This is a genomic window from uncultured Bradyrhizobium sp. (assembly GCF_936943645.1).
Taxonomy (GTDB): domain Bacteria; phylum Pseudomonadota; class Alphaproteobacteria; order Rhizobiales; family Xanthobacteraceae; genus Bradyrhizobium.
Genome location: NZ_CAKZJO010000087.1, coordinates 1 through 56745 on the forward strand (window position 1 = coordinate 1; position 56745 = coordinate 56745).

A 56745-nucleotide genomic window follows, 5' to 3' on the forward strand; every position below is an offset into this window, starting at 1 on the left:
AGCCTTGAGCCCGTCTGATCGCAGGTCTACTTCCCTCCCAGTTGCTCTTGGATTTAGAGGGTCGCGAGACAAAGCAAAGCTCGGGCGAAACAAGCCGCGAGGCCGAGAAGCCATGTCTATCACCACATATTCGGTGTCATCGCCCGGTTTAGTGTTTAGCCGGCGATCCAGTATTCCAGAGACGGTTGTGATTGAACCGATAAGCCGCGGCGTACTGGCATGACAGCGTCGCTTGGAGAAGCGGGCCAGCGCCACCCTCCGGGCCCGTGCCCCGGACGCAGCGCAGCGGCCCGGCGATGCATCGCATCGTCCGGGGTGGTGCGGCTGCAGAGCCGGGGCCCATGCCGCCGCGGGGGTGTGCCGCCCCTGGGTCCCGGCTCAGCGCCGCATCGCTTGCACGCTGCAGCGCGTCCGGGACACGCAAGAACGAGGAGGCACGCGCTCCCGCAACCAGGTCAACCTTCCTGACCATCTTTTGGCGTTGCAGCGGCTGCCATTTCTCGTCTAGAAACGGTCGCACTGAGCCTCCCGGCAACCAACCGTCAACGGTTTTGGCCGAGGATTTGTGGGCTCAAAAGGGTCTGGCAATGCTGATTCGCGGCCAAATCGATGGGATTTCGGGGGAGGTGGCTCTGGCCGCCGCCACGATCCCGGCCGCGCTGCTGCCCACCCTCCTGATTGGCGGGCTTCTTCTTAGCTGCCCCTGAGGGCCGGCTGGGCGCCACGCGCCTGGGCGCTCAGGGGTTGGTCGAGATCACCGGACACCTCAAGCGCCAGGGACCTAGACGGCCTGAACGGCGCAAAAGCTCAAAAGGAAATTTGAAATGGCCACCGTGAACAAGTCCGAGAAGGACCGCGTCATCATTTTCGACACCACGCTGCGCGACGGCGAGCAGTGCCCCGGCGCCACCATGACCTTCGAGGAGAAGCTCGAGGTCGCCGAGCTCTTGGACGATATGGGTGTCGACGTGATCGAGGCCGGCTTCCCGATCACCTCGCAGGGTGACTTCGAAGCGGTGAGCGAGATCGCCCGCCGCTCCAAGAACGCCGTCATCGCCGGCCTGTCCCGCGCCCATCCCGCCGACATCGACCGCTGCGCCGAAGCCGTGAAATTCGCCAAGCGCGGCCGCGTCCACACCGTGATCGCGACCTCGCCGCTGCACATGCGCGTGAAGCTGAACAAGACGCCGGAAGAAGTGCTGGAGACCTCGGTCGCGATGGTGGCCCGCGCCCGCAACCAGATCGACGACGTCGAATGGTCGGCCGAAGACGGCACCCGCAGCGAGATGGACTTCCTGTGCCGGATCGTCGAGGCCGTCATCAAGGCCGGCGCCACCACGGTGAACATCCCCGACACCGTCGGCTACACGGTGCCGGAGGAATACACCCACTTCATGAAGACGCTGATCGAGCGCGTGCCGAACTCGGACAAAGCGGTGTTCTCCGTGCATTGCCATAACGACCTCGGCATGGCGGTCGCGAACTCGCTGGCCGGCATCGTCGGCGGCGCGCGCCAGGTCGAGTGCACCATCAACGGCATCGGCGAGCGCGCCGGCAACGCGGCGCTCGAAGAGATCGTGATGGCGATCAACGTGCGCAACGACAAATTCCCCTACTGGAACAAGGTCGACACCACGCAGCTGACCCGCGCCTCCAAGGTGGTGTCGGCGGCGACGTCGTTCCCGGTCCAGTACAACAAGGCCATCGTCGGCCGGAACGCGTTCGCGCATGAGAGCGGCATCCACCAGGACGGCGTGCTGAAGGACGCCTCGACCTACGAGATCATGCGGCCCGAAATGGTCGGCCTGAAGCAGTCCTCGCTGGTGCTGGGCAAGCATTCCGGCCGCCACGCCTTCGTGCACAAGCTGGAGGAGATGGGCTACAAGCTCGGCCCGAACCAGCTGGAAGATGCGTTCACGCGCATGAAGGCGCTGGCCGACCGCAAGAAGGACATCTACGACGAGGACATCGAGGCGCTGGTCGACGAGGAGATGGCGGCATCCCACGACCGCATCAAGCTGACCTCGCTGACCGTCATCGCCGGCACCCATGGCCCGCAGCGCGCGACCATGAAGCTGGACGTCGACGGCCAGATCAAGATCGAGGAGGCCGAGGGCAATGGTCCGGTGGATGCGGTGTTCAACTGCATCAAGCGCCTGGTGCCGCACGAGGCCAAGCTGGAGCTGTACCAGGTCCACGCCGTCACCGAAGGCACCGACGCGCAGGCGGAAGTGTCGGTGCGGCTGTCGCAGGACGGCCGTTCGATGACGGCGCGCGCGGCGGATCCGGATACGCTGGTGGCCTCGGCCAAGGCCTATCTCGGCGCGCTCAACAAGATCGTCATGAAGCGCCAGCGCGACACAGTGACTTCGGCTGCGGCGAGCTGACGCGTGGAGCTTGTCATTCCGGGGCATCGCCCCGGAATGACAGCATTCATGATGAATAGCTGCCCTGCTAAGGGCCAATAGCGGCTCAGCGTCCCAGCCGCTATTGATGTCAACGGCTTGAGGATCGGCCACCCACGCGCCCGGGCGGCCAAAATAATTTTAGGGAGAGACTATGCGCACCTTCGCGATCGCCGCATCCATTGCGGCACTGGCACTCGGGCTTGCCGGGCCGGCATCGGCCCAATCGCCGATCATCATCAAGTTCAGCCACGTCGTCGCCACCGAGACGCCGAAGGGCAAGGCGGCGGAGAAGTTCAAGGAGCTCGCCGAGAAGTACACGAACGGCAAGGTCAAGGTCGAGGTCTACCCGAATTCGACGCTGTACAAGGACAAGGAAGAGCTCGAGGCGCTGCAGCTCGGCAGCGTGCAGATGCTGGCGCCGTCCAACTCCAAGTTCGGTCCGCTCGGCATCCGCGAGTTCGAGGTGTTCGATCTGCCCTACATCCTGCCCGACCTGAAGACGCTGCGGAAGGTGACGGAAGGCCCGCTCGGCGCGCGGCTGCTCAAGCTGCTGGATGCCAAGGGCATCACCGGCCTTGCCTATTGGGATAACGGCTTCAAGGAGATGAGCGCCAACAAGAAGCTGGTGACCCCGGCCGATTATCAGGGCGTCAAGTTCCGCATCCAGTCCTCGCGCGTGCTGCAGGCCCAGTTCAAGGCGCTCGGCTCGCTGCCGCAGGTGATGGCGTTCTCCGAAGTCTACCAGGCGCTGCAGACCGGCGTGGTCGACGGCCAGGAGAACACCTGGTCGAACATCTATACCCAGAAGATGCACGAGGTGCAGAAGTACATCACCGAGACCAATCACGGCTACATCGGCTACGTCGTGATCGTGAACAAGAAGTTCTGGGACGACCTGCCGGCCGACATTCGCGACCAGCTCACCAAGGCGATGAAGGAAGCGACCGAATTCGGCAATGCGCAGTCGCAGAAGGAGAACGATGACGCGCTCGCCGAGATCAAGAAGAGCGGCAAGAGCGAGATCATCAAGCTCACGGCCGAGCAGAACGAGGCGATGCGCAAGGCGATGGAGCCGGTCTACAAGGACGCGGCGAGCCGCGTCGGCCAGCCGCTGATCGACGAGTTCCTCAAAGAGGCCAAGAGCACGACGAACTGAGCACGACGAACTGAGCGATTCGAACGATAAGCCAAGGCTTCCGTGCGCGCTGCACGGAAGCCTTTTTGTTGCGAATGATTTCCATATTGCGACGAGAGGTAAAATCGCGCGTTACATCTTGGTAAGGACGCCCTCCCTGTCCAAGTTGTAAGTTGCGTGTAAGCCACACTGCGCCCATCTTCATGGACATCCTTCCAGAGGAGGTTCGGATGAAGAAGTTCACCATCGCCGCCATCGCCGTGCTCAGCATCGCCGGCTCGGGCGCGGTCTATGCCCAATATCATCGCCCGTGGATGGAGCACATGCGCCACCACATCCGCATGAACCCCGAGGACCGCGCCGCCCTCGTCGACGCGCGGATCGCCGCCGTCCATGCCGGGCTGAAGCTCAATGCCGATCAGGAGAAGTTGTGGCCGCCGGTCGAGGCCGCCGTACGCGACTTCGCCAAGCTGCGGATCGACCGCGCCAATGCACGGATGAATGCCGGCCCCGGCGATGCCGGCAAGGACGCTGACATGCCCGAGGATCCGGTCGCCCGCCTGCGCCAGCGCGCCGAGGACATGGGCGCGACGTCGGCGGCCCTGAAGAAGATCGCCGATGCCGCCGATCCGCTCTACAAGACCCTCGACGAGGGCCAGAAGCGGCGCCTCGCCGTGCTGACCCGCCATCGCGGCCCGTTCGGCGGCGGCGAGGACGGCCCGCCCCGCCACTTCATGGAGCGCGGCATGGGCGGCCGGATGATGGATCGCAGCATGGAGCACTTCCATCACGACCGTTTCGACCGCGATGGCGGCCCGGACCGCGACCGTGAGGGCCGGCTCTGAACGAGGCGGGGTCTTGCGGAGATTAGCCCCGGAATTAACCTTGGCGAAGCCGCTGGAATCCAGCGGCTTTTCGCTTTTTGGGGACTGTGGAAAAACCTTCGCCGCATCGCTTGCCAGACCGGATTCGCTTTGCTAAACGACCGGCCTCGCAAGGCATTGACCGCCTTTCGGGCGCATAGCTCAGTTGGTAGAGCAGCTGACTCTTAATCAGCGGGTCCCAGGTTCGAGCCCTGGTGCGCCCACCATTGGAAAACCCTTGGTTTCCAAGATCTTGAATGCCGAAATCGCCGAATGTTCGGCCAGACGGCCGAGCCCCTGGAGATTCGGGGCGACAACCCTTTCCGTTCCCGCGCCTGCCGCAACGCGGCTCGTTTGATCGAGCGTCTGCCAAAGAGCATTACGAGCCTGCTAAAGGCGGGCGAGGATCTCTCGGAATTACCCGGCATCGCAAGGATCTTGCGGGAAAGATCGCGACCATCGTCGCGACCCGCAAATTCGGCGTGCTTGACCGGCTCAAGCGCGAACTGCCAGGCGTCTCGGCGAGATCGCCGCACTTCCGGGGGCTCGGCACCAAGCGGAGGCAGATGGCGGTCGCCGGAAGTTTCGTCGCAGGCGCGATACCGTCGGCGATCTCGACATCGGGCGGCGACGCAACGCTCGGCCGGCGATCGGTATCTCGTGTTGCTAGGCATGATGTAGTCTTGTGACGTTCACGCTCGCGGCGAGGCGCTGAACGTCCTCGGCGCGGCAAAGCCCCGTGCCAGGGCTGAGCAGCGCGGCCGAGCCGCCGGCAATGCCGTATCGGAACGCCCTTTCCAGGTCGTCGTCATGGGCCAGGCACGACACCATCGCCCCCAGAAAGCTGTCGCCGGCGCCGGACACGCTGATGGGAGCAATCGGCAGGCCATCCGCACGCAAGGCCATGTCGCGGGTCAATAGCAACGCGCCCTGCGAGCCCATCGAAAGCGCGATGATCTCGATGCGGTAGCGGTCGAACAGGCGGTGTCCCGCTGCGATGAGCGAAGGTTCATCAGTGTTGCTGATCCCGGCGAGGTCCTGAAACTCCCGCAGGTTGGGCTTGATGAGATAAACGCCCGCCGCCAATGCCGCCTTCAGTGCGGCGCCGGTCGTATCCACGATCACCCTGGCTGCGCCTTTTGAGGCCTGTACGACCCTGCCATAGAAATCATCTGGGGGGCCCGGCGGAAGGCTGCCGCTTGCGATCACGAATGCCGCCTGCCGGCTGATGCGCGCAAGGGCGTCGAGGCACTGCTGCCATTCGAACTCGCTGAGGAGGGCGCCTGGAAAGACCAGGCGAAACTGCTCGCGCGTCGTCTCGTCGAAGACGGTGATGTCCTCGCGCGTGTCATTCGATGTCGGGATCACGATACTGCGCACGGCTTCGCGCTCGACCAGCGCCGCCAGGGTCTGCCCGGAGGCGCCTCCGGCCGGGTAGATCGCGATTGCCTCGGTGCCGAGCCGCTTCAGAACGCGGGCGACGTTGATGCCGCCGCCACCAGGATCGCGCTTGGCTTCCGCGCAGCGCATCTTGACGAAGGCCTGCATTTTTTTGACGGATGTCGAGATATCGACAGCCGGGTTGATGGTCAGCGTAACAATCTGGATGGGCGCTGTCTCAGCCAAGACCCTCAGTCTCCATCAAGGCGCGAAGCCCGACGAACGCGACGTCTTCGTCGAGGACGAGATAGGCAGGTATCGGCGCGAGGTATGACTTGAGCCGTCCCTTGCCTTCAAAGCGTGCGCGAAACTGCGATGCGGCAAGATATTCCGGCATGTGTCGCAAGATGCCTCCAGCGATGAAGATGCCGCCCTTTGCGCCGATTGCGAGCGCAAGATTGCCCGCAACGGACCCCAGCATCGCGCAGAACATGTCGACCGCCGACCGGCTGATCGGACAGGAGCCCTCGATTCCGGTCCGCGTGATGTCGGCCGCGCGACGTCTCGGGACCGTCACGCCGTCGAGGGACGCCAGAGCGTCGTGGAGATTTTCCAGCCCCGCACCCGACAGAACGCGTTCGGAAGAGACGTGCCCGAAGCGTGCCCGCAAATGGTCGATGACCGCGTCTTCGCGCAGCGAGCCGCCTGCCATCGTGGAATGTCCCCCCTCGCTGGGAAGTACGATCGGGGCGCCGGCATGCGGTATGCTGATCACCATGCCGAGGCCAGTGCCTGGGCCAAGCGCAGCGAGGGGCGCTCGTTCGACGCGTTCTCGCCCGCCGAGTTGCAGGAGGCTTCCCGGCGGAAGATGGGGCAGGGCCCACCCCACAGCTTCGAAATCATTGAGCAGACGCACCGATGAGAACCCGTAGTCGCGGCACAACTCTGCCGCATCAATGATCCAGGAATTGTTGGTGAGAACGCAGCGGCCATGCTGAACCGGGCCGGACGCGGCGAGGATGGCGTTCCGAATTGTACCGGCCGGCGCTGTAGCGCCGAGATAGGTCGCGAGAGCCTGCTGAAAGGTGCCGAAATCGCCGACGGCCATATGGGAGATCGGACCGAGCTTGCCGTCGGCCGAGAGGGCGAAACGGGCGTTGGTCCCGCCGATGTCGGCGAGCAGAGTGGCCGTCCTCGAAGAGGCTGTCGTCATGACGAGTGCCTCGCCTTGATCAGCCCGGCGTACCAGCCGAATGAAGCCTTTGGTATCCGCCGCAGCGAGGCATAGTCCACATATGTCACGCCGAACCTGGTGCTGTAGCCGGAATCCCATTCGAAATTGTCGAGCAACGACCAGATGAAATAGCCGCGCACATCGACGCCGCTTGAGGCCGCGGCATTCATCGCCTCGATATAGGTCTTCAGGAATTCAATTCGGTCGCTGTCATTTACCACGCCCGTCTGATCGGGTTGGTCGTAGCTGCCATATCCGTTTTCGAGAACGTAGATCGGAAGCCCGTAACGCTCATGGACGGATTCGAGAGTCCACCGGAAAGCCTCGGGCTCGATCGGCCATCCGATCGGGGTCAAGGGAACGTCGGCCGGTTTGTCGCCGAAGTCGTAGCCCAGCATCGCCTCCGCACGCGCCTTCACATAGACCGGACTGTAGTGGTTGAGCCCGAACCAATCGAGCGGACGGCAAATGCGCGCCATGTCGCCCGGTCGCATGTGCGGCTCGATCGACGTCCGCATCGATGGCGGATAGGCGCCAAGGCATTGCGGGTCTGGAAAGACATCGTTCCAATAGATGTTCAGCCGCGCCGCCGCCGCTGCGTCGGCCTCGCTTGCGCTGGAGGGACGGCAGGGCTGCCGGTTGTGAATGCATCCGATCGAGACGCCGGCAACGCTCGCGCGCAGCACATCCACAGCCGCCCCATGCGCGAGATTGACGTTGTGGATCATGCGGTGGAGCTCGTCCTCGCTTCCGCGATCCCGCTTGCCGAGCGAGCGGCCGAACAGAGTGAAGATGGACGGTTCGTTCAATGTCGCGAAACGCTTGACCCTGTCGCCGAAGCGTCCGGCGGCCAGGGCGGCGTAGTCGGCGAACCACACCGCGGACTCTCGATTGAGCCAGCCGCCGCGCTCCTCCAGGGCCTGGGGCAGGTCCCAATGATAGAGGCACAGCCATGGCTCGATCCCGGCGGCCAGGAGCTCGTCGATGAGCCGGTCGTAGAAAGCAAGGCCGGCCTCGTTGGCGGATCCGTATCCTTGCGGCAGCACGCGCGGCCAGGCCACCGAGAACCGGTAAGCCCGCACGCCGAGCGCCTTCATCAGGCCGACGTCCTCGCGATAGCGATGATAATGATCACACGCGACGTCGCCTGTGTCGTGATTCCTGATGGCGCCGCTTTGGCAGTAAGTGTCCCAGATGCTGAGCCCGCGGCCGTCTTCGCGCGTGGCTCCCTCGATCTGGAAGCTCGAGGTGGAAACGCCCCAGATGAAATCCGGGCGCAGGCTCGCGGTGTTTGGCAGTCGGGTTGTCGACATGAACGACCTGCTTGGTCCAGCCCGCCGTGATTGATGTGACATTGGTAGTCATGCTGGTTCCAGGCGGTATTGAGATATCTCAATAAGCCGCGGCTCGGCTGTGCAAAGGATTGTCGTCCTAAGACCGTTGCTGGGGTCTGCAGTGCAAAGAACAAGATGGGGCGGGGTCGTTGACGGCGACTTCAGCGGAAGCGGCTACTTTCGCGTTGCCGAGCGCAATGGCGTTTTCTGGCTCGTCGATCCGGACGGAGGCCGTTTCATCTCGAAGGGGGTCAATACGATCCGCTTCGATCAGGAACGTATTGGGGGGACCGACCGCTTTCCCTACGCCGAGGCCTGCCGAGCCAAATACGGCAGCCTGCAGATCTGGCGATCTGCCGTGGCTGACCGCCTGGCGAGCTGGGCCTTCAACACGGTCGGGTGCTGGTCGGACGAACTCGTCGCCAGTTCGGGATCGCGGCTGTTGGCAACCACCCCGGTCGCGGAGCTGGGCGCATCCTTCCGCCTGCACCGGCGCGATCAGGTCTTCCCTGACGTCTTCGACCCCGAATTCGCGGCGCACATCCGCGCAAGTGCCGATCAGCGTTGCCGGCATCGGCGCAATGATCCCGGCTTGCTCGGTACCTTCATCGACAACGAGCTCTACTGGTCACCCGACTGGCGCAGTTCCGACGAGCTCCTGACGCTGTTTCTGAACTTGCCGTCCCGTCGACCCGGCAGGGTCGCCGCCCTCTCGGGACTACAGGCGCGGTATCGGGATTTTGCTCAATTCAACGCGGTATGGCGCACACAGGCGCGATCCTGGCAGGAGCTTGGCAGGATTGAACATGTCGCGGCACCGTTCGTGAGACTTCGCCCTGGCGTCCTGAACGATGCGCGCGAGACCAAGGCCAATCTGGCAGATCCCGCCCGCGAGGCCTTCTCGGCGGATTGCGATGCCTTCGTGGCCATTGTGGCTGACAGATACTTCGAACTGTGCGTCTCGGCCATCAAGGCGGCCGATCCCAATCATCTCGTGCTCGGATCCCGGTTCGGCTATCAGCCGCCGACGGGCGTCATCGCGGCTGCCGGCCGCCATCTCGATGTGATCTCCTTCAATTGCTATGACTTTAACCCCGGCCCGGTCATTGACGCTTATGCTGCAGGCGGGAAGCCATGCCTGATCACCGAATTCTCGTTTCGAGGCGACGACGCAGGCTTGCCGAATACGAAAGGTGGAGGACCCCGGGTGGCGACCCAGACAGAGCGTGCCCAGGCTTTCGAGGGCTACGTTGTGACGGCACTCAGCAAGCCGAATGTGGTCGGCTATCACTGGTTCGAGCACGCCGATGAGCCGGCGCAGGGACGGTTTGACGGTGAAGATTCGAATTTCGGCACCGTAACCATCGAGGACCAGGTTTATGAAGAGCTGACGAAGACCATGACGAGGGTCAACGCAGCGGCAGAGCAGATCCACGCCGCGGCTATCCCCGTTGTGATCTGATTACTACAGGGCGGTCAGGCGTCGCGCGTCGGACTTCGGCAAGTCGGCTTCGGCCTCGGACACGATGGCCATGGTCCGGAATACGCTCGCGGGATTGACGCTGATCGAATCGATGCCCAGGCCGGTCAGATAGCGCGCGATCTCCGGATAGTTCGCGGGCGCTTCGCCGCAGATGCCGATATGGCGACTGTTGCGCTTGGCGCCGACCACCGCCTGCCGGAACATTTCCAGCATTCCCGGATCGCGCTCGTCGAAGTCGAAGGCCACGATGTCGGAATCCCGGTCGACCCCGAGCGTGAGCTGGGTGAGATCATTGGAGCCGATCGAGAAGCCGTCGAACAGCTCCGCAAACGCGTCGATCTGAATGACGTTGTTCGGGATCTCGCACATGACATAGATCTCGAGACCGTCCTCGCCGCGCTTCAGTCCATTGGCCGCCATCGTGGCGATCACGCGCCGGCCTTCCGCGACGGTCCGGCAGAACGGCACCATGACACGCAGATTGGAAAGACCCATGTCATGACGCACCCGTCGAAGCGCGGCACATTCGAGGGCAAACCCCTCGGCGTAGGCGGGATGGCTGTAGCGAGCGGCGCCCCGGAAGCCCAGCATTGGGTTCTCTTCCCTGGGCTCAAAACCCTCGCCGCCGATCAGGCTGGCATATTCGTTGGTCTTGAAATCGGAAAGCCGCACGATCACGGGCTTCGGATAGAAGGCCGCGGCGATGGTGCCGACTCCTTCCGAAAGTCGTTGCACGAAGAAGTCGGCCGGGCTGGCGAAGCCCTTCACAAGGCGTGCGATCTCGGCCCGCGCCTTGGCCGACTTGATCTTGTCCGGCTTGAGCAAAGCCATGGGGTGAACGCCGATATGCTCGCTGATGATGAATTCCATGCGGGCGAGGCCGACTCCGGCCTGCGGCTGCATCGCGGTGCGGAATGCCATCTCCGGAGTGCCGACATTCACCATGATGGCGGTCCGTGGTTGCCGCAGCTCGCTGATCGGCGTCCTGGTCACGTCGAAATCGATCAGTCCCCGGTAGACGCTGCCGACATCGCCTTCGGCGCAGCAGATCGTGACTTCCGTGCCCGTCTTGATCTTCTCGGTGGCGAGCTTGGCCCCCACGACCGCAGGGATGCCCAGCTCTCGCGCGATAATGGCGGCGTGGCAGGTGCGGCCGCCCTTGTCGGTGATGATGCCGGCCGCGATCTTCATGACCGGCTCCCAGTCCGGGCTGGTGGCCGGCGCCACCAGGATCTCGCCGGGCTTGAAGGCGGCAAGATCGCGCGCGGTCAGCACGCGGCGTGTCCGTCCGGAGGCGATCTTCTCGCCCACCGCGCGGCCGGTAACGACGACCGGGCCGCGTCCCTTCAGATTGTATGTCTCGTAAACGTTCGCGGAGCGCCGTGAGGCGACCGTCTCGGGCCGAGCCTGGATGATGTAGAGCATTCCGTCAGCGCCATCCTTGGCCCATTCGATGTCCATTGGCATCGCTGCGCCGGCATGCCTGGAGTAATGAGCTTCGATGCGAACCGCGATATCGGCAAGGCTCAGCACCTCCTCGTCGGAGATGCAGAATTTGCGGCGTTCGGCTTCGGGGACATTGCGGGTGAGCGTTGCATGCTCGCCGCCGCGCTTGCCGTAGATCATGCGGATCTGCTTGGCGCCGAGCCGCCGCCGAAGCACGTGGCGATAGCCCTGGCTCAGCGTCGGCTTGTGAACATAGAATTCGTCCGGATCGACCTGGCCCTGCACGATGGTCTCGCCGAGACCGTAGCAGCCTGTGATGAAGACCACGTCGCGAAAGCCGGATTCGGTGTCGAGCGTGAAGACGACGCCGCTGGCGGCCAGATCAGAACGCACCATCTTCATCACGGCGACGGAGAGCGCGACCTTGAAGTGATCGAAGCCGTTGTCGATGCGATAGGAAATCGCCCGATCGGTGAAGATCGACGCGAAACAACGCCGGCAGGCCTCGAACAGATCCTTGGGCCCGCGGACGTTGAGAAAGCTTTCATGCTGGCCGGCAAAGCTCGCCGTGGGTAGGTCCTCGGCCGTCGCAGAGCTTCGCACGGCGACGGCAACCCCGTTTCCGGCCTCATGTTCGAGCTGCCGATATGCGTCCTCGACCTGCTTGCGGAGGAGGGGGGTGTCCATGGCCTCGTATATGATCTCGCGAGCCTTCGCTGCCCTGCTGGCGAGCTGTCTTATCTTGCTCTTGTCGATCCCGTCGAGGAGCCGGTGCAGTTCGTCCGCAACCCCTTGACGTGACAGCGCGTCGCGATAGGCCTCGGCCGTGATGGCGAAGCCATTGGGAACGGCAATCCCCTGCGACGCGAGTGCCGTGTACAGCTCACCGAGCGAAGCGGTCTTGCCGCCGACCAGACCGACGTCGTCCAGTCCAATGTCAAGGAAAGATCTAATGTACCCGGGCATATCGATAGCAGACCACGTCCTTGCGTCTTGTTTTTGAGGCAAGTCAAGCTCGGTGCTGTTACCGCGCCCAGCGAGGTCGGCCCAGTTCAGCTCAGTTGAGGGAAATCAAGCTGTCTGGCGGAAAGTCGGTCAAAGCTCCATCGTCATTGAGCGCGAAAGCGAGGTGGGAGAGTGATTCCCGTCAACAGTGCTTTGCGGGTTGTGGTGGCCGGCTACGCCTACAAACTGATCGCCTTCCCGAGCGGAGCATCTGCTGGTTCGGGTGAGACTGGACAAGTTCGGAGGCAACCTTGCCAGCAACATGTCCGGCGGCCAGCAGCAACGGGTGGCAATCGCCAGAGCATTGGCCATGAGGCCGGATCTCGTGCTCGCGGACGAGCCAACTGGCAATCTCGACACCAAGTCGGCCGATGCCGTCTTCGACTTGATGCGGCTGGTCAATCGGGAGAGTGGCACGAGCTTCTTGCTGGTCACCCACAACATGGATCTGGCAGCATCGCTGCGACCGGATCATCCGGGTGATCGATGGCCGGATTGCTGGTCACTAAGAACATAATCCGGAAAGTGCGTTGCGCGTGAACGCCGCCGCGGGTGAGCTGGAGCCTTGGTGCGCCCACCATTCCAAAGCCCCGCAGACGCGGGGCTTTTCCGTCTCAGGTCCTGGAGCAAAGAGCTCAGACATTCACTTGCGTTGAGGCATGCCGGCCGGAACGATTGTTTGAACGATCGACGAATCCAGCGCTTCGTAGTCGTGCAGGCGGATCGTTGCGTAGAGCTCCGCCCGCGTCTGCATCCGATCGACAATTTTGTGCGTGCCGCCGTCACGTGAAATCGCCGCGTAGAGTTCGGCCTGGGCCTTGTTTGCCATTCGCAGTGAGGAGACCGGCCAGATCACCATCGCATAGCCCATCGCCTCGAACTCTGCGGCCGTGAAGAACGGCGTCCTGCCAAACTCGGTCATGTTCGCGAGCAGAGGCACACCCGGCATGCGTTCGGCAAAGGCACGGAACATCTCGGCGGTGTTGAGCGCTTCCGGGAAGATCGCGTCGGCGCCGGCCTCCATGTAGAGCTTGGCGCGGGCGACGGCGCCGTCGAGGCCTTCGCTGGCGGCAGCGTCGGTCCTGGCAATGATCACGAGATCGCGCCGGGCTTTCGCCGCGGCCGAGATCTTCGCCGCCATGTCTTGCGCGTCTGCAATCTTCTTGTCGTTGAGATGGCCGCACTTCTTAGGCAGGATCTGGTCTTCGAGGTGAAGCGCGCCCGCGCCGGCATCCTCGAACATTCGCGTCGCATGCATCACGTTGAGCGCCTCGCCATAGCCGGTGTCGGCATCGACGAGCAGCGGAAGTCCCGACGCGCGGGTGATCTGGCGAACGAAGAAGGAGACCTCGTCGACGGTGATGATGCCGAGATCGGGCAGGCCCATCGACGCCGTCATCGCCGCGCCCGATAGATAGAGCGCCTCGAAGCCCGCCGCCTTGGCCTGCAGCGCCGCCATGCCGTTGTGCGCGCCCGGCAGTTGCAGAATGCCGGGTCGCTTCAACAGCGCGCGAAAACGCTGGCCGGCGGATTCGCGGGGAAGTTCGGCGGCAACGAGATAGGTCATCGTTCAGAGCTCCGGATGGAATTATGCACTACGCCGCGCCTGCGCGGCCGTCTTGGCGGTTCGATAGAACACGTTGCCCTCGAACAGTCGCCGCGCGGTGCGATAAACCGCGCCATGAAGGGCGCGTGCATTCGCAGGCTCGTCGGCAGGTTCGACCGCGGCATCGACCACGGTCGTGCCGGAGGGATGGGCGATGACGATCGGGCCATCGTCGGCGCGGGCCATCCGGTTTGCCAGCGTGCCCTTGATGCGGACCGCGATGGCAAGACAGGTGGCGCCGGTAATCGGGACCGCGCGATGCGGCTGGCCGATCGAGATCATCCGGATGCCCAGCGACATCTCCGAAGGCTCCAGATGCCGCCCGGACAAGGTCGTCATCTGTCTGGGCGACACGATCATCGCGACCTTGGGCACGCTCGGGATCTTCGCGGCGGCCGCGACGTCGGGCGCAAGGCCCATCGCCACCGAGGCCGCGCAGCGGATCGCTTCCATCTTTGCGAGGAACGCCGGATCGCTCTCGAGCGTATCAGGCATCTCATCGCCTGCCTTGCCGAGCGAGTCGGCGGCGACGAAGACACAGGGGTTCGCGGCATCGACCAGCGAGGCCTCGATCGTACCAGCGCCGGGAATTTCGAATCGATCGCAGGCGCGCCCCGTGGGCAGCAGGCGTCCGGTCCTCGTGCCACCGGGATCGACGAATTCGAGCCGCACCGGCGCGCCCTGTCCGCCGACGCCGTCGATCGTCATGTCGCCGTCGATCTCGACCTCGCCATCGGTCATGGGGAAGCGTGCGACGATGATCTTGCCGGTGTTGGTGTTGTGAATGCGCACGACCGCTTCGCCGTTCGCGGGCGCGCTCACCAGGCCTTCGCTGACGGCGAACGGTCCCATCGCCGAAGACATATTGCCGCAATTGGCGCTGTAATCGACCGCGGCACGCTTCACGTCGACTTGCGCGACCGTATAATCGATGTCGGCATCGTCGCGGGTCGGCGCGCCGACCACGCAGACCTTCGACAGCGACGACAGCCCGCCGCCCATGCCGTCCAGCTGGCGGCCGTTGGGATCGGGCGAGCCCATCACGGCCAGGAAGATCGGATCCCAGAGCGCAGGATCTGCCGGCAGGTCTTGTCTGTTGAACACGACGGCCTTCGAGGTGCCGCCGCGCATGAAAGTCGCCTTGAGCTTGTTCTGGGGCATCGAGTGATCCGTTGCATACCGTTGTATACTCTGGATACCACTGTATACATTCGTGATGCGGCCTGCTACTCTTATTCTATTCGGTGGACGCTGATGGTCTCGTTCCAGACAGGCATCGCGACGCCGAATATCCTGCGTCGATCATGTGCTCCGTGCGTCGGAAGGATCAGGCGCAGATCAATGATGGACGGCCTGCGCCTCACGCTTGCATGAGGTTTCTGCTGCCGAATGAGATCGGGAAGACTTCATGAACGACGACATGGTGCTGCCGGACCGCGCGAAGTTCGCATCTGCTGCCGATTACGCTTACGCAGCGCTGCGGCGTGAGATCGTCGAGGGGCGCTTTGCCCCAGGGCGGCGCATGCGCGAAGTCGAATTGGCGGAACACCTCGGCATCAGCCGAACGCCGACGCGGCAGGCGCTGACGCGTCTCGAGCTCGAAGGCCTGCTCGATCTTCGCCCGCGAACCGGGCTGGTCGTCTCCATTCTCGACATGGATGCGGTCGAAGAGCTCTATGAGATGCGCGCGGCGCTGGAAGGCACGGCGGCGGCGATGGCCGCCAAGCATGCAAGCCCGAAGGACCTCGCCGCACTTGCCCGGCTCATCGCCGAAGGTGAAAAGCTCGATCGCGATCCGCTGAAGCTCTATCGGCACAACAGGGAACTCCACGACGCCATTCAGGTCGCCGCGCACAACCGCTATCTCGAAAAGAGCTTGTCGGCACTGCAGGACGCGATTGCGCTGCTGGGGCCGACGACCTTGGCTGACAAGGGGCGCTTCGCCGTCGCCCAGGCCGAGCACGCCGCCATCGTGCAGGCGATTTCGCAGAGAGACGACGAGAAGGCCAACAACCTAGCGCGCACGCATGTTCTCAATGCGCTCGAGACCCGCCGCGTAATCCTGGCGAAGGAACGTGAACTGGAAGCGCGCCGCGAGCACGACGGCGCCTGAACTCCTCCCTGCGGTGCTGATCATCGCGCGTTCGGCACGTTCGCGATCGGCCATCCGACCTCATCAATCCAGGTAACCGCCTGTTCTTGGGAGCTTTTTTCCCGAATGCCGGTTTGCGCGGAAATATCTTGCATTCCAATGTATACAGAGGTATTCACCAGCATACAGAAGCACAGAAGACGCCTGCGGGAAGGAACGGAAATGCACGAAGAGTTCGATGTGATCGTCGTTGGCGCTGGAAACGCTGCCTTGGCTGCGGCGGTCTCGGCGAAGGAAAACGGCGCGGATCGTGTCGTCGTTCTCGAAAAGGCTCCCCGCGAAATGCGAGGCGGAAACACCCACTGGAGCGGTGGTGTGCTGCGTTTCGCCTATGATGAACCGCGGGAGATCGGCGCCCTGCTGCCTGGGATCGAGGACGAGTTCGAGAATTTCTACGACGGCATCTCGCCCTATACGCAGGAAGACTTTCACGGCGATCTCATGCGCGTCACCAACGGGCGTACGGATCCGATCCTGTCGCGTCTTCTCGTGTCGAACTCGCAGGCGACCGTTCGCTGGATGAAGGACACCGGCGCCATCAAGATGGAGCCGGCGATCAGCCTGTCCGCCGTCAAGAAGGACAATGTCATGGTCTGGGCGCGCGGCCTCGTCGTGCGCGCCGCACATGAGGGCGTCGGTCTTTCGCGCAGCTGGTTCTCGACCTGCGAGCGCATGGGCATCGAAGTGCGATACGGCAATGCCGTCTCGGAGCTGCTTGTCAACGACAATGGCTGCGTCGTCGGCGTCAAGACCAAGGACGAGGAGGGCGTTCGCTCGCTCGGTGCCAAGGCCGTGGTGCTCGGTTGCGGTGGCTTCGAGGCCAACGTCCAGATGCGCACGCAGCATATCGGCGCGCTGGTCGGCGCCGCGAAGGTCCGCGGCACGCCGCACAATCAGGGCGACGGGCTGCGGATGGCGCTCGCCATCGGTGCGATGCCGTGGGGACAATGGAGCGGTTGCCATGCCACCCCGATCAGCGCGGACTGGGGCGACTTCGCGCCGCGCGAAATGACCGACCGCAGCAACCGTCTGTCCTACGTCTATTCGGTGATGATCAACCGCAAGGGCAAGCGTTTCGTCGACGAGGGCGAAGACGGCGCGCTCTTCACCTACGCCAAATTCGGCCGGGCGATCCTGGCCGAGCCGGGCGCCAAGGCGTACCAGCTGTTCGACAGCAAGGTCGTCCACCTGCTCGAGCCGCGCTATGCGACCAGCGATCCGATCAAGGCCAATTCGCTCGAGGAGCTGATCGCGCAGCTCGATATCGACGACAAGGCGCAGGCCCTCAAGACGGTCCTCAACTACAACGACCACGCGCGAGCGGCGGACGAGGGCTTCGACCCCACCAGGAAGGACGGCCTCTCGACCAAGGGTCTCGATCTCGAAAAGAGCAACTGGGCGCTCCGTCTCGACAAGCCGCCCTACTATGCCTACAGCGCGACCGGCGGCATCACCTTCACGTTCGGCGGCCTGAAGATCAACGAGAATGCCGAGGTGATCGGCACCGACTGGCGCCCGATCAAGGGACTGTATTGCTGCGGCGAACTGGTCGGCGGCTTGTTCTACGACAATTATCCCGCGGGCACCGGCCTCGTCTCGGGTGCGACGTTCGGCCGGATCGCCGGGCGCAACGCCGCGGGCGTGCAGAGCGTGGCGCCGGCCAAAGCGGTGGCATCGCGATGAGCGCCGGCACCACGACGATGTCGCTCGCGGAGCGGATCCGTGCCTGCGATCCGCCGCCGCGAGATCCGAAGGCTGTTGCGCGCGCGCGAGCTGCCATCATCACCGCGTTCGGCCGGACGCTGTCCGGCGCGCCGAGCGCCATCACCACGGCATTGCTGGCGACATCAGGTGTCGCCGCCGCCGGCGGCTCGTCGCTTGTGTTCGGCACCGAACGGCGCACGAGCGCGATCGAGGCCGCGTTGGTCAACGCGACCGCGGCCGTCGCGGGATCCGACGCGTCACCCGATGCTGCGAACGGAGCCTTCGTCGTTTCGCTGTTCGGCCTCTGCGAGGAGCGCGGAAAGACCGGGCAGGAGTTCGTTGACGCGTTGCTCGCGGGTGCCGGGATCGTGCGGTCTCTGCCGTCGGCTGGTCGGCTCGCCGCGCCCTTGCTGGGCAGCGTCGCCGCCGCGGCCCGGTTGCTCGGGCTGAGCGCTGCGAAGATTGCAGCCGCGTTGCTGATGGCGGTTGCGGCAGATGCCGGCACGCCCGCGGCCGGGCAGGGTGGAGCTGAAGCGCTCATGGTCGGTCAAGGCCTGAGAAACGCACTGCTTGCTGCACTGCTGGCCGAAGCGATGGACGAGGCATCCTGCCAACAGATGATCGAAGACGATCAGCGCGCCGCTGGCGAGGCCCTTCCGGGCGCGGAAGCGCTCGATCTTCTCGCGCTCCGATCGCCGCCGGGAGCCGATCTCTGGGATCAGTTCGACCGGCACGTCGGCGCCATCCTGCCGCGCGACGACGTCGCTCCCTTGTTCGAGCGGCTCGAGACCATCGACAAGGTGAAGGATCTCGCGACGGTCTCGCGCCTGCTGCAGGGACGCGGCCTGCGAGCGGCGCCGAAGAAGGTCGTCTTCGCGCCCCGCGGAACGCATGAACCGGAGGAGACCAATTGGGTCCCTTGACCCCGCGACGAGGGCGATGGCGTGAAGTCGCCATCGCAAACCACTGGCATTGCCTGACAAGAACAAGCCGAGCCTGAAAACAAACGAGCAAGGCAGACAAGAGCAACATCTGGGGAGAAATTGGAATGAAGCGTTTTGAGTTGATTGCCGTGCTGGCCGCGTCGGTCGTCTGTTCCGCCGCCCACGCCGAAGATAGTGTCACGATCGGCGTACACGCCAGCTTTTCAGGTGCAGGCGCCGCGTTCGCGGAAGGCATGCTCGCCGCCACCGATTTCGCCACTGAGGACGCCAACAAGGACGGCGGGCTCGATGTCGGCGGCAAGCGCTACAAGATCCAGTTCAAGCAATATGACGACCGCTACCGCGCCGCGGACGCGGTCACGGCGATGGATCGCCTCATGATCCAGGACGGCATCCGTTTCGTGGTCGGCCCGATGGGCTCGGCGGCGGCCGTGGCGACAAAGGATCAGACCACGTCCGGAAAAGTCATCACCATGACGTTGGCCTTCACGCCGCGAGCGCTCGGCGCGGACGCGCCGTTCGCCTATCGTCCTGTCATCACAACCGGCGAATTCTCCGATCCGCAGGTGGCGTGGCTGATGAAGAGCACGTCGGCCAAGCAAGTCGTGTCGCTGCTTCCGAACGACGAGACCGGGCAGCAGATCGGCGTGGCGAATTTCAACTCCTACGCCAAGGCCGGCACGAAGCTGCAGGTCGAATATTTCGAGCGTGAGCGCGTCGATTTCGTGCCCATCCTCACGCGCATTCTCATGAAGGCCGACGGCCTCGAGCTCGGCGGCAATTCGCCGACCACGGCCGGGCTCATCCTCAAGCAGGCCCGCGAGCTCGGTTACCGCGGCCCGGTGTTCGTCACGGGCGGCGACGTCTCGGCGGAGATGCTGAAGGTGGCCGGCAAGGACGCGGCCGAAGGCACCTACGTGCATCTGCCGATCGACACCGGCCTGCCGGATACCGCGGCCTATGTCGCCCGCTTCAAGGCCAAGTACGGGCAGAACATGAATGGCTTCAGCCCGTTCTTCTATGCCGGCTTGCAGATGCTGTTCACGGCCATGAAGAAGGCCGGGACCGTCGACGACACCACCAAGATCGCCAAGACCCTCGATGGGCTGTCGGACGTCCCGACCGCGATGGGGAAAGCGGGTTGGACCGGCGAGCAGAAGTACGGGATCAAGCACCAGATCGATCTCCCGTTCTATGTCGGGCAGATCAAGGACGGCGTGGTGACGAAAGTCGCCACCTGCGATGTCAACGCCTGCAAGTAAGCGTTCGCTGAAACGGCCGAGGCGCCACGTGCGCCTCGCCGATGCGATTGGAGTCGTCCCGTGAGCATGGACATCATTCTGGCCCAGACGATCGTGAACGGCCTCATGGTCGGCATGATCTATGTGCTGATGGCGATCGGTTTCACCATGGTGTTCGGCATCATGCGCATCGTCAATTTCGCGCATGGTGAGTTCTACATGGTCGGCGCGTTTCTCTTTGCCATCCTCTACGGCAGCAACGAGATGCCGTTCGCCGTCAGCGTTCTGCTCGCGGTCGGCGCGACGGCCCTGCTCGGGCTGGTGATGGAGTGGGTCGTCTTCCGCCGGTTTCGCGGCAACGAGCTGAACGGCATGATCGCCTCCGTCGGTGTCGCTCTCATCATCCAGAACAGCGCGCTGCTGATGTGGGGGGCCTCGGCGCGCACTGTGCCGCCCGTCGTCTCCGGCGTTCTGTCCGTTGGCGGGATCGTGTTCCCCTGGTCGCGGCTGGTGGTCATCATCGGGGCGATCGTTGCCGTCGTGTCGCTCAATCTGTTGATCGGGTATACAAGGATCGGCCGGGCCATGCGGGCAGTGGCACAGGACTCCGAGATTGCCCAGGTGCAGGGCATCCGCGTCGACGTGATCTTTCCCGCCGCGTTCGTGCTGGGTGTGAGCCTCGCAGCCTTCGCCGGCGTCCTGATGGCGCCGGTCCTGTCGGTCTCACCCTTCATCGGGCTGGCACCGACACTGAAAGCTTTCGTGATCGTCGTCATCGGCGGGCTTGGCAGCGTCCCGGGCGCGGTTGTCGGCGGGTTGCTGATCGGTCTGATCGAGAGTTTTGCCGGCACCTTCGTCAGCGCCTCGCTGTCCGAGATCCTTCAGTTTCTGGTCGTGATCGCCGTCGTGTTGCTGCGCCCGCAAGGCCTGCTCGGCCGAAAGGAGCGTGAGGCGTGAAGTCTCCAGCCATCAAGCCCTTGCATTATGCCGGCGTCCTCGTCGCGGTTGCGCTTGCGGCGCTGCTGCCCTGGTTCGCGCCGAACCAGTTCTACATCCACCTCGCGACGGTTGGCTGCATCAACCTCATGCTCGTGCTCGGCCTCGCCATCATCGCCCGCGCGGGCCAGCTCTCCATGGGCCATGGCGGCTTTGCGCTGGTCGGCGGATATGTCTCGGCGCTGTTGTCGATGAAGGGCTGGCCGCCTCTGCTGACGCTGTTCATTGCAGGATTGGCTGCTGCTGTGATCGCCGCCGCCCTGGGCTGGATCATCTTGCGCTTGCGCGGCGTGTATTTCGTGCTGGTGGCCTTTGCGTTCAGCCAGATCGCAGTACTGCTCGCGCTGGATATGAGCTCCATCACCGGAGGCGCGAACGGGCTCGTCGGCGTGCCTCCGATTTCGATCTTCGGCTACGTCCTTCGCGCCAAGCCGCAATTCTATCCCTTTGCGCTCGGCTGCGCGTTGACGACGCTGGCTCTCACCTGGCTGCTCTACCGCTCGCCGCTGGGGACGATGATGGCGGCCACCGCCGAGAACCAGCGTCTCACCGAATCCAGTGGGATCGACACGCACCGGGTCCAGGTGATCGCCTTCACGATCGGATCCGGCATCGCCGGATTTGCCGGTGCCTTGTCGACACATTATCTCCGCTTCATTTCTCCTGATTCCTACACGTTCTGGGAATCCGTTTCCTACCTGACGATGCTCGTTGTCGGCGGCCGCGACGGCGTGCTCGGGCCGGTCGTGGGCGTTCTCGTCCTTACGCCCCTGCCGGAGCTGCTGCGATCCACCGAAGGCCTCCAGCACATCATCTACGGGACAGTGCTGGTGCTCTGCCTGATGTTCGTGCCGAATGGCCTCGCGAGTATCGTCCAGATGTGGCGTGCGCGCCAGCGCGTCACAACGACCAGCGCAACCCTCGTGGCCGGGGAAGTGCCATGAGCATGCTCGAGGTCGACAGCCTGAAACGTTCCTTCGGCGGCCTTGTCGCCGTCCGCGACGTCTCCTTCGCGGTCAACGACGGCGACTTTCTCGGCCTGATTGGCCCGAACGGCGCAGGCAAGACCACGCTGTTCAACGTCATCTCTGGCGTTCTCCGACCTTCGGCGGGAACGGTCAGGTTCATGGATCGCGATATCTCCGGGCAGCCTGCCAACCAGACGGTGCGCCAGGGGCTTTCGCGGACCTTCCAGGCCGCAACCATCTATCCGGAGGCGACGGTCATCGAGAACGTCGCGCGCGGCACGCTGGGCTCGAGCCTGACCGGCCTGTGGGGCGGGTTTCTCTCGAACAAATGGCGCGTTGCGGCGGAAGAGAAAGCGCTGCATGTGCTCGACCTGCTCGGGTTGGCACGCCGCGTGGGCCTGAAGGCGCGAGAACTGTCCTATGGCGAGCAGCGACGCCTTGGCGTCGCGATCGCGCTTGCCAGCGAACCCCGGCTGTTGATGCTCGATGAGCCCGTGGCGGGACTCAACCCTGAAGAGGCGGCCGAGCTCGCATCGGTGCTGCGCCGGGTCAAGGCGGAGCGCGGCGTCACCATGGTGATGGTCGAGCACCACATGCGCACCGTGATGGGCCTTTGCAATCGCGTCGTGGTGCTGGATCACGGCACCCTGATCGCGCAGGGAACCCCAGCGGAGGTCGTATCGAACCCGGTCGTGATCGAAGCCTATCTCGGCAAGGAAGCGGTCCATGCTTGAAGTTCGCGGGATCAGCGTCGCCTACGGACCCCTCACGGCGGTCCGCAATCTGAGTCTGTCGGTTGCCGATGGAGCCATCGTGTCACTCATCGGCTCGAATGGCGCAGGCAAGACGACCACGATGAAGGCCATCATCGGGCTGAAGCCGGTGAGCGGCGGGGAGATCTATTTCGACGGCGAGCGCATCGACGGCGTCGCCGCCCCGCAGCGGGTCGGGCGCGGCATTGCACTGTCGCCCGAAGGGCGGCGCGTGTTCCCGCAGATGAGCGTGCTCGACAATCTCCTGGTCGGCGGCTACTCGCAGCGCGACAACGCGCAGCAGAGGAAGACGCTGGACCAGATCTACGGATACTTCCCGCGCCTGGTGGAGCGGCGAAGCCAGATGGCGGGTTCGCTGTCGGGCGGCGAGCAGCAAATGGTCGCCATCGGCCGCGCGCTCATGGCAAGGCCGCGCCTGCTGCTGCTGGACGAACCCTCGCTCGGGCTGGCTCCGATCATCGTCGACGAGATTGCGCGCATCATCGCCGAGATCAACCGTGATATCGGTGTGTCGATCATCCTGGTCGAGCAGAATGCAAAGCTTGCGCTGAACCTCTGCCACGAGGCCTTCGTGCTGGAAACGGGCGCGGTCGCGCTCAGTGGAAAGGGCCGGGACCTCCTGGCCAGCGACTATGTGCGCCGGGCCTATCTTGGTATCTGAATGATTCTATCTGGAAATTCCGGAGTTTTGACATGACTGGCACTTCGACCTTCGGCTTCATCGGTTTGGGCGTCATGGGCGAGCCCATGTGCCGGCACCTCGTGCAGAAGACGAAGCAGACCGTGCTGATCCACGACATCAACCCCGAGCCGGTGGCGCGCCTGGTTCAGGCTGGCGCCGTCGATGTCGGCTCGATCGCGGGACTCGCGAAAGCCGACATCATCTTCATCTCCATGCCGAGCGGCGAACACCTCAAGAAAATCTGCGGGATGCCGGGCGGGCTGCTCGAGCTTGCGCACGCCGGACAGACTATCGTCGACCTCTCGACCAGCCCGTTGAAGCTGACACGCGAACTGGCCGGCGCATTCGCGGCGAAAGGCGCAGACTATGCCGATGCGCCCGTCGCCAGGACGCGCGCGGCGGCTGAAGCCGGAACGCTGGCGATTTCCGTCGGCGCCACCGCGGGTGTGTTCGCGCGCATCGAGCCCCTGCTGCGCTGCTTTGCCAGCGAGGTCACCCATTGTGGCGACGTCGGATCGGGCCAGGTGGTGAAGATCCTCAACAACATGGTCGTGGTCGGGACCGTGACCGCCTTGTGCGAAGCCGCCGCGATCGCGAACGCCGCGGGTGTCTCGACCGAGACCCTGTTCGATGCCTTCTCCAAGGGCTCCGCGGACAGCTTCGCGCTGCGCAATCACGGATACAAGGCCGTTGCTGCGCGCGAGTTTCCCGAGCGGGTGTTCTCGACCGACTACATGCACAAGGACGTATCCTACGCGCTCGACATGGCGAAGGATGCCGGCATCGAGGCAAGGGAAGCCGCGCTCGGCGCCAGCCTTCTGACCGAAGCGTCTCGTGCCGGTTTCGGCGCGAATTACTGGCCGGTCATCGTGAAGATCATCGAGCGCTCCTCGAAATAGCGGCAGCGCCGGCAACCGGGCCGAACCAACAAGACGAACATTCAACGGGAGGACTTCGTGCGGCTGCTGTTGTTGACGATCGCGCTGCTTGTTTCGAACTGGAGCCTGGCAGCCGCGGAAAACTATCCCTCGCAGAGAATTACCGTCATCGCGCCCTTTGCCCCGGGCAGCGGGACCGATGGCGTCGCGCGCATCGTGTTCCAGCGACTGTCCGAGCTCTTGAAAACGACGATCGTCATCGACAATCGGGTCGGCGCCAACGGCGCGCTGGGCGCGACGGCAGCGGCGCGTTCGGCGCCGGACGGCTACACCTTGCTGGTGGGTGGTACCTCCACGCACGCCGCCAACCCGAGCATGCTGAAATCGATCCAGTACGATCCCGTCGCCGATTTTGTGCCGATTTCGCAGTTCGGCCTGTTTCCCTATTTCCTGATCGTCGATCCCGGCCTGCCGGTCAAAAGCGTTGCCGATCTCGTCGCGCTGGCCAAGAGCAGGCCGGGCACGCTGACATTCGGCTATGCCAACGCGCTTGGCCAATTGTCCGGTGAAGCGTTCAGGCGCCGGGCGGGTATCGATATCGCCGCCGTGCCCTACCGGAACAGCCCGCAGGTCGTGACCGACATCATCGCGCAGCGTGTCTCGATGACGTTCATGGACATGGCGCCTGCGGTCGCGCAGGTGGAGGCGGGCCAGGCGCGTGCGATCGCAACCACGAACCCGGCCCGTAGTTCGCAATTCCCTGACATCCCGACCATGAAGGAGGGCGGGCTCGCGTTCCTCAATATCTCCGCATGGTCCGGGCTTTTCGCGCCGAAGGACACGCCGCCGGAGATCGTCGCGAAGCTTTCGGAAGGGGTGCGCGAGGTTTTGGCGGAGCCCGAGATCAAGAGTCGTCTCGCCGAGATCGGCTTTGAGGTTCAATGGATCGGCCCGGCGGACTTCGCCAAACACGTCAGGGACGACATCGAATTGTGGGCCACGACAACGAAGGAAGCTGGCATCGAACGCCAGTAGGGACCGACATGTCCGAGTATGAAATCTACGCGATCCGATATGCTCGCAAGGACGAGCGCCGTGCATCGGAGAACTTCATCGACAGCAGCGATGTGCCGGATAATCCGATGCCGCTCGATTTCTTCGTCTGGGCGCTGGTCGGCCGGGACCGCACGGTGATCGTCGATACCGGCTTCGATGAGGAGGCGGGCAGGCCGCGCAACTATGCCGTCACACGGCCGGTGGCCGAAGGCCTCAAGCAGATCGGCATCACCCCCGACAGCGTCAAGGACGTCATTCTGACCCACATGCATTGGGATCATGCCGGCAACCACGACCTGTTTCCGCAGGCGCGCTATCACGTGCAGGAGCGCGAGATGCATTTCTGCACGGGGCGCTGCATGTGCGACGCCGAGCAGAACAAGGCCTACAACGCCGAGGATGTCAGCCATATCGTCCGGCGGAACTTCGAAGGGCGTGTGACCCTTCGCGATCCCAACTCCGATTTCGACGACGGGATATCCCTGCACTGGCTGGGTGGACATACCGCGGGACTTCAGGTCGTGAGGGTGAGGACACGCCGCGGTTACGTGGTGCTGGCTTCGGACGCCTCGCACTATTACGCCAACATCCTGCGGCGCCGGCCGTTTCCGGTCTTGTTCGACACGAACCAGATGCTGAACGGCTTTGCGGTCATCGAAAAGCTGGCGGATAGCCCGTCGCACATCATTCCCGGTCACGACCGGCAGGTGCTCTCGCTGTTTCCTGCCGCCCGCGAAGGGATCGAGGGGATCGCGCGATTGGACGCCGATCCCCTCGGGAGTCCAGCCTAACCATCAACCGAAGCCAGACCCGAAGGCGCAGGATTCGCCGTCCGGATGAGACGGGCAATTCGCCAGTTGCGGAGACAATCGACCATGCCAAAGAAGTACGGAATTGCCATTGCCAACGAGACGGTCAGCACGCCGAACCAGGAATGGTTCGCCGCCATAAACCCCTACACTCGCGAGGAATGGGCGCAGGTCGCGCAGGCGACCCCCGCGCAGGTCACGGACGCGATCGCGGCGGCGAGAAGAGCCTATGAAACCGTCTGGAGCAAGACCACGGGTCTTGCGCGCGCGACCTTGCTGAACAAGCTCGCCGATCTGCTCGACGCGCAGGCCGAGCGCATCGCCATCATGGAGAGCACCGACAACGGAAAGATCATCCGGGAGACGCACGGGCAGATGCATTTTGCCGCGCGCGCCTACCGGTTCTTCGCGGGCTGCGCCGACAAGATCTTCGGCGATACGATTCCGCTCGACCAGCGCGATGTGTTCGACTTCACGCGCCGGGAGCCGATCGGCGTTGCGGTTCTCATCACCGCCTGGAATTCGCCGATGGGTCTGCTTGCCAACAAGCTCGCGCCGGCTCTGGCGGCGGGCAATTGCGTCGTCATCAAGCCGTCCGAGCATGCGTCGGTGACGACGCTTGAATTCGCCGAGCTGGTCCGCGCGGCGGGCTTCCCCGCGGGTGTCGTCAATGTCGTCACCGGCGATTACCGGACCGGGCAGGCGCTGCTCGCCAGCGGCCGGATTGACCGCGTCAGTTTCACGGGAAGCCCGAATGTCGGCCGCCAGATCGCGGCGGAGGCGGGTCGGTCGCTCGTCCCGGTCACGTTGGAGCTGGGCGGCAAGTCCCCCAATGTCATCTTCGAGGACGCCGACCTCGACAAGGCGACGGTCGGGGCTCTCGCCGGCATTTTCGGCGCGACCGGGCAGACATGCATCGCCGGCTCGCGGCTCCTCGTGCAGCGGTCCATTCACGATGACATCGTGAAACGTCTCCTCGCCCGGGCGCACAAGATCAGGCTCGGCAATCCCCTGGACAAGGCGACGGACATGGGGACGGTAGCGAACGAGCCGCAGTTCGAGCGTATCCTCAAATGCATCGGCGATGCTCAGAAGGAGGGGGCGGTTCTCGCGTGTGGCGGAAAGGCCGCGACGGGCGATGGTCTCGGCAACGGCCTGTTCATTGAGCCGACCATCTTCACGGGCGTGGAGAACAAGATGGCGATTGCCCAGGAGGAGGTGTTTGGACCTGTGCTCTCGATCATTCCCTTTGACACGGAAGAGGAGGCGATCGGCATCGCCAACGACAGCAAATATGGCTTGGCATCCGGGATCTGGACGACGAACCTGTCGCGCGCCTTGCGCGTGTCACGAGCCGTCCATGCCGGAACGGTCTGGGTGAATACCTACCGTGCCTCCAGCGCCATGGCGCCGTTCGGAGGTTTCAAGGAATCCGGCTTCGGCAAGGAGCGCGGCGTCGCGGCGCTGGACGAGTTCCTGCAGACCAAGAACGTGATGATCGATTTCTCCAACGAGGAGCGCGATCCGTTCGCGCTCAAGATGTGATGTGCGCTGCCGCCGAACGGCGCGTGCAGCGCATCTCGCGAATAGAGCGGCGCGCATGTGCCGTCTTCAATCTCCAGAACCGCAATCGGTCTTCTGGAGAATAGCGGCGGTCGACGAGATCGCCGTCGCCCTCAGGGCGTCCTCCCTGGACTCGAGCTCCGTGACCCCCTGTGGTCGCGGAGCTCTTTTTCTTTGGGGGGGGGCGGCAGCTGCCTCATTCAGGCGCAGCGATGAGCGATCGGCGCGTCCCGGTCGTCCGCCGTCTAGCTAGAAAATGCATTATCTGACAGCAGGAAAGTCGCGTCTATCTTGACGCTTCGCCCGACTGGGTCGACTTTTCAGCCGTTTTTGGCTGGGCATTCGAAAATTACCCAGGCGGGGTGTTGACCGTCATCAAATATAATGCATTATGCATTCTATGTTGGTCACTGAAGCTCAAGGCAAGGCTCTGCTGCGCAGCGCCGCCATCGCCACTCCTTCCAGTCAGGAATTGCGCTCTCTCGACGAAGCGCGGGCCTGTCGCATTGCGCTGCCTGTCGCTGTCAAAGCGCAGGTCGCCGCCGGCGGACGGGGCAAGGCCGGCGGCATTCGCAAGGCAAGCTCCGCCGCAGAGCTGGAAAGCGCCTTCGACGCGATCATGGGAATGCGGTTCGCCGGCGAAGCGCCGTCGTCCGTCCTGGTCGAGAGCTGGCTCGACATCGACCGCGAGCTTTATCTTGCCGTGGCGATCGACAGCCGGGTCGGCGGCTTCAACGTGCTCTATTCGCCGCGCGGCGGAGTCAACATCGAGGATGGCCCGCCGCCGCTCAGCTATCCGGTCGGGCTCGCCCGCAATTTTCGCGCCCACGCCTTCCGCGCGCTGCTGGAGCCGGTCGAGAGCGACGTGAAGGTGCGCGAACGCGTCATCTCGACCGCACGCCGTTTGCTCGAAATCGCGCAAGCGAACGAATGCACGACGGTGGAGATCAATCCGCTGGTCGTCGCCAAGGGGGGCGCGTTGATCGCCGCGGACGCAAAGATCGTCCTGGATGAAGCGGCGGTGTTCCGCAAGGCCGCCACGGCGTCCGCCATCGCAGCCTCGCGCGCCAAGGCGGAGCAAGACATCCGCCGATGCGAGGAAGCCAATCTGATGCTGGTCTGGCTGGACGGCGAGATCGGACTGATCTCCGGCGGTGCCGGCATGACCATGGCCGCGATGGATGCGATCGACGGCGCCGGCGCGCAACCGGCCTGTTTCCTCGACGTCAGCGGCAACCCGACGCCGGCAGGATTTGGGCTTGCCTTCGACCTGCTCGACCGCGCGCCGAACGTGAAGGGCATTCTGGTCAGCATGTTCGGCGGCGGGCTGCACACTGACCGCGTGGCGAAAACGCTGGTCGAGCTGCTGGCGCGGCGAACCTCGGCGAAGCCGGTGACACTGCGGCTGAACGGCACGCGCAGCGATCTTGCAACCACGATCCTCCGCGAGGCCGGCCGTCAGAACCACGCGACGCTGGAGAGTGCGGTCGCCGATATCGTCAAGCGAGTGGCGGGAGCGCAGTCATGAGCATACTTCTCGGTGCTGATGCCCGCGTACTGATCGTCGGCATCACCGGCAAGTTCGGCACGTTCTCCGTCAAGGATCTCGCGCAGAGCCAAACCAAGGTCGTCGCCGGTGTGGCGACGGGGCGCGGCGGCCAGGCCATCGAAGGCGTTCCGGTGTTCTCCAGCGTCGCGGCGGCGATGCGGGAAACCCACGCCAATGCGGCCCTGGTCTACGTGCCGGCCGTCGTTGCGCTCGATGCGGTGCTGGAGACGATCGAAGCCGGCTGTCCGCTGATCGCCTATCCCGGCGACGGCCTGCCGGTGCTGGACGCGATGGAGATGCGTGCGGCCGCGCTCGATCACGGCGCACATCTGGTCGGGCCGAACTCACCCGGACTGATCTCGCCCGGCAAGGCCAAGCTCGGCTTCATGCCTTCGTTCTGCTACGCGCCCGGGCCGATCGGCGTGATCTCGCGCAGCGGCTCGTTGTCCTATGAGGCTTGCTTCCGCCTGTCGTCGGCAGGTCTCGGCCAGAGCAGTGTCATCGGCATCGGCGGCGATCCGGTGCGCGGCGTCAACGCGGCGGAAGCCATCGCGCTGTTCCACGATGATCCCGAGACGCGCGCCATCATCTATCTCGGCGAGATCGGTGGCTCGGAAGAATATGCCCTCGCCGAATACGCCAAGCGGCCGGATGCAAAGCCGGCGGCGGCTCTGCTGGTCGGCCGCACCGCGCCCGCCGGCAAGAAGATGGGACACGCCGCCGCGATGATCGGCTCCTATGCCGAGGCCTGGGCGGCGAAGGTCGAGGCGCTCGATCGTGCCGGTGTCGTGATCGCGCGCAATCTCGACGGTCTCGCCGCTGCCGCCGCTTCGGCGTTGGCCCGCGCCATGAAACCCGCAGCCTAGCACAACTCAACTCGTACAGGGATTGGAGACGAAGATGTCAGACGTGATGGAGAAGGAAAAAGAGGTCGGCCATGCCCCGGCGGAAGGCAAGATCACCGACGAAGCGATCGCGCAGGCGCGGGGCATGATCGGCCTTCAGCTTCGCCCGGAGGGACCGTATCTCCAGGACGCGACCGAAGACACGATCCGCAATTTCTGCAACGGCATCGGCGATCTCAACCCGCTCTACCGCGACTCCGAGCACGGCCGGCAAAGCCGCTATGGCACCAACGTCGCCCATCCGATGTTCCCGATGGCGTTCGGCTGGATCGGCCGCACGCGCTGGGGTCTTCCCGGCGTTCACGGCTTCTACGCGGGCAACGACTGGGAGCTGTTCCGCCACATCCGGCCCGGTGATCGCATCACCGCGATCGAGCGCGTGGTCGGCATCGAGGTGAAGGAGAGCAAATTCTCCGGCCGTCTCGTGCTGCAATATGTCGAGGCCACCTATTCCAACCAGCGCGGCGAAATGGTCGCCCGCGCGCTCGGCACCTGCACCCGCCACGAGCGCAAGGCCGCGCGCGACGCCGGCAAGTACAAGGACGTCAAGCCCTATGAGTACACGGCGGACGAATTCGCCGCGCTCGACGAGGCGATCCTGAAGGAGGACGAGCGGATCCGCGGCACCACGATGCGCTACTTCGAGGACGTCAACGAAGGCGACGAACTGCCGCCGATCGTGCGCGGCCCGCTCTCGCTGATGGACACGATGGGCTTCCTGGTCGGCTGCGGCCGCGGCCACACCCACGGCATCGTGCTGAAATCCGCCGTCAAGCATCCCGGCCATTTCTTCCGCAATCCGGAAGCCGGCGGCGGCATCGAATATACCGGCATCGGGCATCACCGCGAGTCCGTGGCCAAGGAAGTCGGCGTGCCCGGCACCTATGATTACGGTCCGCAGCGCTCGTCCTGGCTCGCCAGCCTCGTCAGCAACTGGATGGGCGATGCCGCCTTCCTGAAGCGCGTGCGCACCGAGATGCGGCGCTTCAACACCATGGGTGATTCCACCTGGTGCAAGGGCAAGATCAGCAAGAAGTACGTCAAGGACGGCTTTGCGCTAGTCGATCTCGAGATCTGGGGCGAGAACCAGCGCGGCGAGCTGACCACGCCGGGCCTTGCCACCGTGATGCTGCCCTCGCGCGACGTGAAGAACCGCGTGTTCTTCGATGGTGCGGGACTCGAGCTCGAACTGCCGACGATCCGCTGAGGCTTTAAGCCAAGCAAGCACCGAAGCGTGGTGCGCCACGCTTCGGACCCAACCAAGAACAACACGAGGAAGCGTTGCCATGACGGACGAGGCTGCTGCGCCTCCGCTTGCGGGCGCCATTGCCGTCGAGATCTCGCGCGGTGTTGCGGCCGGCCATGCCGGCCGGCTGCTCTCCACCCTCGGTGCAGAGACAGTCCTCGTCGAGCCGCCGGAAGGCAATCCTCTTCGCCGCGAGCCGCCGTTGCTTCCGCCGGCCCATGAAGCGAGCGCGCTGTTCGCGTTTCTGGCAGCAGGCAAGAAAAGCGTCACCTGCGATCTGACGAGTGCGGCCGGCCAGGCGGGATTGTCCGTGCTGCTGACTGAAGCCGATGTCCTCGTGCATGATCTTCGCCCCGACGAGCGCGCAAATCTCGAACTCGATGAGCCGACGCTCAGGGCCCGCTATCCGAAGCTGATCGATGTCTCGGTGTTGCCGTTCGGCGCCTTCGGACCGAAGGTGGACTGGCGAGCGGAGGAGATCAATCTGATCCACGCGTCCGGCGAGGGCTTTCTGCTGCCCAACGGCCTTGCCGCCGAACTCTTTCCCGAACGTCCGCCGCTGAAGGTCTACGGCCATTTCGCCGAGTATCAGGGCGGCGTAGTCGCTGCGCTGGGGGCATTGTCCTCACTGGTGAGCCGCGTGCAGGGTGGCGCTGAAAGCGTCGACGTCTCCATCCAGGATGCGACGCTCGCGGTCGGCGCATTCGCGCTGCAGCGTCTCGGGGACGGCTCGCTGGAGCATCGCCGGACGCGCTCGTTCAAATATGGCGGCGTGCTCGAATGTGCCGACGGCTATGTCGAGCTGCTGACGCTCGAGGAGCGGCAGTGGCGCGGCCTCATCGAGCTGATGGAGCGCCCCGATTGGATGCTCGATCCCGCGCTCTCGGACTCGCTGGAGCGCAGCCGGCGTGGCCCGGAGATCAATCGCGCCATTCGAGCTTGGGCACGCGAGCAGCGGACCGCGGATGTCGTCGCGCGCGCGCAGGCGCTCGGTGTGCCCATGGCGAAATACGCCAGCCCCGCCGAGGTGCTGTCCGGTCCGCATGAGGCCGCGCGACACCTGTTTCAACCGGTCGAGATTCCGGGCGCCGGCCGGCTGCCGGTGCTGTCGGCACCGTTTCACGTCGATGGCGCCGCGCTGCCCTTGCGAGCTGGGCCGCCCCGGCTCGGCGAACATCAGCATTTGCTCTCGACCAGGCGTCATCGCGAACGGCCGGCTGTTGCCGCGGAGGTCTCATGAAACCGCTTGCCGGAGTCCGCATCGCCGATTTCACGCTGCATGCGGCCGGGCCGTTCTGCACCCACATCCTGTCGCAGCTCGGCGCGGAGTGTATCAAGGTCGAGAGCGCGGCGCGCCCTGATATCTTCCGCAAGCCGCACCCGGTCTACGGCCGGATGGGACCGGCGAGCTTCGATCAGGTGGCATCCAACAAGCTGTCGGTGCGCATCAATCTTAAGGACGCCAAGGGCATCGCGCTGGCCAAAAAGCTCGTCGGCGTCAGCGATCTCGTCTGCGAGAGCTTTCGGCCCGGCGTGATGGAACGGCTCGGTCTTGGTTATGCAGCGCTCGCCGCGCTGAAGCCCGTGGTGGTGATGGTGTCCGTCTCGTCCTCGGGCCAGAGCGGACCGGATTCACATTTCGCCGGCTACGCGCCGCTGTTCGGCGCCTGGGGCGCGCTCGGTTATCTCACCGGCTATGAGGACGGGCCGCCGGTCGAGATGCGGCACGTGATGGACCACAGCGTCGGCGTGAACGCCGCCATGGCGGCGGTGGCCGCCATCTATCGTCTGCGCCAGACCGGGCGCGGCGGACATGTCGATGTCAGCGCGCGCGAGGTGGCCTGCTCGCTGGTCGGCGAAGCCCTGCTGTTCGCCGCCGCCGGAGGAGAGCCGGCACGGATCGGCAATGATCATCTGCGGATGGCGCCGCATGGCGTGTTCCGGACCCGCGAGGAGGACCGCTGGCTGACCATTGCCGTCGGGACCGACGACGAATGGCGGCGCCTGGCAAGGCTGATCGATGCGCCGCATCTGCTGACCGACCCGCGGTTCCAGACAAGAGCGAGCCGTCACATGCACCGACAGGTGCTGCATGGCGAGGTCGAGCACTGGACGATGACGCGCGAGGCCGGTGAGGCCGAGCGAAAGCTCCAGGCTGCCGGCATCGCGGCGCATGTCTCCTGCAACATGGAGGACATCGCGCACGACCGGCATCTGCGCGAGCGCGGGACCGTCGTCGATGTCGAGGATACTGCCGGCCGCGAGCGCGCCGCGCTGAAGGCGCCGATCCGCTTCTCGAAATCCGAGGTCGGCATGACGCGCGGCACGCCGCGGCTCGGCGAGGACGAGGACTACGTGTTCGGCGAGCTGCTCGGCCTCAGCCGCGAGGACCGCGACGTGTTGATCGACCAGCAGGTGATTTTCTGAACGCTTGAAGTGGAGTTGCCGTCATGAACGAGAGTGCCGCATTGGCCGACGAGGATTGGCAGGCCTGGGTCGGCCGCAAGGAGACGATCCGCGAGCGGATCGCGCCGGACCGCGTCGCCGCGCTGGCCGCCACGCTCGGCGTGGAAGGACATCATGCGCCCGGCGCAGCCCTGCCGCCGGGGTGGCACTGGATCTTCTTCAATCGCTTCGTGCCACGGCAGGAGCTCGGCGCGGACGGACATCCGAAGCGCGGCGGATTCCTGCCGCCGGTGTCCTTGCCGCGTCGCATGTGGGCCGGCGGGCGGCTCACCTACCACAAGCCGCTGACCATCGGCAGCGAAGGCGTGCGCGAAAGCACGATCCTGAAGGTCGAAGCCAAATCCGGTCGTGCCGGAAAGCTGGTCTTCGTCACCGTCAGCCACAGCATTTCCTGCGATGGCGCGCCTTGCGTCACCGAACAGCAGGACATCGTCTATCGCGAGGCCGCCGCGCCGGGATCGCCCGTGCCCGCGGCCACGCCATCCCCGCAGCATGGCGCATGGTCGGAAGAGTTCCGGCCCGACACCGTGCTGCTGTTCCGCTATTCGTCGCTCACGTCGAATGGCCACCGCATCCACTACGACCAGGCGTACGCGCAGGCCGAGGAGAATTATCCGGATCTCGTCGTGCACGGGCCGCTGACAGCGACCTTGCTGCAGAGCTTCGCGGAGAAGCATGCCGGCAAGCCGCTCAAATCCTTCGCGTTCAGGGGCGTCTCGCCGCTGTTCGTGAGCTCGCCGTTCCACCTGGAGGGAAAGGGCGACGGGCACGCGCTCGACCTCTGGGCCAGCGGACCGGGCGGCGCGCTCGCGATGAAGGCGTCCGCAGAGGTCTGATCGCATCGGCACGGTCCGGGAAACAAGGAAAGCACGGCGGAGGCGAGGGCGATGAGATCGGCGCATCTTTCTGTAGTCCCGTTACAAGGCGGCGAGGCGCGATGCGCGCCCGCGGTCGAGCTGCGCGGTGTTGGCAAGACCTTTTCCTCGCGCAGCGGCCGCGTCGACGTCCTGAGCGGGCTGAACCTTTCGCTTCAGAGCGGCGAGTTTCTCGCCATCGTCGGTCCCAGCGGTTCCGGCAAGTCGACCGTGCTGAATCTGCTCGCCGGCCTCGACCGGCCGACCACCGGCGCGGTGTTGTGTCAGGGCGTACCGGTCGGCGCCGTCAATACCGGGATCGGCTATCTCACGCAGCATGACAGCCTGCTGCCGTGGCGGACGGTGGAGCAGAACATCGCGGTGCCGCTCGAGCTGCGCAAGATCGACCGTGCGGAGATTGCGGACCGCGTGCGCGAGCTGATCGCGCAGGTCGGTCTCGACGGTTTCGAGCGTCACTACCCGAGCCAGCTCTCCGGCGGCATGCGCAAGCGCGCGATGCTCGCCCGCACGCTGATCTATGACCCGCCGGTGCTGTTGATGGACGAGCCGTTCGGACCGCTCGATGCGCAGCTCAAGCTGGTGCTGCAGGCGGAGCTTCTCAAATTGTGGTCGGTGCGGCGCAAGACGGTGGTGTTCGTGACCCACGACATCGTCGAGGCGATCACGCTCGCCGATCGCGTTCTGGTGTTCTCGCCGCGCCCCTGCCAGATCAGGCTCGACGAGCCCATCAATATTCCGCGGCCGCGCGAAGTGCACGAGGTGCGCTTCCATCCCGCCTTCGAAGAGCATTACAGGCGGCTGTGGGCCGCCCTCGAACCGCCGGCGAGGCGAATGTCATGAGCACAGAGGTGCTGTCCGATACGCGAGCCGAGCCGATGTTCGGCCAATCCGGCCGCGTGCGGCTCTATCGCACGGTCTTCGTGGTCGCGATGCTCACGGCGTGGCAGGCCGCATCCGGCACGCTGCTCGATCCGTTCTGGGTGAGCAGCCCGGCGGCGGTTTTCAAGACGCTGGTGGAATGGACCGCGAGCGGGCAGCTCTCCTATCACCTGCTCATCACGTTCAAGGAAACCGCCGCCGGCTTCATATTGGGCGCGACCGCCGGTGTCCTGTTTGCGCTGATGATCGGCGCGAGCGACATCCTGCATCGCACCGTCGATCCCTTCGTCACGGCGGTATACGGCGTGCCCAAGGTCGCGCTCGCGCCGCTTTTCATCATGTGGTTCGGCATCGGTCTGGCGCCAAAGATCGTGCTCGCGGCGATCAGTGTGTTCTTCCTGGTGTTCTTCTCGACCTTGCGCGGTGTGCGTGAGGTCGACCTGAAGATGGTCGATGCGTTGCGGACCATGGGCGCAGGGCGGTTCGCGGTCCAGCGCATGGTCATCTTTCCGTCCGCGTTGCCATGGCTGTTCACGGGATTGAAGCTCGGCCTGCCTTACGGCTTCGTCGGCGCGGTTGCAGCCGAGATGATGGCCTCGAATGCGGGCATTGGCTACCTCACGCAGAACTCCGCCGGCCAGCTCGACACGGCCGGGGTGTTCGCCGCGCTGTTCGCGCTGATGGTCGTCACCACACTGCTCAATGAAGCGCTCGGACGGCTGGAGAGCTGGATCTTCCGTTGGCGCTGAGGAGACCTTTTCACAACAAGAATAATGGGAGGACATCATGATCACGCGTCGGACGATGTTGGGCGGTATCGCTGCGGGGGCACTGGGCGGTTCGGTCACGCCAGGCCTGTCGCAGGGCGCCGGCAAGCCGGTGACGATCGCGATCGGTGGTTACACCTTCGCCTATCTGCCGCTGCTGGTCGCGACCGCAGCAGGCTACATGAAGGATGCGGACCTCGACGTCTCCCTGATCGACACCGGCAGCGGCACCAACAGCATGGCGGCGATCCTCGGCGGCAGTGTCGACGTGGCCGGTCTCGTGATGAGCGACGTGATCCTTGCGGTCGCCAAGGGTCAGAAGATCAACGCCTTCGCGCCGCTGATGTCGCAATATGCGAGCGATGCGGTGATCGCGCGGAAGACAGCGGACAAGATCGGTCTCGTGCCGGACATGCCGCTGAAGGAGCGCATGGCCCGCATGAAAGGCCTGACGCTGGCGATCTCCGGTCGCGGCAGCGGCACCGACAAAATCTGGCGCTATCTGCTGTCGCTCGGCGGGCTCGATCCAGAGAAGGATGTCAGCCTGACGGTGGTCAAGCTCGACAAGATGTACCTGGCGCTGCGCTCCGGCCAGATCGACGGCTTCAACACCACCGCGCCGGCGAACAACCAGGCGGTGGAGGAGGGGCTCGCGGTGTGGGCCGCCCGCCCGTCGCACGGCGAAGTGCCGGGCATCGAGAATTTCCTCTACACCGTCCTGTGCGGACGGCCGGATTTTCTGGACAAGAATCCCGAGACCGCCGCATCGCTGGTCCGTGGCATGACCAGGGCATCGGAATTGATCCGCAGCGATCCCGAGGCGGCGGGCCAGATCCTGCACGATCGCTATTTCCAGCAGACCGATACGGCGCTGATCAAGCACACGGTCTCGGACCAGCGCACCACCGTCTCGGTGCCGCCGACATTGTCCGAGCAGCAGTTCGCGCACAACATGGAGTTCGAGCTGAAATTCAGCGACGCCGTGCGCGGCGTGTCCTACCGGCAGGCGATCGATCCACGCTGGCTGGGAGCGTAGGGCCAATCTCTGCCGCTTGGAGGCGCGTCTTCTCCCTGCAAGGGGAGAAGGTCGTCAGGCGAAACTCACATCCGCGCTGTTCTTGATCGCGGCGAAGCGGGCGAGGCAGCGCAGGGCGCTGTCGTGCTCGTCGGTGGTGCCGCCGGCGCAGCAGTCTTCCAGCACCGTGCAGCCATAGTCGCGATCGTGGGCTTCGCGCGCGCCGGTGTGCACCACGCCGTTGGTCGAAACGCCGCTCAGGAACAGGTCGGTCACGCCATGGGCGCGCAGGATCGGCTCCAGCGAAGTGCCGTAGAACGGGCTCACCCGATGCTTGATGATGTCGAAATCGCTTGCTTCCGGCTTGAGCTCGGGATGGACTTCCGTGCCCCAGGTGCCGAGCTTGAACATGCCGGCGCTCCTGGCGCGGGAGAAGATCGGCGAATTGGGCGGACATTCCCGGTAATCGGGCGAAAAGCCGACGCGGACATAGCCGATCAGCACGTCCGCTGCGCGGGCCTTGGCGATGACGGCCCTGGTGCGGCCGAGCACGTCGCGCTCCTTCATCAGCGGCACGTAGGTCTTGGCTCCGCCGCCATTCTCATGGACGAGGTCGTTCAGCATGTCCATGACGAGTAGCATCGGCTTCATAGCATCTCCTTCTCAGAGTTCTTTTCAGAGCCTTTGGATTTGGTGCCGCTGTCCGCCCGCGCAGGCATGCTGTTGCGCAGCTCGGTCCAGCCGGTTTCGATGTGCTGGCGCATCGTCAGCATTGCGCTGGCGGCATCGCCCTCGATCACGTTCTTCAGGAGCTCATTATGCTCCTTGGCGGCGCGTACGGCCCGGCCGCCGATGCGGTTGATGACGTCGAACGGATATTGCGCCCACAAGACCTGCACGAAATGCAGTGTCTTCGGCAGCCGTGCGAAATCATACATGCGGCGGTGGAAGCGGTAGTTGATGCCGCGTGCCGCGGTGCTGTCATTGGCGAGCGCGGCGTCCTCGAACTGTCGCGCCAGCTCGCGCAGCTCGGCGATCTCCTCGGCGGTGATGTTGCGCACGGCGCTCTCGACGAGCTGGGTCTCGAGCGTGATCCGCAGCTTCAGGATCTCGGTGGACGCCTCGACGTCGAACGGCGCGACCGTTGCGCCGCGGTAGGAGTCGCTGGAGAGGTAGCCTTCGGCTTCGAGCAGCTTCAGCGCCTCGCGGACCGGCGTGATGCTGATCTTCAGCTCCTGCGCGATCTCGGTTTGCTTGAGCCGGACGCCGCGCGGCAGTCGCCCCGAGATGATGCCCTCGCGGAGATAGTCGGCGACCTGTTCCTCTTTCGTCCGATATTCCATTGGATGCCGCTGCCCCCCGACCGATTTGCCGCGGCTACCATAGACGCGGGCCACCAGGGAGGATAGAAGTACAAACGATAATGCATAATGCATAATCGAGGTTGTCTGCTGATGTCCAGCTCTTTGTCCCGATCGTTCCTGTTTGTCCCCGCCAGCCGGCCCGAGCGTTTCGACAAGGCGCTGATGTCGGGTGCGCACCGGGTCATCCTCGATCTCGAGGACGCGGTGGCCCCCGCGGACAAGAGCGCGGCGCGCAGCGCCATCACCCAGTGGGCCGGGCGGACCGATGCGATCGTCCGCGTCAACGGCGCGGACAGTCCGTTCTTCGCCGCCGATATGGAGATGATCCGCCGCGCTGGCGTGACCAGGGTGATGCTGCCGAAGGCCGAGCCCGGCGCGCTCAATCGCCTGGTCGGTCTGCTGGAGGGCAAGTGCGACATCATCGCGCTGATCGAAACCGTGCGGGGATATGCCGAGCTGCGAAGCATCGGCAAGAGCGGGCTGGTTTCGCAGTGTGCTTTCGGCAATCTCGATTTCGGCGTCGATGCCGGGATAACGGAAACGACGGGCGAGCTCGATCCGGTCCGTCTGCAAATCGTTCTGGAGTCGCGGCTGGCCGGATTGGCGCCGCCGATCGACGGGGTGACGACGTCGTGGACGGATCCTGCCGCCTTCGGCGCAGCCGTCGGCCGGACGAAGGCGCTCGGCTTCGGTGCCAAGCTCTGCATCCATCCGGCCCAGGTCAAGCTGGTCAACGAGGCCTTCCTGCCGACCGCTGACGAGCTCGATTGGGCGCACCGGGTGATGCAGGTTGCAAGGGAGGGGCAGGGCGCCGCGGTGGCGCTCGACGGCAAGATGATCGACGCGCCGGTGATCCGCCGCGCAGAGCTGATCCTGGATGGCGCGATGGAGAACCGCAAATAATGCATAATGCATTTTTTCTTGACCGGCCGGGTTCCTCCCGCTAAGGATCGTCTCACAAGAAAAACAGATCTCGGGGAGGGCCTATGAAGAGGCGTGAGTTTCTCAAGCTATCTGGCGCCGCCGCGCTTGCGTCGGCCTATCCTGGCGGCCCGCTCCTCGCCGACGAGATCGGCGTCGACACCGCGGCCAAGACCATCACCATCGGCGGGTTCACCCCGATCACGGGACCTGTCCCGTTCTACGCAATCCTGACCCATGCGGCCGACGCCTACTTCAAGAGCGTCAACGAGGCCGGCGGCATCAAGGGCTGGAAGATCAACTACGTGACGCTCGACGACGGTTATGATCCCGCCCGCAGCGTTGCTGCGGTCAGGCGTCTCGTCGAGGACAACCACATTTTCGCGCTCGTCGCGGCGGTCGGCACGGCAACCAATGTCGCCGTCATTCCCTACGCCAAGGAAAACGGCCTTGCGATGATCGGGCCGATCGGCGGCGCGAGCGCCTTCTTTGCCGAGCCCAACATCTTTCCGCTGTTGCCCGACTACGGCTGGTCGGCGGCCTCGAATGCCGAGTTCGCTGTCAACGATCTGAAGCTGAAGAAGATTGCGCTGCTGTGGGAGAACGACGAGCTCGGCCGCTCCGCCAAGCGCGGCTTCGATCTCTTCATGGAGGCGAACAAGCTGACGCCGGCGGAATCGGTGCCGTTCGAGGTGAAGACCACGGATTTCACGCCGCATATCCGGCGCGTCGCAAATGCCCAGGCCGACGCCGCGATCCTGTTCGGCTCCAACGCCAATCTTGCGGCGGCGTTGAAGGCAGCCGACCGCCAAGGCGTCAAGCTGACCTGGTTCGCGCCGTTCTTCACGGCCGATCCCGCCACCTACAAGCTGGCCGGCGAGCTGCTGAACGGCGTCTACTTCTCGTCATGGCTGCTTCCGGTCGACAGCGCCGAGCCCGAGATCAAGGCCTATCGCGAGGCCGTGACGAGGTTCTATCCGAACGACCCGGTCGGTGTGTTCGGCCTCAACGGCTGGAGCAACGCCGCGCTGTTCGGCAGCATCTTCAGTGCGCTGGTCGACAGCGGCAAGCCGATCACGCGCGCCAATCTGATCGAGGCGGGCAATAGCTTGAAGAACGCTTCGGTCGGCGGTGCGCGCAAGGTGACCTTCACCGGCTCCGATCACCGCGGCACGCGCCAGGAGGCGATCCTGCAGGCGCAGGGCTCCTTCGTCATGGTGCGCGACTTCAAGCCTTATCCGGCCGTGGCCTTCGACGCCAAGCCGGCCTGACTAGATCGCGTCGGCGGGTGATCGCAAGACGCGACCGCCCGCTGCTCGCTGAACTGCCGGATAGTTACCAAGAAGAACAAGGAAAATACGACATGGCTGGATCGCCTCTGAGCGGCCCCTCGCGTCTCGATGGACAAACTGCCCTCATCACGGGAGCTGCCGGCGGCATCGGCCGCGCCGTCGTTGCCGCCTTCTGCGAAGCCGGCGCCGACGTTGTTGCCACCGACATCGTGGAAGACGGCGGCAAATTTCCCGCCAGGGCGAGCTATCGCCGCTGCGACGTGACGGACAGGGCCGCGGTCGAGAAGCTGATCGACGACGAGCTGAAGGCGCGCGGCAAGATCGATATCCTCGTGCTCTGCGCCGGTACCATCGCCAACACGCCGCTGCCCCAGTCGACCGACGAGGAGTGGGAGAAGATCCTCGCCGTCAATCTGATGGGCACGGTCAATCCCGTCCGGAAGCTCTATCCCGTCATGGCCGAGCGCGGCTTTGGCAAGATCGTGGCGCTCGGCTCGATCGCCGCCAAGATCGGCGGCGTCGCATCGGGGCCGGCCTATGTCGCGGCGAAATCGGCCGTCCATGGCCTGATGAAATGGGTTGCCAAGAATGGCGCGCCTAAGGGCGTCTACGCCAACATCATCGCGCCGGGCCCGGTCGAGACGCCGATGTGGGCGACGGTCACCGATCGTGCCGCGCCGTCGGCGAACGGAAATGTGCCGCTCGGGCGGTTCGGCCAGCCCGAGGACATCGCGCAAAGCATTCTCTTCCTCTGTTCGCCGGCGTCGAACTGGATCACCGGAACGGTGCTCGACGTCAACGGCGGCATGTTGATGGATTGATGCCATGAGCGCAGCAGACACCATCGGCTTCGTCGGTCTTGGCGTCATGGGGGGACCCATGTGCCGCAATGTCGCGAAAAAGCATGCCGGCCGCGTGCTGATGCTGGATCGCGATGCGGCGGCGGTTGCGGCGCTGTCCGACACCAGGGCGCAAGCCGCTGCGTCGCTCGAGACACTCGCTGCGGCCTGTGACGTGATCTTCCTGTCATTGCCCGGTGGGCCGCAAGTGGAGGCGGTCTCGGGCGCGATTGCGCTCGCCGCGCGGCCGGGAACGACCATCGTCGATCTCAGCACCACGCCGGTTGCGCTGGCGCGCAGCGTGTCCGGCCGGCTGAAGGCCCGCGGCGTTCACTTCGCCGATGCGCCGGTGGCGCGCACGCGGGAAGCCGCGCAGCGCGGCGAGCTCAGCATCATGGTCGGCGCCGAGGCGCAGGTGTTTGCGCGGATCGCGCCGCTGCTCGGCTATATGGGGTCCGACGTGACCCATTGCGGCGAGGTCGGCTGCGGCCAGGTCGTCAAGCTGATCAACAATGCGCTGGTGTTCGAGAACACGCTCGCGCTCGCCGAGATGATGGTGGTGGGCGAGCGTGCCGGCGTGAAGCCCGAGACGCTGCTCGGTGCGGTGTCGAAAGGCTCGGGCGACAGCTTCGTCCTGCGCAATCACGGCACCAAGGCGATGCTGCCGCGCAGTTTTCCGGACAAGGCGTTCCCGCCGGAATACGTGCTGAAGGATCTCGACTATGTGCTCCAGCTCGCGGCCGACACGGGCATCCGTCCCGGGGTCGCCGAGCTCGCGCGCCGCTATTACGACGCCGCCCGCAAGCAAGGGCTCTCGGGCCGCTACTTCCCCGGCGTGATCGAGTTCATCGAGAAGGGCGGAACGCCCGCCGAAGGGCAGGGATGAGCGTGGCGGGATTCATCAGGGATATCCTGCCGCTGCTGTGGTCCGGCCTGATCTCCGGCTGTCTCTACGGCGTTGGCGCGCTCGGACTCGTCATGGTGTTCAAGAGCTCGCGCGTCGTCAATTTCTCCCACGGTAATCTCGCCTGTCTCGGCGCCTTCGTGGTCTACGGCTTCTCCAGCGGCAGCCTGCTCAGCCTGTCCTGGGGTAGCGCGGTGGCGCTGGCGCTGGGCATTGCCTGCGCGGTCGCGGTGGTCAGCTATGCCCTGATCGCGCCGATCGTCTTCAAGTCCGATCTTGCCTCCACCATCGCGACGCTCGGCGTCGGGCTGATTCTGCAGGGCGTGGTGCAGCTCGTGTTCGGCGCCGACATCGTCAATCTCGACCTGCCGGTGCCGCGCTACAGCTTCAGCCTGGGCGCGATCCGCATCTCCTCCTACGATCTCGCCGTCCTCGCCGTCACGCTCGCGATCGTTGGCGGCCTGTTCTTGATCATCGAGCGCACCAGGCTCGGCATCGCGTTCCGCGCGGTGTCGACCAATCCCTTTGCCTGCGAGGTCTGCGGGCTGAATTTGCGCTCGGTGCACCTGTTCTCCTGGCTGGCCGGCGCCGTGCTTGGCCTCGTCGCCGCGCTTCTGATCGTGCCGACGACGTTCCTCAGCTCGACGACGGTGCCGTCCTTCATGCTGCAGGCGTTCACGGCGGCGGTGGTCGGCGGCTTCTCCAGCCTGCCGGGCGCCGCCGTCGCCGGCATTCTGGTCGGCGTCGCCATGAACCTGTTCTCGTTCTACGTCTCGCCGGAGTTCATGAACACGTTCCTGCTCGGCGTGATCCTGCTGACGCTGAACTTCTTCCCCAACGGGCTGCTGGAAAGGGCGATCGGTGGCCGTGTCTGATCTCGCGCAGACGTCGAAGGCCGGAATGTCCGCGCGCGGCGCTCATGTCGACGTCGTTCGGCTGCTCATGCTCGCGCTGGTCGCGATCCTGTTGCTGGCGCCGCTGCTCGCCGGCGGCTTCCTGCTCTACAGCCTGTCGCTGTGCTTCGCCAATACGCTGGCGGTGCTGTCGGTCAGCATGCTCGTGCGCTACGGCGGCGAAGTGTCGATCGGGCACAGCTTCTTCGTTGCGCTCGGCGCCTATGCGGTGGCGATCATCGAGCACCGGTTCGGCCTTTCGATCGTGGTGAGCCTGCCGCTGGCGGTTCTGCTCGGCGCGGGCGCCGGCTTCGTCTTCGCGTTTCCCTCGCGTCGGCTGTCGGGGATCTATCTTGCGGTTGCGACCATGGCGCTTGCGCTGGCATTGCCGGAAATCCTGATCGGCTTCGAAAAATTCACGGGCGGGTTCGAAGGGCTCTACATCGCGCAGGACCTTTTGCCCGGCATGCCCAAGGCATTGCAGCGCTACTACGTCGCCCTCGCGGTGCTCGTGCTGGTGTGTCTCGCGCTCGCGCATTTCCGTAAATCGGCGCAGGGGCTGGCGCTGTTGATGGCGCAGGCCCAGCCGCGCGCCGCGGAAGCCATGGGCATCACGCGAAGCTGGGCGCGGATCTCGATCTTCACCCTGAGTGCCGCCCTTGCTGCGCTCGCAGGCGCTCTGACCGGCTTTGCCTCCTCGACCGTCTCCCCGAACAGCTTCACCTTCTTCAGCGGCGTCTTCCTCCTGGTCGGATCGGTCGTCAGCCTTAACCGGTTGTCGCTGCCGGCCGCGCTCGTCGGCGGCGCCTTCATCACGTTGGTGCCGACATATCTTGCGCAAGCCGGCGACTGGGTGCCGATCCTCTACGGCGTCGCGCTCGTCGTCGTGACACTGGTGGCGAACGCCGGCGATCTGCGCCGCTTCCTGCCGCGGGGGATGCGACGATGATGGAGGCTGTCACCAGTGACGGGCTGGTCGCCGAGGGCATCTCGCTCTCTTTCGGCGGGCTGCACGTGTTGAACGACGTCTCGATGACGCTGCAGCCCGGCGTGGTCACCGGCCTGATCGGGCCGAACGGCGCCGGCAAGACCAGCCTGTTCAACTGTCTCACCGGGCTCTATCACGGCCAGCGCGGTCGCAGCAGCTTTGCCGGCACGCCCCTGAACGGCCTCGGCCCCGCGCAGCGCGCCGCATGCGGCATCACGCGCAGCTTCCAGAATCTGGCGATGTGTCCGGATCTGTCGCTGCTGGAAAACGTTCTGGTCGGTCTCACCCTGAAGCGGCGGTCCGGCTGGTTCAGCGCTTTCGTGCCGACGCAAGCGCAGCGGGCCGAGCAACAGGATGCGGAACGGCGCGCCATGGCGGCGCTGAACGAACTCGGGATTGCCTCCGTCGCCCACGAGAAGCCCTCCGATCTGCCGCCAGGAACATTGCGCCTCGGCGAGATTGCGCGCGCCATCGCCTGCGAGCCCAGGGCGATCCTGCTCGACGAGCCGGCGGCGGGCCTGAACGCGGTCGAGACGCGCGACTTGATGCGCGCCTTGAAGCGCCTGATGCGGCCGGATCTCGTGCTGCTCGTCGTCGAGCACGACATGGACCTGATCATGGAGCTGTGCGAGCAGATCTATGTGCTCAACTTCGGCAAGATGATCGCGAGCGGCACGCCGGCCGAAATCCGCGCGCATCCGGACGTGATCCGCGTCTATCTCGGAGACGATGCCGATGATTGAGCTATTCTCCGCGCAGGGTCTCTGCGTCAGCTACGGTGCGGCGCGCGCGGTCGAGAACGTCGACCTCTCCGTGCCCGAGAAGGGCGTGGTGGCCTTGCTGGGCGCCAACGGCGCGGGCAAATCATCGGTGCTCAAGGCCATTGCGGGCCTGGTGCCGGCGGAGGGCGAACTGCGCTTTGCGGGCGAAGACATTGCTGCGCTCGCCGCGCGGCAGCGCGTCCGGCGCGGCATCGTCTATGTTCCCGAGGGCCGTCAGGTCGTCGGTTCGCTCACGGTGGCCGAGAACCTTCTGCTCGGCGGCTACTTCCTCGATGCACGCACGCAGCGGCAACGGCGCGACTTCATGTTGGAATTGTTCCCCGAGATTGCGGGCCGCCTCAAATCGCCGGCCTGGATGCTGAGTGGCGGCGAGCAGCAGATGCTGGCAATCGGCCGCGGTTTGATGAGTGCGCCGCGACTCTTGTTGCTAGACGAGCCGTCGCTCGGGCTGGCACCGCTCCTGATCCGGCGGGTGTTCGAGCGCCTCGTCACCATCAAGCAGGACACCGGGCTCGCCATCATGCTGGTCGAGCAGAATTTCCGCATGACGATGAAGGTTGCCGACGAACTCTATTTCGTCCGGAACGGTGCGATCGTCGGCCATCGCAGCGCGGCGGATCTTGCGACCGCGTCAAGCCGGGCGGAGGTCGTGGATGCCTATCTCGGCGCCGGCCAGCCGGCACCGGCATGAGGGAGTGAGGGGATGCGTCTCCAAGCCAGAGAGATCACGAATGGATTGGCGTTTCCGGAAGGACCGGTCGCGCTGGCGGACGGCAGCGTCCTCGTCGTCGAGATCGAAGGCGGCCGGCTCACGCGGGTGCTGCCATCCGGCAAGAAGGAGATGATCGCGCGGCTCGGCGGCGGCCCCAATGGCGCCGCCATCGGACCGGACGGCAAATGCTATGTCTGCAACAATGGCGGCTTCTCCTGGCACAAGGACAAGAGCAACTTCGCCCGCCCCACCGGTCGCGGCGAGGACTACACGACGGGCCGCATTGAGCAGGTCGATCTCGACACCGGCGCCGTGAGGACTCTCTACGAGAGTTGCGGCGGCGTTCACCTGAACGGGCCGAACGACATCGTCTTCGACGACAGGGGCGGCTTCTGGTTCACCGATCTCGGCAAGACCTATGGCCGCCTGATGGACCGTGGCGCGGTCTATTACGCACGCGTCGACGGCTCGATGATCAAGGAAGCGATCTTCCCGATCATGACGCCGAACGGCGTCGGGCTGTCGCCGGACGGGCGCACGCTCTACGTCTCGGAAACCGAGACCTGCCGGGTCTGGAGCTATCCAATCACGGGCGAAGGCGAGGTTGCGAAGGAGCCGTGGCCGTCGCCGAACGGCGGCAGGCTGCTGCACGGGCTGCCGGGCTATCAGCGGTTCGATTCGCTGGCCGTGGAGGCTGGCGGCAACATCTGCGTCGCAACACTGGTCCGCGGCGGCATCAGCGTCTTTTCGCCGGACGGTCGGCTGATCGAATTCCACGAAGCCGACGAGGTCTATTGCACCAATATCTGCTTCGGCGGCGCTGACATGCGCACGGCCTTCATCACGCTCTCGGGTACCGGGCGACTGGTCGCCGTCGACTGGCCGAGGCCCGGTCTTGCCCTCAACGACCCCCGCACCGCGCGGCGGTAGAGCGCGACCCCACTGACAAACCTTCCACCCCCGTGTACCGTGGCGATGGATTCATCGCGGGCGAGGGGAGATCGGCGGTTCGTGACAGCCGGCAGCGGAACAGGGAAGGCGGCACCGATCATCGGTTCCAAGGAACGTCGGCGCAGGGAATCGGACCGACGCATGCTTCGGGCGGCGGTGGCGCTGATCGGCAAGCATGGCACGGCCGGCGCGAGCCTGGCCGATATCGGCGTCGAAGCCGGTTACAGCCGTGGTCTTCCGGTGCAGCGCTTCGGCACCAAGCTGAGCCTGCTGGAGACCGTGATCGACACCATCCAGGACCGCTTCATGCGCCAGGTCGAGCGGCGGATCGACGGCCGCACCGGCTGCGAGGCGCTGGCCGAGCGCATCCGGATCCAGATGGAGGCGGTCCGCGACATGCCGGACTCGGCGATCGCGCTGTACCATCTCATCGTGGACTCCACCGGCACCGTGCCGGAGCTGAAGCCGCGCATCGCCGAGCTGCATGCCGTCTACCGCGATAATCTGCGCGCCTATCTGATGCAGGCGCGCAAGATGGGCGAACTGCGCAAGGACGTCGACATCGAGCAGAACGTGCGTGCGATTTCCGGAGCGATCAGCGGCATCTGCATCCAGGCCCTGGTCTCCGGCGACACCAGGAAGCTCGGCGAGGACGCCGAGTTTGTCGCCGACCTCTTCATCGATCGCATGATGGAGCCCGGCTCCGTGAAGGCCAGAGCGAGGGTTGGCCGAAGCGTCAGGGGCAAGTCCACGCCGCAGCGCGCGGCGCGCTAGGACCGGAGCTGTCTGCAATGTCGAGAGGGGCCGGGTCCGGCCTGGCCTGACACCTTGCGCGGCGGCTGCGGCGCAGGGCCGCGGCGTGGCGCCCTGAAAATGACGTCGTCCATCATTATTAGTTGCTAGTCAGCAAGCAACTGATGTGATAGCTAACCGGCCAACAACTGAAACAAGCGGTGTGGAGGCAGGCGTGGCGGTCAGGGCAGGCATCTTTGCAGCCGGAATATTGCTGGCGATGGGCTTACAGGCGTCGGCCGCGGACAAGAAATACGGTCCCGGGGTTACCGACAGCGAGATCAAGATCGGCAATACCGCGGCCTATAGCGGGCCGGCTTCGGGGTTCGGTCTGATCGCCAGGACGGGCGAGGCCTATTTCCGCAAGATCAACGAGGAGGGCGGCATCAACGGCCGGAAGATCGTCTTCCTGTCGTACGACGATGCCTATTCGCCGCCGAAGACGGTCGAGCAGACCCGCAAGCTCGTCGAGAGCGACGAGGTGCTGTTCATGTTCAACGCGGTCGGGACGCCGACCAATTCCGCCGTGCAGAAGTACCTCAATGCCAAGAAGGTGCCGCAGCTCTTCGTCTCCAGCGCGGCCCAGAAGTGGAACGATCCGAAGAACTTCCCCTGGAGCATGGGCTTTGCGCCGTCGCTCGAAACCGAAGGAAGGGCTTACGCCAGATACGTGCTGACGGAGAAGCCGAACGCGAAGATCGCGATCTTCTACCAGAACGACGATTTCGGGAAGGACTACCTCAAGGGCATCAAGGCGGGCCTCGGCGACAAGGCTGCGGCGATGATCGTCGCGGAGGAATCCTTCGACGTCACCGAGCCGACCATCGATTCGCACATCGTCAAGCTGAAGGCCGCCGGTGCCGACGTCTTCTTCAACATGGCAACGCCGAAATTCGCGGCACAGGCGATCAAGAAGATCAACGAGCTGAACTGGAAACCGCTGCAGCTCATGAGCTTCGCTTCGGCCTCGATCGGCAGCGTCATCAAGCCGGTCGGGTTCGAGAACGCGCAAGGCATCGTCTCGGCGACCTATTTCAAGGATCCCAACGATGCGCGATGGAAGGAGGATGCGGACTTCAGGGCCCTCAACGCCTTCCTCGACAAATACATGCCGGACGCCAATCGCGCGGATACGCTGATCATCAATGGCTACAACCCGGCACTGCTGCTCGTGCAGGTCTTGAAGCAATGCGGCGACGATCTCACCCGCGAGAACGTCATGAAGCAGGCTGCCAGCTTGAAGGATGTCGAGGTCGGGACGCTGCTGCCGGGCATCAAGGTCTCGACGTCGCCGACCGACTACGCGCCAATCAAGCAATGGCAGCTGATGCGCTTCGAGGGCAGCAACTGGCAGCTGTTCGGCGGCCTCGTCGGTGGCGATTGATCCCTTGGGGATAGGCGATAAGGAAGCAGCCATGTTCTCACTGGCGAACAAGGTCGCGGTCGTCACCGGTGGCGGTCGCGGCATCGGGAAGGGCATCAGCCTCGCGCTGGCGCAGGCGGGCGCGACCGTGATCTGCACGGGGCGCAGCGCGGCGCCGCTGGACGTGACGGCGGCGACGATCCGTGCGCAGGGCGGTCGCGCGCTGGTTCTCGTCAACGACGTCGCGCAGCCGGGCGCGGCGCAGGCCATCGTCGACCGCGCGCTGTCGGAGTTCGGGCGGCTCGATGTCTGGGTCAACAATGCCGGCAGCGCCGCGCGCGCGGATGTCGGCCCGCTGATCGACCTCGATGAAGGCCAATGGGACCGGGTCGTCGATCTCAATTTCAAATGGACGTTCTTCGCGGCCCAGGCCGCGGCGCGCGCGATGAAGGCCGGCGGCGCGATCATCAACATCACCTCGCGCTCGGGCTCCCAGCCCAATCCGATGACGGGGCAGTACGGCGCGGCGAAAGCCGGCGTCGACAACCTCACGGGGACCATGGCGGTGGAATGGGGCCACCTCGGCATCCGCGTCAACGCCATCGCGCCGGGCCTGGTGCTGACCGAGGACAACGCGGAATTCATGTCCGGACCGCGGGCGCAGAAACAGGTCGACGTCGTGCCGCTCGGCCGGCTCGGTACGCCCGACGACATCGGCCCGCTCTGCGTCTATCTCGCCTCCGACGAGGCCGCCTGGATCTCGGGCATCGTGATCCAGGCCAATGGCGCCAGCCGGATTCCGTTCGGCTACCTCGCTTATCTGCACAAGATCGCGAAAGCGAAGCAGGAGGCGCCGGTCGCCTCATGACGTCATCGGAACGGCTCGAACCCTATCGCCGCGCCGATCTGCGGCCGCTCTACGATCCCAAGAGCGTCGCGATCATCGGCGCCTCGCCGCGGCCGACCTCGTTCGGCGCGCGCACGGCGGCCAACCTCAGGGGCTTCTTCGGCGGCCGCACCCTGCTCGTGAACGACAAGTATGACCGGATTGGCGAGGCGCCATGCTATCCGAATCTTCGCGCGTTGCCGCAGGTTCCTGACGTCGCCCTGATCACGACGCCCGCGGCGAGCGTGGAGCCGATCATCGAGGATTGCATCGACGCAGGGATTCCCAGCGTGATGCTCTACGCCTCGGGCTTCGCCGAGATCGGCACGCGCCAGGCCATCGAAACCCAGAACCGTATCGTGCGGCGTGCGCGGGACGCCAATCTCCGGCTGCTGGGGCCGAATTGCGTCGGGCTTCTGAACTACACCAGCGGCGCTCGCATCACCTTTGCCGCGGTCCCCGAGACCCGGCCGCTGGCGCCGTTCGCGATCGGGCTGGTCAGCCAGTCCGGCGCGCTCGGCTTCGCGCTGGCTCAGGCCATCGAGCGCGGGGTCTCGTTCAGTCATGTCCTGACATCAGGCAATTCCGGCGATGTCGATGTTGCCGACTGGATCGCCGTGCTGGCGGAAGACCCGGCCTGTGCCGTGATCGCTTGCGCGTTCGAGGGGATCGCGCATCCGCTGAAGATGCTCGCGGCGGCCGAGCGCGCCTGGGAGCATGACAAGCCACTGGTCGTGTTCAAGCTCGCGACGGGCGAGACCGGCGCGGCCGCGGCGCTGTCGCATACTGGTTCGCTCGCCGGTTCGGACGCGTCCTGGCGCGCCCTGCTCGAACGCGGCGGCGCGGTCGTCGTCGACAAATTCGAGGACCTGATCGAGACCGCCGCCTTCTTCGGCAAGGTTGGCCGGCCGAAGGCCGGGGGCGTCGCGGTCCTCGCCGGCTCCGGCGGCGCGGCGATCATGGGCGCCGACAGCGCCGAGCAGCATGGCGTGCCTCTCCCGCAGCCGGAGCCGCGCGTGCGCGCCGTGCTCGAGGCGCGCATTCCGCCGTTCGGGGCGCCGCGCAACCCCTGCGACGTCACCGCGCAGGTGATCTCGGACTCGCAATCGCTGATGGACTGTGCGGATGCGCTGTTGTCCGACCCGAACTATGCCGCGCTGGTTTACGGCTGCCCCTATGCCTATGCGCCGGCAACCGAGCGCCTTCCGCACCTCAGCGCGCTCGCCCGCAAGCACGGCAAGCCGATCTGCGCGGTGTGGCTCACGCAATATCTCGAAGGCCCTGGCGCGGACGTCATCGAACGCGATCCTGACATCGCGATGTTTCGCTCGATGGACCGATGTTTCGCGGCCCTGGCTGCCTGGGCCGCGCGGGCGGAACGCGCGGCGCACCTGCCGGCTGGGCTCATCGTCGATGCCGAACGCATGGCGCGCGCCGCTGCGCTGTTGCCGCCGCGGGAAGTCGTGCTCGGCGAGCGCGATACCAAGGCGCTGCTCGCAGCTTACGGTGTCGCGACCTCGCGCGACATCCCGGTGGTGAACGCGGACGAAGCGGCGGAGGCGGCGCGGCGGCTCGGCGGCAAGGTGGCCATGAAGATCGACAGCCCGGACATCGCGCACAAATCGGAGGCGGGCGGGGTCGTGCTGGGTGTCGAGGGCGAGCCAGCCGTGCGCGCGGCCTTCGATGCGATCATGTCGTCCTGCGCTACGGCCGCGCCGGACGCGACGCTGCGAGGCGTCCTCGTGCAGGAGATGGTTGCTGCGGGCGTCGAGATCATCGTCGGGATCAAGAATGATCCCGGCTTCGGGCCGATGATCGTCATCGGCCTCGGTGGCGTCCTGACCGAGCTGCTGCGCGACAGCGTCACGGCGCTTGCTCCGGTCGACGAGCGTGAAGCCCTGCGGCTGCTCGCACGACTTCGAGGGGCGGCGATCCTCGGCGGCTTCCGCGGTTCGCCGCCGGTCGATCGCGGCGTGCTGGCGCGCACCATCAGCCGGATCTCGGGACTCGCCTGCGCCCATCGCGACCGTCTGCGCGAGCTCGACGTCAATCCTTTAATTTGCCGCGGGGCGTCCGTCATCGCGGTCGATGGCCTCGCCGTGGTCGGCCCGTTGCCTGAGAGGAAGCCATGAACTTCGAATGGAGTGCACGTGACCAGGCGTTCCGCGACGAGGTCAGGTCGTTCCTGGAGCGCGAGCTGCCGTCGGACTGGGAGACGATCGCGCGTCACGGACCCGGCTCGCCGCAGCAGACCGAATTCTCCCGGACCTTCTGCGCCAGGCTGGCGGAGGCGGGGCTGCTGGTGCCGCATTGGCCGAAGGAGCATGGTGGGCGCGGCAGCTCGGTGTGGGAGCACTTCATCCTGGGCGAGGAGATGTGGGCGGTCGGCGAGCCGCGCGGCCCGCAATACATGAACGTCAACTGGATCGGGCCGACCATCCTCCGCTTCGGCACCGACGAGCAGAAGGCGCGTTACATCCCGGAGATCGCGGCTGGCAACGCAGTCTGGTGCCAGGGCTTCTCCGAGCCGTCGGCCGGCTCCGATCTTGCCTCGCTGCGAACCCGCGCCGACCGCGATGGCGATCACTTCGTCATCAACGGATCCAAGGTGTGGACCTCCTATGCCGGTCTTGCCCAGCACTGCTTCCTGCTCGCGCGCACCGGCGGCAGCCGCAGGGAAGGCATCTGCATCTTCCTGATCTCGATGCAGACGCCGGGCATCACCGTGCGGCCGATCCCGGCGCTCGTCGGCAACGGCGACCTGCACGAAGTGTTCTTCCAGGATGTCCGCGTTCCCGCCTCCAGCATGCTCGGCGAGGAAGGCAAGGCGTGGTCGTTGATCACCTACGCGCTCGCCAACGAACGCATCGGTCTGCCGCGCTATCAACTGTCCGCGCGCATGCTCGGCGAGATGGTGCAGCATCTCAAGGCCAACGGCTCGTGGAGCGACGATATCGTCAGGTTCAGGGCGGGACAGGCGCTTGCGGCTTGCGAGGCCGCGCGCATGCTGGTCTATCGCGTCGTCGACCAGCGCTCGCGCGGGCTGCCGCCGAATGCGGAATCGTCTTTGGCCCGGGTCGCGATCGTCGACGCCGACCACGCCGTCGCCGACTTCGCGCTCGATTTCGTCCCGGAAGCGTTTTCGGGCGACGTCCTGCCATTGCTCAAGCCGCATCACGAACGCGCAATCGCGGCCGGCATCGCCTCCGGCGCGGCCGAGATCCAGCTCGGCATCGTCGCCGCCGATTACCTGAATCTGCCGAGGAGCTAGGCGCATGTTTCTCGATATCAGCGACGACCAGGATGCCCTGCTGACGACGACGACGACGCTGCTTGCGCGCGCCAGGAATCGCCTCGTGCTCGGGGGGAGCAAGGCGTCCTTCGATCTCGAACTCGATGCGGACCTGGAAAAGGCAGGCGTGCTCGATGCCGCGTCCTATCCGGAGTTCGGCGTATCGACCGCTGCGCTCATCGTGCACGAGGTTTGCCGCAGCGCGTCCATCGCGGAAGTGGCGGCCTCTTCCGTGATCCGTCCGATGATCTGCCCCGATGCGCCGAGGCCGCTCGCCGTGCTGACGGGCGATCCCTCTCAGGCTGTGCGTTTCCTGCCGGTCGCGAAGGCTGTGCTCGTGCTGTCGAGCACAGGCGCGGCGTGGTTTCCGGTCTCGCCGGACGACATCGACATCGTCGATGCCTATTTCGCCTATCCGATGGGGCGGCTCCGCGATCCCGAAAGCTGTCTCTCGCGCGCGCGGGCCGTCAGCGATCCGACCCTGCCGCGCCGTCTCGCCCAGCTCGCAGTGGCGGCGGAGATCACCGGCGTGCTTCAGGGCGGACTCGACAGCGTGATCGCCCATGTCACCGACCGGCGGCAGTTCGGCCGGCCGCTCGGCACTTTCCAGGCCGTGCAGCACCGGCTTGCGGCCTGCGCTTCGAAGATCGCTGCAGCCAAATGGCTGGTGTTCAGGGCCGCTGGCGCCGGAGCTACGCACACGGATGTGGTTGCAGCGCTCGCGCGTGCGCAGTCCGTCGTCGATGCGATCGTCTACGATCTGCATCAGTTTCTCGGCGCCATGGGGCTGACTCTTGAACATCCCCTCTATCGCTGGACTTACCGCGCAAAGCTGCTGAAGTCGGAATTAGGCGGAGCTGCCCGCGGCAATCGCGAGCTGGCAGAACTTGCTTGGCCGTGATGCCAACACGTCTGCTGTGATCGTGATGCGTCGCTGATCGATAAGGTGTCAGCCGCAAACGAAGTGACACAGCACTGTCGCATGCGCCGCGAGTAAAGCTGGACCGCGAGCGCCTCGCGGGCGGTTGCAGGTCGTCGGGCCCCTGGAGGTCAATTTACAATCGACCTGTAACCTATTGATTTCAATAGGAGCTCAGAGGCCTTCTCTTGCACCTGATCGCTGCTTGGCTTTTCACAACTTGTGGATCTGATGCGACGGGGCGACGAGCTTTGCCGCTCGCCCACGAGGACATTGGCGCGAGTAGCGCCGATCGCCTGTTCGCGGCGGCACAGCTCGGTGCTTGCTGAAGCAGCCCGAAGCGGATTGTCCGAAGCGCGCGTTCGATTGGCCCGGGCGATCGAGGCCACGACCTTCGTCGGGAGTGACGAAGGAGGGCTTGGCTTGCCCATTGAACAACGTTAGATGTAAGCGATCGTCTTATCCGTGGTTAAGTTGTTGTCTCGATCTGTTGCGCGAGTTTGGGGGCCCGGCAAATCCTGCGTGGTTCCCGGTTGGGATCCCGGCCTGTTTCGGCCGGGTTTGAAGCTTGGGTCATGACTATTGCGATTGCAAAAGCGCCTGACGAGGCCGCGGGCACACCCGGCGGCAATGATCCTGAGCTTCCTGCGTCGCTGCTTTCCTTCATTCTGATCGCCAAATTCCTCGGTGTCCCCGCCGACGCCGGCCAGATCGCCCATGACCATGGCGCGCCTGGCGAGCGGTATCGGCTTGAGGATCTCGCCCGCATCGCCAGGCGGCTGAAAATCGTCGCCAAGGTGAAGCCCGCGACGACTGAAGCGCTGCACAAGGTCCCATTGCCTGCGCTCGCCGAGTTGCAGGACGGCGAGGCCGTCGTTCTGCTCAAGGTCGACCAGCAGGAGGCCGGATCGCGCTACCTGATCCAGCGCGGCAATGGCGGACGTCCCGAAGTGTGGACGGCGGAGGATTTCGGCGACCGGTATGCCGGACGGCTCCTGCTGATGACGACGCGCGAGCTGATGGCGGGGGCGACGCGCCCGTTCGACATCAGCTGGTTCATTCCGGCGCTGGTGAAATATCGCGGACCCCTGCGCGACGTGCTGATCGGGTCGTTTTTCCTGCAGCTGATGGGGCTGATCTCGCCCATCTTCTTCCAGCTCGTGATCGACAAGGTGCTGGTCCATCAGTCGCTGACGACGCTCGACGTGCTGGCGATCGGGCTGTCGGCGGTGCTGATTTTCGAGACCGGCCTGTCGGCGCTGCGCAACTGGCTGTTTGCGCACACCACCAACCGCGTCGACAGCGAGCTCTCGTCGCAGCTGTTCCGGCACCTGCTCAACCTGCCGCTGTCGTATTTCGAGGCACGCCGCGTCGGCGACAGCGTGGCTCGCGTGCGCGAGCTCGACCGCATCAGGGAGTTCCTGACCTCGAATGCCGTCACCGTGGTGATCGACCTGTTTTTCACCATCGTGTTTTTCGGCGTCATGTACGCCTATAGCCCGCTGTTGACCCTGATCGTCACGCTGTCGATCCCGCTCTATGTCGCGATCTCGGTGATCGTGACGCCGCCGCTGCGCGCCCGTCTCGACGAGAAGTTCAAGCGCGGCGCGGAGAACCAGTCTTTTCTCGTCGAAAGCGTCACCGGCATCGGGACGCTGAAGGCGATGGCGGTCGAGCCGCAGATGCGTGCGAAATGGGAGAAGCAGTTCGCGGGTTACACCAGCACCGGGTTTCAGGTCGCGACGCTCGCGAACTGGGGCAGTCATCTGATCCAGCTGGTGTCCAAGCTGACCACGGTTGCGATCCTCTTTTTCGGCGCGAAAGCGGTCATCGCCGGCGACCTCTCGGTCGGATCGCTGGTCGCGTTCAACATGCTGTCCGGGCGTGTCGCGCAGCCGATCCTGCGGCTGTCCCAGCTCTGGCAGGATTTTCAGCAGGTGCGGATCTCGGTCGACCGGCTCGGCGACGTCCTGAACGCGCCGGCCGAGCCCGATCACAATCCCAACCGGGCCAGCCTTCCGCCGATCAAGGGCGCGGTCAACTTCGATCGGGTTCGTTTCCGCTATCGTCCCGACGCGCCCGAAGCCCTGCGCGGCATCTCGCTCGCGATCCAGCCGGGCGAGATGATCGGCATCGTCGGCCCCTCCGGCTCGGGCAAGTCGACGCTGACCAAGCTGGTGCAGCGTCTTTACGTGCCGGAGCAGGGCCGGGTGCTGGTCGACGGCGTCGATCTCGCGCTGGTCGACCCGGCCTGGTTGCGCCGGCAGATCGGCGTCGTGCTGCAGGAGAACATCCTGTTCAATCGCTCGGTGCGCGAGAACATCGCGCTCGCCGACACCACGATGCCGATGGAGCGGGTCATCGCCGCCGCGCAGCTCGCCGGCGCGCACGAGTTCATCCTCGGCCTTTCGCACGGCTACGACACGGTGATCGACGAGCGCGGCGGCAACCTCTCGGGCGGGCAACGCCAGCGGATCGCGATCGC

General features: G+C 65.0%; 50 protein-coding genes, 1 tRNA gene and 1 pseudogene (1 of these 52 only partly in view). 44 read left to right on the forward strand and 8 right to left on the reverse strand.

Annotation, left to right across the window (positions count from 1 at the left end):
- The first annotated feature begins 824 nt into the window (after positions 1-824).
- The 5 genes from Q0743_RS26055 (at position 825) to Q0743_RS34310 (ending at position 5087) form a co-directional block, all read left to right on the forward strand.
- Positions 825-2387, forward strand: a complete 1563-nt coding sequence (locus tag Q0743_RS26055; RefSeq protein WP_298244345.1) for a 2-isopropylmalate synthase — start codon at positions 825-827, stop codon at positions 2385-2387.
- Positions 2388-2559: 172 nt separating this feature from the next.
- A complete protein-coding gene (locus Q0743_RS26060) occupies positions 2560-3564 on the forward strand; it encodes a TRAP transporter substrate-binding protein (RefSeq protein WP_298244346.1) in 1005 nt (334 codons plus the stop codon).
- Between the two features lie 209 nt (positions 3565-3773).
- Positions 3774-4388, forward strand: coding sequence for a Spy/CpxP family protein refolding chaperone (locus Q0743_RS26065; protein WP_298244347.1), 615 nt, complete (start codon positions 3774-3776; stop codon positions 4386-4388).
- Between the two features lie 169 nt (positions 4389-4557).
- Positions 4558-4633, forward strand: a tRNA-Lys gene (locus Q0743_RS26070).
- A gap of 46 nt (positions 4634-4679) precedes the next feature.
- Positions 4680-5087 (forward strand): hypothetical protein, encoded by a 408-nt coding sequence (locus Q0743_RS34310; protein WP_367184941.1) that lies wholly within the window; start codon positions 4680-4682, stop codon positions 5085-5087.
- On the opposite strand, the gene Q0743_RS26075 is transcribed toward Q0743_RS34310, so the two are convergent.
- From Q0743_RS26075 to Q0743_RS26085, 3 genes are read right to left on the reverse strand one after another with little or no spacing between them, the layout of a single operon-like run.
- Entirely contained in the window at positions 5073-6032 is a 960-nt protein-coding gene (locus Q0743_RS26075) for a 1-phosphofructokinase family hexose kinase (protein WP_298244348.1), read from the reverse strand. The genes Q0743_RS34310 and Q0743_RS26075 overlap by 15 nt on opposite strands.
- The gene (gene glk / locus Q0743_RS26080) at positions 6025-6999 is read right to left on the reverse strand and encodes a glucokinase (protein WP_298244420.1); all 975 of its coding nucleotides are present in this window, start codon (positions 6997-6999) and stop codon (positions 6025-6027) included. Before glk ends, Q0743_RS26075 begins: the two co-directional genes overlap by 8 nt.
- Positions 6996-8333 carry a GH1 family beta-glucosidase gene (locus Q0743_RS26085; RefSeq protein ID WP_298244349.1) on the reverse strand — a complete coding sequence of 446 codons (1338 nt, stop codon included), beginning with the start codon at positions 8331-8333 and terminating at the stop codon, positions 6996-6998. Before Q0743_RS26085 ends, glk begins: the two co-directional genes overlap by 4 nt.
- A gap of 142 nt (positions 8334-8475) precedes the next feature.
- On the opposite strand from Q0743_RS26085, the gene Q0743_RS26090 reads away from it, so the two are divergent.
- The gene (locus Q0743_RS26090; protein ID WP_298244350.1) at positions 8476-9816 is read left to right on the forward strand and encodes an agarase; all 1341 of its coding nucleotides are present in this window, start codon (positions 8476-8478) and stop codon (positions 9814-9816) included.
- A 3-nt stretch (positions 9817-9819) separates the two neighbouring features.
- Here Q0743_RS26090 and ppsA read toward each other — a convergent pair whose 3' ends face one another.
- Positions 9820-12249 (reverse strand): phosphoenolpyruvate synthase, encoded by a 2430-nt coding sequence (gene ppsA, locus Q0743_RS26095; protein WP_298244351.1) that lies wholly within the window; start codon positions 12247-12249, stop codon positions 9820-9822.
- 238 nt (positions 12250-12487) lie between these two features.
- Here ppsA and Q0743_RS26100 point away from each other — a divergent pair.
- A pseudogene (locus Q0743_RS26100) lies at positions 12488-12797 on the forward strand (ATP-binding cassette domain-containing protein); the annotation flags it as partial.
- A gap of 134 nt (positions 12798-12931) precedes the next feature.
- Here the strand turns inward: Q0743_RS26100 and prpB are convergent.
- A complete protein-coding gene (gene prpB, locus Q0743_RS26105; RefSeq protein WP_298244352.1) occupies positions 12932-13855 on the reverse strand; it encodes a methylisocitrate lyase in 924 nt (307 codons plus the stop codon).
- Positions 13856-13876: 21 nt separating this feature from the next.
- On the reverse strand, positions 13877-15055 hold the full coding sequence (locus Q0743_RS26110; RefSeq protein ID WP_298244353.1) for a 2-methylaconitate cis-trans isomerase PrpF family protein: 1179 nt from the start codon (positions 15053-15055) through the stop codon (positions 13877-13879).
- 247 nt (positions 15056-15302) lie between these two features.
- Here Q0743_RS26110 and Q0743_RS26115 point away from each other — a divergent pair, with 247 nt between their 5' ends.
- From Q0743_RS26115 to Q0743_RS26215, 21 genes are all read left to right on the forward strand, one after another.
- Complete coding sequence (locus tag Q0743_RS26115; RefSeq protein WP_298244354.1) at positions 15303-16007, forward strand: GntR family transcriptional regulator; 705 nt, start codon at positions 15303-15305, stop codon at positions 16005-16007.
- A 201-nt stretch (positions 16008-16208) separates the two neighbouring features.
- On the forward strand, positions 16209-17729 hold the full coding sequence (gene tcuA / locus Q0743_RS26120; protein WP_298244355.1) for an FAD-dependent tricarballylate dehydrogenase TcuA: 1521 nt from the start codon (positions 16209-16211) through the stop codon (positions 17727-17729).
- Positions 17726-18673, forward strand: a complete 948-nt coding sequence (locus Q0743_RS26125) for an MmgE/PrpD family protein (RefSeq protein ID WP_298244356.1) — start codon at positions 17726-17728, stop codon at positions 18671-18673. Before tcuA ends, Q0743_RS26125 begins: the two co-directional genes overlap by 4 nt.
- A gap of 125 nt (positions 18674-18798) precedes the next feature.
- Positions 18799-19956 carry an ABC transporter substrate-binding protein gene (locus Q0743_RS26130; protein WP_298244357.1) on the forward strand — a complete coding sequence of 386 codons (1158 nt, stop codon included), beginning with the start codon at positions 18799-18801 and terminating at the stop codon, positions 19954-19956.
- Between the two features lie 66 nt (positions 19957-20022).
- Positions 20023-20892: a branched-chain amino acid ABC transporter permease gene (locus Q0743_RS26135; protein WP_298244421.1), complete on the forward strand. Its 870-nt coding sequence runs from the start codon at positions 20023-20025 to the stop codon at positions 20890-20892.
- A complete protein-coding gene (locus Q0743_RS26140; protein ID WP_298244358.1) occupies positions 20889-21875 on the forward strand; it encodes a branched-chain amino acid ABC transporter permease in 987 nt (328 codons plus the stop codon). Before Q0743_RS26135 ends, Q0743_RS26140 begins: the two co-directional genes overlap by 4 nt.
- Positions 21872-22633: an ABC transporter ATP-binding protein gene (locus tag Q0743_RS26145; RefSeq protein ID WP_298244359.1), complete on the forward strand. Its 762-nt coding sequence runs from the start codon at positions 21872-21874 to the stop codon at positions 22631-22633. Before Q0743_RS26140 ends, Q0743_RS26145 begins: the two co-directional genes overlap by 4 nt.
- Entirely contained in the window at positions 22626-23333 is a 708-nt protein-coding gene (locus Q0743_RS26150) for an ABC transporter ATP-binding protein (protein ID WP_298244360.1), read from the forward strand. The genes Q0743_RS26145 and Q0743_RS26150 overlap by 8 nt, the downstream gene beginning before the upstream one ends.
- 32 nt (positions 23334-23365) lie before the next feature.
- Positions 23366-24253 carry an NAD(P)-dependent oxidoreductase gene (locus tag Q0743_RS26155; RefSeq protein ID WP_298244361.1) on the forward strand — a complete coding sequence of 296 codons (888 nt, stop codon included), beginning with the start codon at positions 23366-23368 and terminating at the stop codon, positions 24251-24253.
- A 57-nt stretch (positions 24254-24310) separates the two neighbouring features.
- Positions 24311-25267 carry a tripartite tricarboxylate transporter substrate binding protein gene (locus tag Q0743_RS26160; protein ID WP_298244362.1) on the forward strand — a complete coding sequence of 319 codons (957 nt, stop codon included), beginning with the start codon at positions 24311-24313 and terminating at the stop codon, positions 25265-25267.
- 8 nt (positions 25268-25275) lie between these two features.
- Positions 25276-26079, forward strand: coding sequence for an N-acyl homoserine lactonase family protein (locus Q0743_RS26165; RefSeq protein WP_298244363.1), 804 nt, complete (start codon positions 25276-25278; stop codon positions 26077-26079).
- An 84-nt stretch (positions 26080-26163) separates the two neighbouring features.
- Positions 26164-27642 (forward strand): aldehyde dehydrogenase, encoded by a 1479-nt coding sequence (locus tag Q0743_RS26170; RefSeq protein WP_298244364.1) that lies wholly within the window; start codon positions 26164-26166, stop codon positions 27640-27642.
- Between the two features lie 418 nt (positions 27643-28060).
- Complete coding sequence (locus tag Q0743_RS26175; protein WP_298244365.1) at positions 28061-29188, forward strand: ATP-grasp domain-containing protein; 1128 nt, start codon at positions 28061-28063, stop codon at positions 29186-29188.
- The gene (locus tag Q0743_RS26180) at positions 29185-30075 is read left to right on the forward strand and encodes a succinate--CoA ligase subunit alpha (RefSeq protein WP_298244366.1); all 891 of its coding nucleotides are present in this window, start codon (positions 29185-29187) and stop codon (positions 30073-30075) included. Before Q0743_RS26175 ends, Q0743_RS26180 begins: the two co-directional genes overlap by 4 nt.
- A gap of 34 nt (positions 30076-30109) precedes the next feature.
- On the forward strand, positions 30110-31321 hold the full coding sequence (locus Q0743_RS26185) for a MaoC family dehydratase N-terminal domain-containing protein (protein ID WP_298244367.1): 1212 nt from the start codon (positions 30110-30112) through the stop codon (positions 31319-31321).
- Positions 31322-31400: 79 nt separating this feature from the next.
- Positions 31401-32600 (forward strand): CoA transferase, encoded by a 1200-nt coding sequence (locus tag Q0743_RS26190; RefSeq protein ID WP_298244368.1) that lies wholly within the window; start codon positions 31401-31403, stop codon positions 32598-32600.
- Positions 32597-33787, forward strand: coding sequence for a CoA transferase (locus tag Q0743_RS26195; protein WP_298244369.1), 1191 nt, complete (start codon positions 32597-32599; stop codon positions 33785-33787). The genes Q0743_RS26190 and Q0743_RS26195 overlap by 4 nt, the downstream gene beginning before the upstream one ends.
- Before the next feature lie 23 nt (positions 33788-33810).
- Positions 33811-34662 carry a MaoC family dehydratase N-terminal domain-containing protein gene (locus Q0743_RS26200; protein WP_298244370.1) on the forward strand — a complete coding sequence of 284 codons (852 nt, stop codon included), beginning with the start codon at positions 33811-33813 and terminating at the stop codon, positions 34660-34662.
- Positions 34663-34713: 51 nt separating this feature from the next.
- Positions 34714-35541 carry an ABC transporter ATP-binding protein gene (locus Q0743_RS26205; RefSeq protein ID WP_298244371.1) on the forward strand — a complete coding sequence of 276 codons (828 nt, stop codon included), beginning with the start codon at positions 34714-34716 and terminating at the stop codon, positions 35539-35541.
- Positions 35538-36329, forward strand: a complete 792-nt coding sequence (locus Q0743_RS26210) for an ABC transporter permease (RefSeq protein ID WP_298244372.1) — start codon at positions 35538-35540, stop codon at positions 36327-36329. The genes Q0743_RS26205 and Q0743_RS26210 overlap by 4 nt, the downstream gene beginning before the upstream one ends.
- A 37-nt stretch (positions 36330-36366) precedes the next feature.
- Positions 36367-37383: an ABC transporter substrate-binding protein gene (locus Q0743_RS26215; RefSeq protein ID WP_298244373.1), complete on the forward strand. Its 1017-nt coding sequence runs from the start codon at positions 36367-36369 to the stop codon at positions 37381-37383.
- Between the two features lie 54 nt (positions 37384-37437).
- Here Q0743_RS26215 and Q0743_RS26220 read toward each other — a convergent pair whose 3' ends face one another.
- Both Q0743_RS26220 and Q0743_RS26225 read right to left on the reverse strand, forming a co-directional pair.
- Entirely contained in the window at positions 37438-38013 is a 576-nt protein-coding gene (locus tag Q0743_RS26220) for a cysteine hydrolase (RefSeq protein ID WP_298244374.1), read from the reverse strand.
- On the reverse strand, positions 38010-38705 hold the full coding sequence (locus tag Q0743_RS26225) for a GntR family transcriptional regulator (protein ID WP_298244375.1): 696 nt from the start codon (positions 38703-38705) through the stop codon (positions 38010-38012). Before Q0743_RS26225 ends, Q0743_RS26220 begins: the two co-directional genes overlap by 4 nt.
- A 111-nt stretch (positions 38706-38816) precedes the next feature.
- Here Q0743_RS26225 and Q0743_RS26230 point away from each other — a divergent pair, with 111 nt between their 5' ends.
- From Q0743_RS26230 to Q0743_RS26305, 16 genes are all read left to right on the forward strand, one after another.
- Entirely contained in the window at positions 38817-39629 is an 813-nt protein-coding gene (locus Q0743_RS26230; protein ID WP_298244376.1) for a CoA ester lyase, read from the forward strand.
- 83 nt (positions 39630-39712) lie between these two features.
- Entirely contained in the window at positions 39713-40918 is a 1206-nt protein-coding gene (locus Q0743_RS26235) for an ABC transporter substrate-binding protein (protein WP_298244377.1), read from the forward strand.
- 92 nt (positions 40919-41010) lie between these two features.
- Positions 41011-41760, forward strand: coding sequence for an SDR family NAD(P)-dependent oxidoreductase (locus Q0743_RS26240; protein WP_298244378.1), 750 nt, complete (start codon positions 41011-41013; stop codon positions 41758-41760).
- A gap of 4 nt (positions 41761-41764) precedes the next feature.
- Complete coding sequence (locus Q0743_RS26245; RefSeq protein ID WP_298244379.1) at positions 41765-42664, forward strand: NAD(P)-dependent oxidoreductase; 900 nt, start codon at positions 41765-41767, stop codon at positions 42662-42664.
- On the forward strand, positions 42661-43557 hold the full coding sequence (locus Q0743_RS26250; protein ID WP_298244380.1) for a branched-chain amino acid ABC transporter permease: 897 nt from the start codon (positions 42661-42663) through the stop codon (positions 43555-43557). The genes Q0743_RS26245 and Q0743_RS26250 overlap by 4 nt, the downstream gene beginning before the upstream one ends.
- A complete protein-coding gene (locus tag Q0743_RS26255; protein WP_298244381.1) occupies positions 43544-44524 on the forward strand; it encodes a branched-chain amino acid ABC transporter permease in 981 nt (326 codons plus the stop codon). The genes Q0743_RS26250 and Q0743_RS26255 overlap by 14 nt, the downstream gene beginning before the upstream one ends.
- Positions 44521-45306, forward strand: a complete 786-nt coding sequence (locus Q0743_RS26260) for an ABC transporter ATP-binding protein (RefSeq protein ID WP_298244382.1) — start codon at positions 44521-44523, stop codon at positions 45304-45306. The genes Q0743_RS26255 and Q0743_RS26260 overlap by 4 nt, the downstream gene beginning before the upstream one ends.
- Entirely contained in the window at positions 45299-46036 is a 738-nt protein-coding gene (locus Q0743_RS26265) for an ABC transporter ATP-binding protein (RefSeq protein WP_298244383.1), read from the forward strand. Before Q0743_RS26260 ends, Q0743_RS26265 begins: the two co-directional genes overlap by 8 nt.
- A 12-nt stretch (positions 46037-46048) precedes the next feature.
- Positions 46049-46987, forward strand: coding sequence for an SMP-30/gluconolactonase/LRE family protein (locus Q0743_RS26270; protein WP_298244384.1), 939 nt, complete (start codon positions 46049-46051; stop codon positions 46985-46987).
- A gap of 162 nt (positions 46988-47149) precedes the next feature.
- Positions 47150-47782 (forward strand): TetR/AcrR family transcriptional regulator, encoded by a 633-nt coding sequence (locus Q0743_RS26275; RefSeq protein ID WP_298244385.1) that lies wholly within the window; start codon positions 47150-47152, stop codon positions 47780-47782.
- Between the two features lie 238 nt (positions 47783-48020).
- A complete protein-coding gene (locus Q0743_RS26280) occupies positions 48021-49184 on the forward strand; it encodes an ABC transporter substrate-binding protein (protein ID WP_298244422.1) in 1164 nt (387 codons plus the stop codon).
- Between the two features lie 31 nt (positions 49185-49215).
- A complete protein-coding gene (locus Q0743_RS26285; RefSeq protein ID WP_298244386.1) occupies positions 49216-50031 on the forward strand; it encodes an SDR family NAD(P)-dependent oxidoreductase in 816 nt (271 codons plus the stop codon).
- Entirely contained in the window at positions 50028-52181 is a 2154-nt protein-coding gene (locus Q0743_RS26290; RefSeq protein ID WP_298244387.1) for an acetate--CoA ligase family protein, read from the forward strand. Before Q0743_RS26285 ends, Q0743_RS26290 begins: the two co-directional genes overlap by 4 nt.
- Positions 52178-53320 carry an acyl-CoA dehydrogenase family protein gene (locus tag Q0743_RS26295; RefSeq protein ID WP_298244388.1) on the forward strand — a complete coding sequence of 381 codons (1143 nt, stop codon included), beginning with the start codon at positions 52178-52180 and terminating at the stop codon, positions 53318-53320. The genes Q0743_RS26290 and Q0743_RS26295 overlap by 4 nt, the downstream gene beginning before the upstream one ends.
- A 4-nt stretch (positions 53321-53324) precedes the next feature.
- Positions 53325-54242, forward strand: a complete 918-nt coding sequence (locus Q0743_RS26300; protein WP_298244389.1) for an acyl-CoA dehydrogenase family protein — start codon at positions 53325-53327, stop codon at positions 54240-54242.
- A gap of 593 nt (positions 54243-54835) precedes the next feature.
- On the forward strand, positions 54836-56745 hold the 5' portion of the coding sequence (locus Q0743_RS26305) for a type I secretion system permease/ATPase (protein ID WP_298244390.1). Its footprint extends 280 nt past the window's final position; the window shows 1910 of its 2190 coding nt (coding positions 1-1910); it begins with the start codon at positions 54836-54838; its stop codon lies off the right edge, out of view.

Excerpts from the sequence above, each read along its gene's own strand:
- Q0743_RS26055 (WP_298244345.1), top strand. The coding sequence starts at position 825 with ATGGCCACCGTGAACAAGTCCGAGAAGGACCGCGTCATCATTTTCGAC.
- Q0743_RS26060 (WP_298244346.1), top strand. The coding sequence starts at position 2,560 with ATGCGCACCTTCGCGATCGCCGCATCCATTGCGGCACTGGCACTCGGG.
- Q0743_RS26065 (WP_298244347.1), top strand. The coding sequence starts at position 3,774 with ATGAAGAAGTTCACCATCGCCGCCATCGCCGTGCTCAGCATCGCCGGC.
- Q0743_RS34310 (WP_367184941.1), top strand. The coding sequence starts at position 4,680 with ATGTTCGGCCAGACGGCCGAGCCCCTGGAGATTCGGGGCGACAACCCT.
- glk (WP_298244420.1), bottom strand. The coding sequence starts at position 6,999 with ATGACGACAGCCTCTTCGAGGACGGCCACTCTGCTCGCCGACATCGGC.
- Q0743_RS26085 (WP_298244349.1), bottom strand. The coding sequence starts at position 8,333 with ATGTCGACAACCCGACTGCCAAACACCGCGAGCCTGCGCCCGGATTTC.
- ppsA (WP_298244351.1), bottom strand. The coding sequence starts at position 12,249 with ATGCCCGGGTACATTAGATCTTTCCTTGACATTGGACTGGACGACGTC.
- prpB (WP_298244352.1), bottom strand. The coding sequence starts at position 13,855 with ATGACCTATCTCGTTGCCGCCGAACTTCCCCGCGAATCCGCCGGCCAG.
- Q0743_RS26110 (WP_298244353.1), bottom strand. The coding sequence starts at position 15,055 with ATGCCCCAGAACAAGCTCAAGGCGACTTTCATGCGCGGCGGCACCTCG.
- Q0743_RS26115 (WP_298244354.1), top strand. The coding sequence starts at position 15,303 with ATGAACGACGACATGGTGCTGCCGGACCGCGCGAAGTTCGCATCTGCT.
- tcuA (WP_298244355.1), top strand. The coding sequence starts at position 16,209 with ATGCACGAAGAGTTCGATGTGATCGTCGTTGGCGCTGGAAACGCTGCC.
- Q0743_RS26125 (WP_298244356.1), top strand. The coding sequence starts at position 17,726 with ATGAGCGCCGGCACCACGACGATGTCGCTCGCGGAGCGGATCCGTGCC.
- Q0743_RS26130 (WP_298244357.1), top strand. The coding sequence starts at position 18,799 with ATGAAGCGTTTTGAGTTGATTGCCGTGCTGGCCGCGTCGGTCGTCTGT.
- Q0743_RS26135 (WP_298244421.1), top strand. The coding sequence starts at position 20,023 with ATGGACATCATTCTGGCCCAGACGATCGTGAACGGCCTCATGGTCGGC.
- Q0743_RS26145 (WP_298244359.1), top strand. The coding sequence starts at position 21,872 with ATGAGCATGCTCGAGGTCGACAGCCTGAAACGTTCCTTCGGCGGCCTT.
- Q0743_RS26150 (WP_298244360.1), top strand. The coding sequence starts at position 22,626 with ATGCTTGAAGTTCGCGGGATCAGCGTCGCCTACGGACCCCTCACGGCG.
- Q0743_RS26155 (WP_298244361.1), top strand. The coding sequence starts at position 23,366 with ATGACTGGCACTTCGACCTTCGGCTTCATCGGTTTGGGCGTCATGGGC.
- Q0743_RS26165 (WP_298244363.1), top strand. The coding sequence starts at position 25,276 with ATGTCCGAGTATGAAATCTACGCGATCCGATATGCTCGCAAGGACGAG.
- Q0743_RS26170 (WP_298244364.1), top strand. The coding sequence starts at position 26,164 with ATGCCAAAGAAGTACGGAATTGCCATTGCCAACGAGACGGTCAGCACG.
- Q0743_RS26175 (WP_298244365.1), top strand. The coding sequence starts at position 28,061 with ATGTTGGTCACTGAAGCTCAAGGCAAGGCTCTGCTGCGCAGCGCCGCC.
- Q0743_RS26180 (WP_298244366.1), top strand. The coding sequence starts at position 29,185 with ATGAGCATACTTCTCGGTGCTGATGCCCGCGTACTGATCGTCGGCATC.
- Q0743_RS26185 (WP_298244367.1), top strand. The coding sequence starts at position 30,110 with ATGTCAGACGTGATGGAGAAGGAAAAAGAGGTCGGCCATGCCCCGGCG.
- Q0743_RS26190 (WP_298244368.1), top strand. The coding sequence starts at position 31,401 with ATGACGGACGAGGCTGCTGCGCCTCCGCTTGCGGGCGCCATTGCCGTC.
- Q0743_RS26195 (WP_298244369.1), top strand. The coding sequence starts at position 32,597 with ATGAAACCGCTTGCCGGAGTCCGCATCGCCGATTTCACGCTGCATGCG.
- Q0743_RS26200 (WP_298244370.1), top strand. The coding sequence starts at position 33,811 with ATGAACGAGAGTGCCGCATTGGCCGACGAGGATTGGCAGGCCTGGGTC.
- Q0743_RS26205 (WP_298244371.1), top strand. The coding sequence starts at position 34,714 with ATGAGATCGGCGCATCTTTCTGTAGTCCCGTTACAAGGCGGCGAGGCG.
- Q0743_RS26210 (WP_298244372.1), top strand. The coding sequence starts at position 35,538 with ATGAGCACAGAGGTGCTGTCCGATACGCGAGCCGAGCCGATGTTCGGC.
- Q0743_RS26215 (WP_298244373.1), top strand. The coding sequence starts at position 36,367 with ATGATCACGCGTCGGACGATGTTGGGCGGTATCGCTGCGGGGGCACTG.
- Q0743_RS26220 (WP_298244374.1), bottom strand. The coding sequence starts at position 38,013 with ATGAAGCCGATGCTACTCGTCATGGACATGCTGAACGACCTCGTCCAT.
- Q0743_RS26225 (WP_298244375.1), bottom strand. The coding sequence starts at position 38,705 with ATGGAATATCGGACGAAAGAGGAACAGGTCGCCGACTATCTCCGCGAG.
- Q0743_RS26230 (WP_298244376.1), top strand. The coding sequence starts at position 38,817 with ATGTCCAGCTCTTTGTCCCGATCGTTCCTGTTTGTCCCCGCCAGCCGG.
- Q0743_RS26235 (WP_298244377.1), top strand. The coding sequence starts at position 39,713 with ATGAAGAGGCGTGAGTTTCTCAAGCTATCTGGCGCCGCCGCGCTTGCG.
- Q0743_RS26240 (WP_298244378.1), top strand. The coding sequence starts at position 41,011 with ATGGCTGGATCGCCTCTGAGCGGCCCCTCGCGTCTCGATGGACAAACT.
- Q0743_RS26245 (WP_298244379.1), top strand. The coding sequence starts at position 41,765 with ATGAGCGCAGCAGACACCATCGGCTTCGTCGGTCTTGGCGTCATGGGG.
- Q0743_RS26250 (WP_298244380.1), top strand. The coding sequence starts at position 42,661 with ATGAGCGTGGCGGGATTCATCAGGGATATCCTGCCGCTGCTGTGGTCC.
- Q0743_RS26260 (WP_298244382.1), top strand. The coding sequence starts at position 44,521 with ATGATGGAGGCTGTCACCAGTGACGGGCTGGTCGCCGAGGGCATCTCG.
- Q0743_RS26265 (WP_298244383.1), top strand. The coding sequence starts at position 45,299 with ATGATTGAGCTATTCTCCGCGCAGGGTCTCTGCGTCAGCTACGGTGCG.
- Q0743_RS26270 (WP_298244384.1), top strand. The coding sequence starts at position 46,049 with ATGCGTCTCCAAGCCAGAGAGATCACGAATGGATTGGCGTTTCCGGAA.
- Q0743_RS26275 (WP_298244385.1), top strand. The coding sequence starts at position 47,150 with ATGCTTCGGGCGGCGGTGGCGCTGATCGGCAAGCATGGCACGGCCGGC.
- Q0743_RS26280 (WP_298244422.1), top strand. The coding sequence starts at position 48,021 with ATGGGCTTACAGGCGTCGGCCGCGGACAAGAAATACGGTCCCGGGGTT.
- Q0743_RS26285 (WP_298244386.1), top strand. The coding sequence starts at position 49,216 with ATGTTCTCACTGGCGAACAAGGTCGCGGTCGTCACCGGTGGCGGTCGC.
- Q0743_RS26290 (WP_298244387.1), top strand. The coding sequence starts at position 50,028 with ATGACGTCATCGGAACGGCTCGAACCCTATCGCCGCGCCGATCTGCGG.
- Q0743_RS26295 (WP_298244388.1), top strand. The coding sequence starts at position 52,178 with ATGAACTTCGAATGGAGTGCACGTGACCAGGCGTTCCGCGACGAGGTC.
- Q0743_RS26300 (WP_298244389.1), top strand. The coding sequence starts at position 53,325 with ATGTTTCTCGATATCAGCGACGACCAGGATGCCCTGCTGACGACGACG.